This is a genomic window from Thermosynechococcus sp., from assembly GCF_046299655.1.
Taxonomy (GTDB): Bacteria; Cyanobacteriota; Cyanobacteriia; order Thermosynechococcales; family Thermosynechococcaceae; genus Thermosynechococcus.
In genome coordinates this window covers 1-57142 of record NZ_JBKBHZ010000010.1, presented here as the reverse complement: position 1 = coordinate 57142, position 57142 = coordinate 1, and the positions used below count along the sequence as shown (strand labels likewise).

Genomic DNA, 57142 nt, shown 5'->3' with positions numbered 1-57142 from the left:
TCCTTTGCCATTCTGCCCAATCTTTTTAATGCCATTGCGATTGTCATCGGCTGCCTGATTTACATGGGTTGGTTGTCGCCGCCCCTCTTTCTGGCTCTTATCGCTTTAATTGTCATTGGTATTGCCAGCTACCTATTCCTTGCCGGCAGAGCACGAAAATTCCTAGAGCGGGCACGGCAGCAACAGGATTACCTCTTTCAACACTTTCGGACACTCACCGAGGGGAACAAAGAACTCAAGCTCAACCGGCAACGGCGCTTGGCCTTCTTTTATCGGGAATTGGAACCCACGGCTCAGAAAACACGGCAGCAAAACGAGCTAGGGTACATGGTCTTTGCCATTGCTGCCAGTTGGGGACAGTTGCTGCTATTTGTTACCATTGGCTTTTTTCTGTTTACCTTGCCCCATTTGCTGGGAGCCACACCCACAGTTCTCTCAGGATATGTCCTGACGATCATTTACCTCATGCTGCCGATGCAACAGGTGATTGACGCCATTCCCGTGTTGAGTCGTGCCAGCGTTGCCCTCAAGAAAGTGGAATCCCTGCAACTGAGTCTTGGAGATCCGCGCCAAGACCTCAACAATACAGGCGAACTCCCTCCCCTTGGCTGGAAAACCCTCTCACTGCGAGGGATTCGCCACCAGTACCGCGGTACCCACGAAGATGAACCGGCAACGTTTACTCTAGGGCCTTTGAGTTTAACTGTTAAGGCTGGGGAACTCCTATTTATCGTCGGTGGCAATGGCAGTGGCAAATCCACACTGGCCAAAATTATTACAGGGCTGTACATCCCCGACCAAGGGGAAATTTGGGTGGATGATCACTGTTTGCAGCCTGAGGACTACGAATGGTATCGCCAACACTTTGCCACGGTGTTTAGTGACTTTTATCTTTTTGAGTCACTGTTGGGTATAGAGTCTCCCGAACGCCTCGCAGAAGTGCCAAGCTACCTCGAAAAATTGCGCTTGAGCCACAAAGTCCGCCTAGAAGGCAACCGCTTTTCCACAACCTCTCTTTCCCAAGGGGAGCGCAAGCGTTTGGGGTTGTTGATGGCCTATCTCGACGATCGCCCTGCCTATCTCTTTGATGAATGGGCAGCGGATCAAGATCCCCTGTTTCGGGATATTTTCTACCGCCAACTCCTACCCGAGCTAAGGGCACAGGGCAAAACGGTGTTTGTCATTAGCCATGACGATCGCTACTTTGACGTGGCTGATCGCCTGATTAAACTGGACTATGGCCAACTGGTGGAATCCTTTAGTCCTAGGTAAACTGCTGGCTGAGCATCAGGGGATTATGCACCGTGATTTTCTTTTTGTGGATTGAAATCATTTTTTGATCGCGGAGTTCCCCCAGTAAGCGAGTCACAGTGACCCGTGTTGAACCAATGGCCTCGGCGATCGCCTGATGGGAAAGTTTCAAATCCACCATTATCCCCGCACTGGTGGGAATACCAAAATCACGGCAAAGAATCAGCAAAAAGCTGACCAAGCGGGAGCCCATATCGCGGTGGGCAAGGGTCTCAATCATCATCTCCGTTTGCAGGATCCGCGATGACAGCCCCTGAATCATAAACATAGGCAAATCGGGATCCTCGTGCATCGCCTTTTCCACCTGTTCGATGGGAACCGCCAATAGCTCCACATTCGTAAAGGCCACTGCATGGTAAAAGCGATCGGAGCGGGTGCCCGTAATCAGGGACAACACCCCAAATACGGTATTTTCCCGCAGCAGTGCCACCGTAATTTCTTCGCCCGCTTCATAGACCCGCGAGAGCTTTACTGCGCCCTTGAGAAGAAAATAGACCTTTTCCGCTGGGTCGCCTGGAAAGAAAATGGTTTTCCCCCGTTCATAGGTTTCCGTTGTGGATGGAAACAGCCCACTGGCCATGTGGCGAAAGATGGGTGCCAAGGGTTGATCTTTATTCATGAGTCGTGTGTCAATCCAAGGTGGTTGAACTGGTGGTGTAGCGATCGCATAGGGTGCTGTCGGCATTGATATCCCCCCAACAACGCAACTCTCTCAACGCCAGCGAATCTTGCTCTGGGTGAAGAGTTCAGCATTGACAGATTAGTAAAACCAATTCAGGGGTATTTTTTTGTATCATGCCACACTTTTTTTCGAGAGAATTAAGGGCGGACGCAAAAGCAAGTATCCTAGTGCCCCTAAAAAGGGAAAAAGGCTCCACCATCGCCACAGTGACTTCTCTATACCCCGCCGTTGCCAATCGTCAATTAGCAGGAATGGAAACAACAGCGAGAGCAGACCAAAATCAAGGGTCATCACATGAATAAAGCGGCTCGTTTGCCACTGCTGCCAAAAGTCTTGCCAATCGCCGCCGACCAAGCCATAGCCAAGAAAGCCCATAGCCAATAGAGAAATAGCAATGGCCGTGAGCCGTGATTCCCAAAGGCGTACACCCCGATTGAGTTCTCCTGTGAAGATTGGTGCCGGCTGACGTAGGACGAAATAGGGTAGCAGAGCAAACGCCCCCACGGCAAAACTAAAGACTGTAAATGGCCATGCTGGAAATCGCTGTTCTTGACCATCCACCACCAGTAATGCGGTGTAAATCAGTGGCCACACGCCCATCAAATTAAAGAGACTGACAATTAGGGGGTTAATGCCTTGCCAGTCTCCCGTCGCTAGCCGTTGAATGAGTGTCAGTGTTTGCGGTTGATCGGGAGGTGCAAAACCAAAGCTATAGACAATCAATCCCAGCCAGAGAACCGTAAAGAACATCCGCATACAGCTCTAAGCTAAAAGGGTTTCCGGTACCCCCGCTTTTTGCAGTTGCTTCGTAAATTGGGGCAGCACTCGCTGGCAGTGGCGAATAAATGCTTCTAGCCAACCTTGCAAGTGCTCTAGCTGCTCCTCAGTGAGAAACACATCGCGGGTGGACTGATACGGTTGACAAACGACACGACCTTCATGGGTCACTGCAAAGTCAGCAAACCAACTGCTGTAGGGACGAGTCCCCCGCCAATAGTTGGCCACAATCATTTTGCCAAGGTATTTCTGGGCAATATCACTAACTTTATTAAAGTGTTCTAGCACTGCCGCCAAGGTGATTGCCTTCGCTACAGGCTCCTTGATCTCATCAAGCTGGGGCAAGGTGATCTCAGTGAGATCCTGAGACTGTTCCCTTAAACCTAGGAGAGCAAACAGCTTTTGTTCCAGAGTGGCAAGGTAGCGGTTGTAGGTTTGGCCGTTGCGGCTCAGGGTTTGGTGCATCCGCACCAGTAGGTTCACTTCTGCCAACTGGGTTGCACTCAAAGACCCTAGGCGCGCCAATTGATCGGCAAAGGCTTGACTGTCACTTTCGGTACCACTCACGGTCAACCCAAGGGATTCCGCTCGCTCCGCAAGGAGACGGCGAATGTAGTAACGAGTCATGGGTGTGAGCGACATAATCTAAACCTCAAACACGGCCAAAGTGGAGCAGGAGTGGAATATGAACTTTTGTAAACCAGTTTAACATGTCTCCTGCTTCCGTTCTAAAGTGCCAATGCCTGGTTCATTCAATGAATGTTTGTTGAAAGCAGTAGCAACTTGGGTTTAGCCCTATTACCTCCCCTTGCCTCACCAATGTAGAGGATAGGGCGTGCCAATTGCTCGGTGATTTTACAGAAATTTACTAGCGTATTGGCAGATTATATCTAAAATCAGCTAGGGTGACCGAGGTTTAGGGTTTTTGCAGCCGTTGTCGGTATCAAGAAATCCAAAAAGGGGCGATCCCTAGCAAGTTCGCATTACCCTAGCGCCCCATGGCGTATCTGCCCCAGCTTGCCATTCATTGGCTGGCGTTGGGGTTTGGCGAGAACCTTGGCCGGTGTCTGCTTCCAAGGATGATTGCGCTGGGTCAGGGGAAAATCTTCCCACACAGGGTCCCACTGCCGTTCACTCAAGGAGGAATCCTAGAGTTTCCAAAGGTTACCCTGGCCCTGTGCTTGATTGAGTCGTTCCAGCTCAAGATTTTGATAGGTGTCAGGGGGCTTCAATTGGGTGGATACCCGATCCAAATTTTGGTTGACGTGCTCTCCAATCTCGGCTAATAATGGGATTAAGGGTTTGCTGATTTGCTAACTAAGCTATAGGTTTCCCCTAAGGCCTAGCCCCAAAAGCATTCACAACCTAATGCCCCAACTCAGCTAGCTATAAGGCGAAGGGGCTTGTCCATGTGTTTGAGAGTTTTATGACCTCTGTTTCTTCCTTGCCTTCGCGCCCCCTGCGTCCCAACTGGGGGGTGATTTTTTTTCTCGGCATTGTCCATTTGGGAGCACTGTTGGCATTTGTGCCTGGGCTGTTTTCATGGTCGGCTGTGCTCCTTTGTTTTGTCCTCTATTGGGTCTCTGGTGGCCTAGGGATTACCTTGGGATGGCATCGCCTTGTCACCCATCGCAGTTTCCAATGTCCGAAATGGCTGGAATACTTTTTTGTCTTTTGCGGTAGCTTGGCCTGTGAAGGGGGCATCATTGAATGGGTTGGCCTCCATCGCAATCACCACCTCCACTCCGACCAAGAATTGGATCAGCACAATTCCCAAAAGGGGTTTTGGTGGTCGCACATGGGCTGGATGCTCCAGGAAGTGCCCGCCAAGGCAGAGGTGGAACGCCTGACCAAGGATATTAACACTGACCGAGTCTATCGGTTTTTGAATCAGTACTTTGTCCCTATTCAAATTGCTTTAGGGGTCTTGCTCTATCTGTGGGGTGGGTTGCCTTTTGTGGTCTGGGGTATCTTTGTCCGCCTCGTGCTGGTGTATCACCTCACTTGGTTTGTCAATAGTGCCACCCATAAGTTTGGCTATCGCACGTTTGAGTCGGGCGATCGCTCCACGAATTGCTGGTGGGTTGCTCTCCTGACCTTTGGCGAAGGCTGGCACAATAATCACCACACCTATCCCCATTCGGCACGTCACGGTCTGCAATGGTGGGAATTTGATATTACGTGGATCACGATTCGAGCACTGCAAGCGATTGGTCTAGCCCAAAAGGTGCGGCTCGTGGAAGCTCCCGCGAACCAGTAAAAGCGCCTAGAAGGGGGTCTGGGGTTCTGCTTCTTGCCAAATGCGGATTAATTCCCTTGCCTCTGGGTAGAGGGGATGCGTGGGGGGGATGAGTTCGGCGGTGGCGATCGCCTGCTGGTTATCCCGCCCCACCCAATAGCGCGCCTGCTCCAAGATATTGTTGCCCCACTGCACAATTAACTGGTTGGCGGTGGCATAGACACTGGAGTTGGGGGAAATTTCTTGGGCAATGGCAATGGCAGCGGCAAAGTCGCGATCGCGCCCCCCTTGGGCACGGCGCCGGGCTTCATTGAGACGGGCTGTATCCGCATCAGGCTGCCAGCTGACCGCTTCAGTTGCAACGGGAGGAAAGAGTGCTTTGAGGCGATTTTGAGCCGTTTCATAGAGGGCACGCTGCGGAGGAATTTGCTCCAAGAGTTGGCGAGCTTGCCGCAGGGCTTCGGGAGTGCCTTGGCGGGCAAGGGCATTGGCCTGATCGATCAGGGGTTGATCCTCAGCAATCTCAATTTGACGCTGCCACAGCCGTCGCTGATCGCGGATTTGTTCTTGGCGGTAGGGACTGGCGTCCACCAAAGGAATGTTGAGCCTGTTGAGGGCAAGGTAGAGTCGATCCATCGTGCCACCACGGGCAATGGCTTGGGCCTCTGCGAGGGTATGCAGGACTTTTAGATCCGTTTGCCAGCGTCGAATGGCCTGCTGAGCTTCAAAGTAGAGGGGGCGTTCTGCGGTAATCGTTCGTGCTTGGGCGATCGCCCGGTCAATGTCTTGTCCCATCCCCGCTTGGGCAAACTCTTCTGCCGTTGCCAACTTCAACACATCCTCAGCGCTACGGGCACTCTTGACATCGCTGGGAATCAAACGGGCAATCCGCTGCGCTTCTTGGGGGTCATAGCGATTCAAAGCCGCCACGGCTGACGCAAGCAACTGTTCCCCCAACTCATTGAGCAATCGCCAAGCACCGGGATAAATATCGCTGGTGGTGGGAATTCGCCGCACAATTTCGATAGCGGCGGCTAAGTTATCGGCTCCCCCCTGGGCCATGAGAGCCCGTGCTTCATCCAACTGCCGATCTTCCCGTTGGGCACGGATAATCCGCTCATTAAAAGCACCAAACTGCGCCTGTGCCCAATAACGACAGTCAACAAACTGCAATTGGAGAGAGATTTGAAAAGCTTCTCGCCATTCAAGGTTTTTTAAGGCAGCTTCGGCACGGCGGTAGATGCTCTCTCCCTCTTGCCAAATTTCCTGCCAGCGCTGAATGCGTTCTTCCACCTTGGCATAGGCTTGGACATGACGGGGAATCTGCCGCGCAAAGGCGATCGCCCGATTTAATTGCCCCTCATGAAAGGCAACGTCTGCCAAGGCCAAAACCTGATCTGACCACGCCTCTAGGCGGCGATTAATCTCAGGGGCAAGGGGATGATCGGGCGGCAAGTCATCAATGAGATCAATGGCATGGAGCAAATCCTCAAGGGTATGTCGCTCCGCCGCCTGTTGGGCGCAGTAAAGGCGAAAGGAGGCCGATGCCAAAGGCCAAAGGACAAAATCACAATTGCCGGGGGTTGTCGGTTGCCGCAGCAGCAGCCACAGGGATAGCCCCGAAATCCCTACGGAGGTTAGGAGGGACAGGCCAGCCGCCACTTGCCAGTGTTGCAACCAAGGTAAGCAGGCACGCCACCGTCTTTGCCCAAGGGGGATTAGATACTTGGGTTGGCTAAGTTGGCGCACCTGCTTGCGGAAGCATTTCAACGCTGCGAGTGCGGCAGTAAGTTTCGTTTGATCTCGCACAGTCTCCCACTCCCGACTGACACCACGCCCCGTGATAGCCCTTGCCTTAGGGGCTGCATTCCTAGGACAACAATACGGCAGCCAAGTTCTCCCTATGTCTCGATGCGAGGGAACTCCTAAAGCCGCTCTTACCCTAGCATTATCGTCACCCCGTTGCGATTGCGGTATTGTAACTAAAAGGCAAGGCTCGATTTGAGGGGTCTTTTTCACGCTAAGATAGCCAAATCATGAGCACGCCACAAACCTATACGGTGACCATTCACGTGCGTCCCCTTAGGGCGGGAGATCCCCCCACACGGACGTACACAATTTCTGTGCCCAGCGATCGCTATATCCTGCAATACGCTGAAAGCCAAGGTCTTGAGCTGCCCTTCTCCTGTCGTAATGGTGCCTGTACCACCTGTGCCGTGCGTATTCTCTCTGGCCACGTCTATCAACCCGAAGCCATGGGACTCTCACCAGCTCTGCAAGCCCAAGGCTATGCCCTCTTGTGTGTCAGCTATGCCCGCTCTGACCTTGAGGTGGAAACCCAAGATGAAGATGAAGTCTATGAGCTGCAATTTGGTCGCTACTTTGGCAAGGGGCGGGTACAGTTAGGGCTACCCCTTGATGAGGACTAGTGATCCATGTCAGCCCTGAGTTGTCCACTGCCGGCGCGGGAGCGGCAGCGTTATTTAGAAATTGCCACGGAGGCAGCCTTGGCGGGAGGCGCCGTCCTTCAGCACTACTGGGGCAAATTAAGCGAGATTGAGGAAAAGGGGCGCTCTGGTGACCTTGTGACGGTGGCCGATCGCCAGTCGGAAGCGGCGGTCTTGGATGTGATTCATCGCCATTGTCCTGATCATGCCATTCTGGCCGAAGAATCGGGTCTTTCAGGACTCCAAGACACCCCCTTTCTGTGGGCGATTGATCCTCTGGATGGGACAACGAACTACGCCCATCAATACCCCTTTAGCGCTGTGTCGGTGGCATTGTTGGTGGCGGGGGAACCCCACGTTGGGGTGGTTTATGATCCCTTTCATCGGGAACTGTTTCGTGCCGCAACCGGCCTTGGTGCCACCCGCGATCGCCAGCCGATCCGTGTTTCCAGTACTGCCGAACTGAGTCACAGCCTGTTGGTGACGGGCTTTGCCTACGATCGCCGCGAAACGGAGGACAATAACTACGCGGAATTTTGCTACCTCACCCATCTCAGCCAAGGGGTGCGGCGGGGTGGAGCGGCAGCTATTGACTTGGCCTACATTGCCTGTGGTCGCCTCGATGGCTATTGGGAACGCGGTCTTTCCCCGTGGGACTTGGCGGCTGGTGTGGTTCTGGTTCGTGAAGCGGGGGGCATCGTCACCGCCTACGATCAATCCCCTTTTCAACTGACATCAGGGCGGATTTTAGCGACGAATGGTCATCTCCACGCTGCCCTGAGTGAGGCACTCCTGCGGGTAAAACCCTTGGGCTTTTCCTTTCTCCCAGAGCTAACCTAGGCTTCTAGGGGAATGACTTCAGCTAGACAAGTCCGCACCCGTAGGGGTTGATAAAAATCTGTTTGTTGGAGATCCACCTTGGACTGGGCAGCAAGGAAGAGCAGCGCCCAAAAGATGCCTACGGGATCGGTTTTGTGCTGCAGTAGCTCTTGGAAGTCTAGCCATGTCCCTGCGGGAGCCATTTCTCTGAGGAGGCTTTCGACTTCATTGGCCATCTCCGTGAGGTTTTCTTGGTGAGCCAGTTGAGTAATTGCTTTAAGGGTGGTGGGACGGCGACGCCGCCGAGGTTGATGCGGCCGCAGCACCTTTGCACGATCGCTCTGAATCGCCATTGTTTTCAGGTGGGCAATTAATTCCTCAAGGGTGACGCGGCGCCGTTGTTGGGGGGGAGCCACAGGACGACGATGCAAATGCTGCTCTAGGGCAGGGGGCAAGACCACGAAGGACTGGTTTTCACTGCTCTCTGGTGGCTTCTCGGCTTCTGCTTCGGCTGCCGCAGGTTCAGCAACCGCAACGAGGCGATCGCTCTTCAAAAGTATAAGCATGGCAGCATACAAAAAGGCTTGCCCCGATTCAGCAAGATTAGATTCTCCCCGCCGCGTCAACTCCGCCAAACAGCGATCAAAGACCTCAATCACTTGAATATCCCAAGGGTCAATTTCCCCCCGCTCGGCCAACTCAATCAAAATGTCAATGGCGGTATCGGCAAAGGATTGGCTCATGTTGGCTGTCCACTCGTTGTTGTCTATCTTAGGGGGATTGGCAGACCCTATCCAGAAAAAGGCTCAGCAATGGGAATTGTGAAGTGGAACTCACTGCCGCGATCGCGCCCCGCCGACTCTGCCCAAATTTGCCCCCCCAAATTAGTAATGATCTGGCGACAGATGGCAAGACCCAACCCGGTACCGCCTGCAGAGCGCCGCAGTGCCCCCTCCTCCTGATAGAAGCGATCAAAAATTGTTTCCAAGCGATCTGGCTCAATCCCCCGCCCCGTGTCGGCAACGGTAACTTCCAATAGACCATCGGGACGAGGCTTGGCGGCAATGGAGACTTGGCCAGACTGCTCGGTAAACTTGCAGGCATTGTCGAGTAACTTTGAGAGCACCTCCACTAACCATTCCCCATCTGCTCGGATCAAGGGCAATTCCTTGGGCAGCACTGTGCGAATTGTGGGTAGTTGATCCTTGGGGGTACGCAAGCTACTGAGGGCCAGATCCACCAGTTCTTGGAGGGGGAGCGGTTCCGGTCGCCACTGCACGCGGCCACTTTCCAACTGCGAGAGGGTGAGGAAGTCCTGAATCAATTTCCGCATGCGCTCAGCATCCGCCAGGGCGGTACTCAACATCACCTGCCGCAGTTCTAGATCCATATCGGGTTCACTGGCCAAGCTTTCAAGACACACTTGAATGGTTGCAAGGGGCGTGCGCAGTTCATGGCCAGTAATGGCAATGAGGTTGCTGCGGGTGCGATCCAAGGCCTCCAGCTGCGTATTGAGTTCCTCTAAATCTGCGTAGGCCTCCGCCTGAATCAGGGCAACCCCCACTTGGGTGGCGATCGCCTCCACTAATTCGGCATCCATTTCGTGCCACGGCAGTGGTTCACCGCGGTGGAGTTCGACAATGCCCAACAGCCGCCCCTGATAGAGCACAGGTGCCAGTAGAAGGGCTTTGACCCCGGCGGCATCGAGGGGCTTGAAACGGGTCGCCTCGTAGTGGGGATCAGCGGCCACGTCATCCACCTGAATCACCTGCTGATGCGCCAGTGCCTGTTGGGTGTAGGGGTGCTCACTCACCGGCCAATACTGGTACTGTAGGGGTGGTAGAGCACCGCTCGTGTACTCGTGTTCAATGCGCACCTGCGTATCGGTACTGCGGCAACGATAAATGAGACAGCGATCGCTTTTTAGGGCTTCCCCCAGTTCTGCCACCGCGCGAGTGAGAATTTCCGTGGGATTAAGGGAGTTGCGAATGGCTGTAGTAATGGCATTGGTGAGGCGTTCCTTGCGCTCTTGAATGGCAATTTGGCGGTAGGCTTTGATTTGCTTGTACTGGCCTGCTTGCAGATAGGTGACAAGGCGATCGGCAAAGGGAGCCGGATCACTATTACATCCCTCCACTTGGCGATAGGTCTCAACTAGTGCCAGCCCAGCCTTGAGTTTCTCCTGCAGTTCAGGGCGGTACTCTTGAATACGGTTGAGGAGAAGTTCAGCAGTTGTGGCCGCTACCTGCCGATCAAAGGTCCAAATGCCCTCAAAACGACGCGCCGCATCCATCGGCGGCAACACATCTAAGCGATTGGCGGGCGATCGCTGCACTTCGCGGCAGACCAAGCACGTACTGTAATTTTTGCCCAAGACGGTCAAATGCCATTCTTGACTGAGGGCATCAGCAGGATCAAAGGCAACGGTTTCATAATCTCCAGAGCAGTTCTTGAACTCGGTTTCAGGAGCAGCCAAGACGTAAACATGGTTGGATTTTGTGGCAATGCGCTGGTAACGATGGGCCTCTTGACGATAAAAGCGCTCCCGCTGAAAACAGGCAATGATAATCGGCGCATCCTCATTGGCTAAAACCTGATCCTCCATTGCATGGGAGAGCGCCGTCAGCGATGTCTTGAAGTACAGTTGCGATCGCAGGTGAGGTAATCGCGCCAGCAACTCCTCCAGAACGGATGTGGCAATGATCCTATTGGCCATGGCAGGCAATGAAGTAAAATGATGCCCTACGCTACCATTATCGGCAAATCCGCACCACCGAACCTAGCGGGTACTTAACGCCCTCGGCTGCCGCTGAGGAAACCTAGGGGCTTTGTTCCTGACATTGTGACGTTAAACTTTTATTAAGAATTATATTGGTTGGCAGGGGTTGTGTGTAGTTTTCTATACTATATTTAAGCAAACCCAAAAAGACTGGCCTCTCTAGCAGCGGGGATCAACAAAATCCTCATAAATGCGATGATTCCTTACGCTGTTGCCAAAGGTGCTCCGTAAAAGCACAGATGGCAACAGGAGAAGGCTGTAGTAAGTTGGGTTTCAGAGACTGAAGGTGAGAAACAAGCTGTGACTGCCCCTGTATCTCGTGTCCCTAGTGCCGGTTGTCGCCGTTACGATCCAGAGGCGATCGCCCGCTACTACTGGCGACATCCTTGGAAAGTGATTTGGCGGTTCGTTAACATTTCGGTATCTTTCTTGACATTCTGGCTGCTGTTACAGTGGGACAAGTGGCTGGGTCAACAGAAAAGTCAGCGTCCCCTGCGGGCGATGCAACTGCGCAAACTCCTGATCCGCTTAGGCCCAACTTTCATCAAAGTAGGTCAAGCCCTCTCCACCCGCCCCGATTTGATTTCCCCCGACTATCTCGAAGAACTCACCCTTCTTCAAGACAAACTGCCCCCCTTTGCCAACGAAATTGCCATTGCCATCATTGAGCGGGATCTGCGCTTAAACTTGGGGGATATCTTTGCTGAATTCTCCCCCCAGCCAGTGGCTGCGGCCAGTCTTGGCCAAGTTTATAAAGCCAAACTCCACAGTGGCGAAGAAGTGGCCGTCAAGGTGCAGCGTCCCAATCTACTGCCTGTCATTACCCGCGACCTGTTTTTGATCCGCCTTTTGGTGCAATGGGTCAAGCCTTGGCTCCCCATTAACCTCTGCCACGATCTGCGGGACATTGTGGATGAATTTGGCCACAAGCTCTATGAGGAAATTGACTACCTCAATGAGGGGCGTAATGCCGAGAAATTTGCCGCCAACTTCCGCGATGATCCGACCGTCAAGGTACCGAAAATCTATTGGGAATACACCAGCCAACATGTCCTGACGCTGGAGTGGATTCACGGCATCAAGCTCAGCCGTACCGATTGCATGGTAGCAGCGGGCGTCAATCCCGATGACCTGATTCGTGTTGGCGTGATTTCTGGTCTGCGGCAACTTCTAGAATTTGGCTTTTTCCATGCGGATCCCCATCCGGGAAATCTCTTTGCCATGCCCGATGGTCGGATGGCCTACATTGACTTCGGCATGATGGATCAATTGGAAGAAAGCACCAAAGAATCCATAGTGGATGCCGTTGTTCATTTGGTAAATAAGGACTACCACGCTTTGGCGGCGGACTTTGTGAAACTGGGCTTCCTCACCCCAGAAACGGATATTACGCCGATTATCCCTGCCCTTGAGTCGGTCTTTGAGGAGGTGATTGGCTCCAGTGTGCGGGAATTCAACTTCAAGGTAATCACGGATCGCTTTTCTGAGTTGATGTATGCCTATCCCTTCCGCGTTCCCGCCAAGTTTGCTTTAATCATTCGCTCCCTAGTGACCCAAGAGGGCATTGCCCTGTGCCTCAACCCCAATTTCCGCATTGTGGATGTCAGCTACCCCTACGTGGCCCGGCGCCTGCTCCAGGGAGAATCGCCCCAACTGCGGCGGCGGTTATTGGATGTTCTCTTCAAGGATGGTCGTTTTCAGTGGCAGCGACTGGAAAACCTGATTGCGATCGCCCGCCAAGACCGCCACTTTAACCTTGCGCCAACGGCTACCTTGGGCTTGCAGTATCTCTTTTCGGAGGAAGGACAGTACCTGCGGCGGCAAATTGTGCTAGCGTTAACCGAAGATGACCGTCTCCACACCGAAGAGGTGCAACGCCTTTGGAATTTGGTCAAGTCGGATCTGCGTCCGCTCTTCTTTATTGATGTGGCATGGGAAGCTCTGAAGGCCTCTGTCTCCCACACTTTAAATAAGGAGGAAGAGAGCCATTCCCTAGTGGTGGCCAGTTAGGCAGGGAAGGCGGTTATCTACGTCCCTGAGCATTTAGAAAGGATTAGGTATCCCGTGTTTGATCCACCGATTGTCTTGCTCCTAGCGGGTATTTTCATAGGGTTGACCAGTGGGAAAGCCTTTGAAGCCACCCTCAAGCAGGGTGTCCAAGAATGGAACCGCAGTCGCTCCACTCGCGTTCTGAGCCAGTTGCGCGGCTCCCAGCTTCAGTTGCCCTACTTGGGGATCTCCATGGGCATCTGGCTGTTCCTGATGGCAGGATTGTGGACTTATGGTTTTGGTGCGGGGCTGAGTATGATCATTGCCTTCGTGCTGACGATCGCCACTGCCCTTTTGGTGTGGTCTCAACTGGGGAAAGTGTTGACGATTTTAAGTACAGGTGGTTCCCGTGCCCTTGATCTCGATGCCCTTGAGGCCAAGGAATAGTTTGTGACACTCCCCAAAGGAGGGGCTGTGGATTTACTGACCCAAGTGGATGAACTGATTGCCAACGCCCCCGATGACCCTGCAACTGTGGCGGCGGTACAGGCGATCGCCCCCGTTCTCTACGAGGAAGCGCAGCGCTATGGGCAAACGGTTTACTATGTCCTGCAAACCCGCGATGGGCAATGGCAGGTGATTACCCTTGAGGAACAGCATCCCCCCCATCGGCAAAAAAACGTTATCCACGCCTACGGCAGCCAAGTCATGGCTCAAGCGGCCTGTGATGAAGAGTTAATCCCTGTGGCCATGCCGATTATTCCCCTCTTGTTTCAACTGTTGGCGGCAGACCCGGTGGATAGTTTGATTCTCTATGAAGCTGACGGGGAGCGGGGCTGGGAAGTGGCACGAGAATCCCTGCTGGCTCAGGTGCGAGCCATTCTCAGTGCGCCTCCCGACATCGCCTAGAGTGGCAGTTTCTCACCGCGAATCGCCAAGTCTAGCAGTTGCATCGGGTGGTAAATGGGCACGGGGCTGCCTTGCTCTTGGAGATACTGCCGCAATTGTATAGTGCAGCCCACATTGGCTGAGACAATGACATCGGGTCGAGTATTCAGCAGGTTGCGCACTTTTTGGCGTCCTAATTCCGCCGCGACATCGGGTTGGAGAATGTTGTAAACCCCGGCACTGCCACAACAGAGTGCTGCATCAAGGGGTTCCCGCAGTTGGACTTGGGGAATTTGCCGCAGCAGTTGCCGCGGTTCAAGGCGAATTTTTTGGCCGTGGATCATGTGGCAGGCGTCTTGATAGACCAAGGTCAAGGGGCGATCGCTCAAGGGGTAGAGGGGTGTCACCAAGCCCTGTTTGACCAAAAAGACCTGCACATCCTCAACCTTTTGCCCAAAGTCACGGGCGCGATCGCCATAGTCGGGGTCAGTCGCCAAAAGGTGATGGTACTCCTTGAGGGTATGGCCACAGCCTGAGGCATTGATTAAAACCGCATCCACTTGGGTGGCGGTAAAACAATCAATCATCTGGCGAGCGAGGCGTTGCGCCTGATCCTCTTCTCCTTGGTGATGGGGCAGGGCACCACAGCACCCCTGTTGCGGCGGCAGCACCACCTCAAAACCATTGGTACTTAACACGGAGATTGTGGCTGTATTGACTTCAGGCAAAAAGAGCCGTTGCACACAGCCGAGAATCACCCCCACTCGGCCACGCTGTTTCCCTTGGGCGGGTACGACTTCAGGAGAGCGATCGCGAAATGTTGTTGCTGCAAGGGGCGGCAGCAGTTGATACATGGCCGCAAGGGACTTGGGCAGCAGCCGTTTTAGGAGTCCCAGCCGCTGTTCGAGATTGGCCAAGCCTAGTTTTTGGTAGAGCCAGAGCGGCCACAGGAGGGCACGCAGGCGTTGAGGATAGGGTAGCGTTTGGAAAATCAACCAGCGCAACAGGCGATCGCCCACAGGACGGTGATAATGACGCTGCACTTGCACACGGGTGGCGGCAATCAACTGATCGTACTCCACCCCCGACGGACAGGTGGTGACGCAGGCCAAGCAACCCAAGCAGGAATCAAAGTTCTGGACGACATCCGCCAGTTGCACCTGCCCCTCATTAATGGCATCCATAAGATAGATGCGGCCACGGGGGGAGTCCATTTCTGTGCCCAGTACCCGATAGCTGGGACAGGTGGAGAGGCAAAACCCGCAATGGACACAGGCATCAATCAAGTGGGGATCGGGGGGGCGAGCCACAGGATCAGTTGCAGTCATTGGAGAGTATTCAAACCTGCCTAAAGATTGCCGACAAAAACGCCAGTGCCAAAGACACCCGTTGCATCCAATTGTTGCTTGAGCCTTCGCATTAATTCAAGGGCGTTGCCGCGATAGTCCCAAGGCTCCAGTTGCTGCTTGAGACTCAGGGGCGCTGCCAACACTGTCACATAGCCCCTTGGGAGTCCCTGACGTAGCCTGAGAATTAGTTGGCGCAGCGCCTCTGGCTCACCGTGGAGATAGGCATGGCCGACCCCTGCACTCATATGGCCACAGCACTCGCAGGCCAATTCTTGCGCTAACTGCCGCAGCTGGCTGAGGGCGGACACCATCTCGCTTAGAGGCACGCCAATTTTGAGGATCACTTGATCGGGGGTGGGGTTGAGAGTAATGCCTAGGGGGGCTTGGGGTTCCAGTTGCAGATCGTGGCTCTGGGCAATGCAACTGAGGCGATCGCCCAAGGTACCTGAGGCCAAAACTTCCCGCAGCGTATGAAACTCCAATTCCAGTAAGAGTGCCCCCGTCGCTTCAAGGCGCAGGACGCATCGCGCTGGGGCTAGGGAACTGCTGAAAATCGCTCCCAACCCTTTGGCTAAGGCAGCCACTTCTCCCCGCAACTGCCAAACTTGTACCGCATCCGGTAGGGGATAGACCCGCAAGGTCACCTCCGTGAGAATACCCAGCGTGCCATAACTGCCGATGAGCAGCTTCATCAGGTCATAGCCGGCAACATTTTTCACCACTCGCCCGCCAGCTTTGACGATTTGGCCATCGCTGCGAATGAACTTGACCCCTAATAACTGATCGCGCCATGAGCCATACCGCTGCCGCAGCGTGCCATTACTTTGAGTGGCCAAGCAACCGCCAAGGGTCGCCGTTTCTCGAAAAAGGGGATCCGCTGCAATCCATTGCCCGGCTGCTGCGAGGCGGCGCTGAAGCGCTTGAAAGGGCATGCCCACCTGGGTGGTGACGGTCATATCGGCAGCCGCATGATCAATGAGCTGGTGCCACGCCGTGGTTTGCAGAAAAATATCCGCCTTGGGGGTGTTCCCTAGCCAATTGAGTTTGGTACCAGCGCCGATGGGCAAGACTCGCCAGCCTTCCCGCTGTGCACAGGTAATTACTGCTGCTCCCGCTTCGGGGGTGGGGGGAGTCACCAGCAGGGCATGCTCAGGAAGGTAGGGACGCAGGTGGGGGGCGCGATCGCCCAATTCAGCAAGGGAGTGAACCGCTGCATCCCCCAACAGTGCGCTCAGGGTGCGTTTCATGGATTGCGGGTGGGCAGTTCAAAGACAAACCCTTCGTAGTATAAAAGTTGACCGTCCTCACTTTTGACCGGGCGGGCGCATTCGCAAATGGTGGTGATGGTTTGGTCAGCACGATACACCTTGGAAACAAGGTTGCGTACAAAGCCACGGGATTGGATTTGTTGCTGAAATTTTTGCCAACTGCTGTCATCCACGTAGGGACGATGATTATGGTGCTCTATATCCGCTAGCCAATCTTCGGCATCGGCGTAGCCATAGATGCGTGCCAAGGCGTTGTTGACTTTGAAATAAATTCCTTCGGGGGAACTTTGATAAATGCCCACTACAGCTTCCTCAAACATTTGCCGATACTGTTCTTGGGCAGCTTGCAGGGAGGAGACCAGTTCGCGCCGCTCCTCTGCAATCTCCTGCAACTGTTGGTTTTGTTTTTGGAGTAGGGCATTCTTTTGGCGTAGCTTCCGCTGCAGCAGGGCGATCGTTAACTGATTTTTCACCCGCGCCAGTACTTCTGCCTGCTGAAAGGGTTTGGTGATGTAGTCAGCGGCACCTATCTCAAAGGCCTTGACCTTATCAAACACATCATCGAGGGCACTAATAAAAATGATGGGGATATGTTTGGTCTTGGGATTCTCTTTGAGGGTTTGACAGACCTCGTAGCCATCCATATCCGGCATCATGATGTCCAGCAGAATAACATCTGGGGGTTCGGCCTCAATGCCCATGAGCGCCATTTGGCCACTGATGGCACCGCGCACATCGTAGCCTTCTAGTTGCAGTAGTGTGGTTAAAACTTCAACATTTTCGGGGGTATCATCGACAATTAAAATGCGACCAGCCCCTGAGTCAAAGAGGTCGGTGGTCATGCACGGGTCTCCCAATGGCGATCGTTTGTCAGTGCCCTGACACCCCCCATCCTATCAAAGTTTTTTCTGAGCGTAGGCGATCGCCAGCCAGTTCCGAATTGGCAAGATCGCCAATAGTTCATTTTTCTATAGGATGGTGGTGGTACACCGCGGCAAAGATAATCAATGACAACAAATTGGGAAAATTTTCGCAAAAACCTTGGGGAATGGCATGGCTCCTTTACGGCTATCAGTCCTACGGGAGAAGTGGGAGCCTCGGTGCCCTCGATTTTGATCCTTGCCGATACTGCTGACGGGCAGCGGGTGCGGTTTGAACTGCGACGCTTTGGTAATGGTCTCGATCAGCCCCCCACCAGTGAAACAGTGCAGGAGTATGCCACCATTGGCCGCCAAAATGTCTTTTTCCCGACGGGCGCTTTTTCTAAGGGATCGTTGCAGGTGGCGCCCTTTGCGGAGTTTGGCGCCGAGTATGGCTTTGTCATGGGCGATCGCCGACTGCGCTTTGTCCAACTCTTTGACAAGAGCCAGCACTTGCAATCTATGACGCTGATTCGCGAGTTTCGTGCCCACAGTCATGCGGTTGAACGTCCCCCTTTAACCGTGGATCAGCTCCTAGGGGAGTGGCGCGGTACGGCCTACACGGTCTATGCCGACTGGCGATCGCCCACGGAAACCCCAACCCATCTGAGTCTTTGGCGTGAGGGCGATCAGCTTTACCAAGTGCTGCAAACCCCTGAGCAAGAGGTAAAAACAACGGCAACAATCGCTGGCGGCCGTCTTCTCTTTAACGATACCGATCAACCCAAACAGCTTGTCCTACTCCCCGATGGTACCTCTAGCCTGACCCCCCTACGGGTGTCCTTTCGTCAGCCCTTCTTTGTCGAGGTGGGTTGGTTGTGGGCACAAGGGCAGCGGCAGCGCCTCATTCGTACCTATGGCGATCGCGGGGAATGGGTGAGTGCTACACTCGTTGTTGAAGAACGGATAAGCTAAGCATCCCCAGCAAGAGGGGTAGCAACCAATCCCCATAGCGGGTATAAAGGGTCTGGGTCTGGCGTCGGAAAATCGTTGCGCCATGAATCACAAACTCATCAGCGTTTGAAAGCCAAACGGTCTCACCCGTCGGCGTAATCACAGCAGAAAGCCCCGTATTTGTCGAGCGCACCAGCCAGCGATCGCCCTCTACCGCGCGCAACACATCATGGCCGTGGTGCTGGGTCATCAATTGGCGGCGATAGGGATCATTGTTGGCAATACTCAGGATGAACTGCCCCCCATGAACCAGTTGCCAGCGACTGCGGTGGGAAAAGGCGGATTCAAAGCAAATCAGGACAACAGCATTGCCCCAAGGGGTGGCAAATACTTGCTCAGGGTCTCCCGGCAACAGGCGCGATCGCAATGTGGATAACCGCTGCACTACCCCCGACAGCCAATCGGGAATATATTCCCCTAGGAGGACAAGATTCACCTTGTCATAGTGACTGTAAATCTCACCGTTACTATCAAGGGTCAGAAGCACCTGATGATGTCCCCCTGCCGTTTCCCTAAATGTCCCTAACCATAGGGGCACACCCGCCTCCTGCACTGCCCGCGTGATCGGATTCATCTGCTGCCGTCGCCAGAGAATCGGCAGTGCTCCCTCCGGGGTTAAAACGGCATCAACCCCTAGAGCCACCAATTGACGATAGCCACGGGGATAATCCTGCCAAGCGCGGCGGATCCCCTCTGGCGTGAGCTTTTGCCGTGTTGGGATATTGCCTTGGATCAAACCCACCCGTAGGGGTTCCCCTTGATCTGCAATAACACTGGCGCTTAAAACACCATTGAGGGCGATCGCCCCGGTGAGGGTCATCGCGAGCCAGACCCTTGCCCCCTTTTGCCGCCGCAGACTGAGGGTAACTAGGCCATTCACTGTCATCACGACTGCCGTAATCGTGGTGGGACCCGCCAGACGACCCAGTTGCACGAGTCCCGTTGGGCTTTGGGTCAGGGATAAACTAATCCACCATAGGGGCGAATGGCTCCAGAGGGCTTCAAGGGCACACCACAGCGTCACTCCCCATAGGAGTTGCCAAGGGGTAGATGGCTGCACACCATAGCGCGCCATCAAAAAGGCCCAACTGCCACTCAGGACTGCCCCCCAACTACTCAAGAAAAGCCAAATCCCCCGCGAGATCAGCCAACTGGGCACTGGGGCAATGCCGATCCATGTCAGGGGATGCAGATCCCACACCCAGACTAAGCTACTGCCGTAGAACCCCCATCCCCAACACAGCCCAGCGATCGCTGCCCACAGGGGGGATAAAACCTGACACTGCCACCACAGAGGCACAATGCCTATGAAGGCTAGGAACCATCCACTCACTGGCGGTAGTGCCAACTGCGTTCCCCAACCTACGATGCCTAAGCCAACGAACAGCAGCCACCTAAGCAATACTTTGGCGTTTGCGTTGCTCTTTGGGGGAAGGAGCCACATGCCAGTGTCCTGCTTTAATCAGTTCCCGTTCCAGTAAAGCAAAAAAGCGCTGGCGATCGCTGCCGCGCACAACGGCTAAATTGTGGGCTTCTGCTAATGCCACGGGGTAACCCCGGCCTTTTGCAATTTGAGCTGCCGTCAATGAGACTGCCTGTTGCCACAGCTCTGCCTCCCGCGCCACCCACTGAGGAACTTCCAAACGCACTACTTCTGAGCCACCGTGGAGATAGGCAACATAGATGTGATGTTCGCCGTAATGTTCCAGAATACGACTGCGGCTACGCCAGAGGGGGCTATACTGTTGTGGTGCCAAGTGCGCCTGCCAGAGGAGGACATCCCGCAAGGGATCAAAGACTTGACAAGGGGGGCGATCGCTAGCTGTGCCAAGATCACTCTCACCTGTCTGACTACAGTGGAGAGCACAGTTGGGTTCAGGGTAGGGGCAAACCCCCAAGCGCAGAAAATTGACCGTTTCATGACTGCGGGAGGCGCTAACATAGCCCACTAGGGGAATTCCCTTGGCTCGCAACTCATCCCAGGCAGCTAAAATTGGTGTCAACAATTCCTCACGCACCATTGGCGGCAGTGATTCCCACGCCCAGAAAATAAGTGAACCATCCACGAGGGCTAAGCTGGGGGCTTGCTTGTTGTGCGTTTGAATGAGTTCAACGAGGGCAAGCATTTCCGCTTGAGTACGGCGGTAGCGTAACCAATCCTCTATGGTGAGTCCCCAGCCCCGCGATCGCCCCAATTCATCGGGTTCGTAAACCAACTGTGGCACGCTATCTAAATGGGGGCGTTGCCCTTGACCGTAGGCGATCGCCACCCGTCCCACATTGATCAAATAGCAGTAGGCAATTTCGTGGTGACTAGGGGCAATTTGCGAGCCATCGGTGGCAAAAATTGTGTGTGATCTTGGGGTGGGGGGGACAGCGTGCTTCACCGTCAGGGATTCAATGGGTTCAGCAGCATTAAAGGGAAAGGAGTCCCCCCACTCTTGGATAGCTTGGCGGTAGGTGTCTAAATTCTCCGCCATACGTTCGAGGACTTCGAGGGCACGGGCTTGTTTGTGTTGGCTGGCGATCGCCCCTTGGCGGATCACTTGACCCACCGTTCCCATCTGGGCAGCCAGTTTGACGAGGTCCAACACCGCTTTCGTATCTACAGATTTCGTATCTACAGATGTATCGAAGCTTTGCTCCAATAGTGACATACTCCCGACCCTCACGCTTCGGGTAGAGGGCGGGCTTCTCCAGTCTTTCGACCTTCGCGTTTTATAGTGAGCCGATGCCCCAAGCCCACTGTTTTGATGAGTATCGCCGAGTTGATGTCTCGCGACATGGATGCACCACAATGAGAGCATTCATGCCAGCGGTCAGACAACTCCTTGGGTCCTCGGTTCAGGCAATTTGCACAATACTGAGATGTGCCAGCGGGGTTAACCTTCACGACCCACCGCCCAGCGTTTGCAGCTTTGTACGGCAGGATGTTGTTTAGGAACCCTGCTCTCCCCGCATTGGCAAAACTTTTGTTCAGGCTGGATTTAGCCGCCTGACCATTAGGCACTGACTATAGCACAATTATGGTTATAGCACACACTTATTGCACAGCAAGACTCCCCTCGCTCGGGCACTTCGGGGGCAGCGAACCCCCTCAGCGCCCCTAGCTCTCATCCCGACGCTCCCCTTCGGAAAAGCGCGGGGCTTCCCGCCGATTAGCTAAAATGAACCGATGATTCAGAAGATAAACCGCCCTTTAGACCGCTCGGTCGTGCGTAGTAGGGCAAGGCTTTAGACCCAATTCTTTGGTAAGCTAAAGAATGCTTTCTAAAACCGTGCTAAAACCTCCTATGGCTGCATCCGTAAGCTTTGACCTCGATGCCCTCAACCAACGCTTTGAGGGGGCACATCCCCGTGAAATTCTAGCGTGGGCGGTAGCAGAAATTCCCCAAGGGCTGGTGCAGACCAGTGCTTTTAATGTGGATGACATGGTGATTACGGATCTGCTCTACCGCGATCTGCGCCCCAATCCCCCTGTCCCCGTTCTCTTTCTGGACACACTGCACCACTTTCCAGAGACCCTTGAATTTGTGCAGCAGGCCAAGGAGAAATACGCTCTGGATTTGCGCATTTACAAAATCCCCGATGTGGACAGCCGCGAGGCCTTTGCTGCTCGTTATGGCGACAAGCTTTGGGAAACCAATGTTGAGCAGTTTCACCATCTCACTAAAATTGAGCCGCTGCAGCGGGGCTTGGCAGAACTCAGTACCGTGGCTTGGATTACGGGACGGCGTCGCGATCAGGCGGTCACCCGCGCCAATATGCCCTATGTAGAACTGGATAAACAGGGACGGCTAAAGATTAATCCCTTGGCCGCTTGGACGCGCAAGCAAACGTGGGCTTATGTGATGGAGCATGGGGTGATTTACAATCCCCTCCATGATCGTGGTTATGCCAGCATTGGCGATGAACCCCTCACTACCCCTGTGGCCGAAGGGGAAGATGAACGGGCAGGTCGCTGGCGCGGCATGGGCAAAACTGAGTGCGGGATTCACATTTGAGCCAATGTACTTTCAGGACGTGATTGCCACGCTGCATCAATTTTGGGCGGCTCAAGGGTGCCTGATTGCCCAGCCCTACGATGTGGAAAAGGGTGCCGGTACCAAAAGCCCCCATACCTTTTTGCGTGCCCTTGGTCCTGAACCTTGGGCAGTGGCCTATGTGGAACCCTGCCGCCGCCCTGCAGATGGCCGCTACGGCGAAAACCCCAACCGCTACCAGTACTACTATCAATACCAAGTACTGATTAAGCCTTCTCCCGACAATATCCAAGAGGTCTACTTGGAGTCACTGCGTGCCCTTGGCATTCGCCCCTACGAGCATGACATTCGCTTTGTTGAGGATAACTGGGAGGATGCCGCCGTCGGTGCTTGGGGGGTGGGCTGGGAGGTCTGGCTCGATGGTATGGAAATAACTCAGTTTACCTATTTTCAGCAGTGCGGGGGTCTGGATTGCCGGCCAGTGTCCATCGAGATTACCTACGGACTGGAGCGGCTGACAATGTATCTCCAAGAGGTGGACGCGATCGCCAGTATCCGCTGGAACTCCACGCTAACCTATGGCGATGTCCATCTCCAAGGGGAGATTGAGCAGTCCACGTACAACTTTGAGGCCGCTGATCCGGAACGATTGTTTGCCCTTTTTAGTCTCTACCAGCAGGAGGCGGAGCAGCTTCTGGAAAAGCAGTTGGTCTTGCCCAGCTTGGACTACGTGCTCAAGTGTTCCCACACCTTTAACCTGCTGGATGCCCGTGGTGTGATTTCGGTGGCAGAGCGCACCCGCTATATTGGTCGTATTCGCGGCTTAGCACGGCGCGTTGCCCAAGCCTACGTTCGGCAACGGGAAGCTCTGGGATTTCCACTGCTCAAGGAGCCAGTGTCGATCGCCTGAAGGGCGCACTACGTCCCCTAAGTCAAAATCATCAAGATCAACTAAGGAGCATCCATGGGACGGCAGTGGCACCTCCTAGGAGTTACTGTTTTGTTTGCGGCATCGGCAGCGATAGCAACAGATGTGCCGCGCTTTCTCAGTCCTAGCAAGTTTTGGGGGCAATTGGTCTATCAGGTCAAACCCTTAAAGCCAGAAAAAGTGGTGGCGCTCACCTTTGATGATGGCCCTTGGGGTACCTCAACCCGCCACGTTCTGCAAATCCTCAAGGAGGAGGAGGTCAAGGCCACCTTTTTTGTCCTTGGCAAGCATGCTCTGATGTATCCTGATGTCATTGCTGACATTGTCAAGGCCGGTCATGCTGTGGGCAACCACAGTTGGAGCCATCCCTACAAGTCTGTTACTGCGGCGATGGCCAAACAGGAAATCGAAAACACCTCAGCGCTGATTGTCAAGCAAAGCCAAGCCCAAACACGCCTTTTCCGGCCACCGGGGGGCAATTTAACCACGGGGCTAGTGGATTATGCCAAGTCAAAACACTATGCCATTATCATGTGGTCAGTGGATACCCGTGACACTCGACCCAACACCACTGCAGCGCAGATCGTTGAGCGTGCCCTCAAGGGAGTCAAACCGGGCAGTATTCTTTTGCTCCACGACGGCGGGGGCGATCGCGCCACGACTCGCAAAGCTCTCCCCACTCTGATTCGTCGCCTGCGGCAAAAGGGCTATCGCTTTGTTACGATTTCTGAACTGCTGCAACTGGCGGTCAAAGCCCCCACCCGAAAGCCTGAACCAACCCCAGCACCCGCCCCGGAACCCAGTTTAGGCCCAGCTCCCCTACCCACTCCAAAAAGCCTGCCCCCTCCTGAGCTGACGCCTACCCCTCTCACCCCCAGTGAACCGCGATTGGAGCCACCGCGCATGCCGCCTAACTAAGACTCCAAGGGAAATTCCCTAATCTGTGGCGTCGAGGTACCATTGAGGGTTTCCCCCAGTTGATGCAGGGGGTCATAGACGGGTTCTAAACTGGCTTGGGTGTGGGCGATCGCCCGCAGCAGTTCAGCCGTGAGGTATTCCAGAGGATGGGGCGGAGGCGGTTGGCGGCGCCGATACTTGGGGGTGGGCACAAACTCACTGGCCACGGCTTGAAGTTGATAGGCCAATGCTTTTACCTTGGCAAGGTAGGTCAGGGTTTCCTCAAGGTGCTGGGTAATTTGCTGGTGCTGAGCTTGCAGTTGTTGCCACTGTTCAGGTGCGATCGCACCCGCTGCTGGTTTGAGATCGAGGGGAGTCAAGTCCTGAAACAGTGCGTCTAAGTCTGGGGTCTCACTACTCACGAGTCCCTCCAACAAGGCGGCATCAAATAGCTCCCCGAGCACTTCGGGAGACACGGCTGCCCACTCACTAGGGGAAGAAAATGCAGAATCAGGCGCTGTCATGGGCATTTACCAAGTCGCGTTGGATGGGATTGCAGAGTATGAGAAAGGGGCGGTTGCCCTAACTTTGTTAACCTTATAACGGTTTTGTTTGGTGATCGTGGCTGTGACCTCCTCTTCTTTACCAATTGTGTTGGGTGTAACGGGTGCCTCTGGCCTGATTTACGCAGTGCGTGCCATTAAATTTCTATTACAAGCAGGCTATTCCATTCAATTGGTAGCCTCAAAGGCAGCGCATCAGGTGTGGCAGGCGGAATATGGCCTCACCCTACCGCTTCAGCCTGACAAGCAGGCGCTGTTTTGGCGCGAACAGGCGCAAGTCTGGGAAGGCTCCCTCACCTGTCATCGGCCAACGGATATGGCAGCGGCGATCGCCAGCGGTTCCTTTCGCACCTTGGGCATGGTGATTCTCCCCTGTAGTATGAGCACGGTGGCCAAGTTGGCGGCAGGCCTGAGTTCGGACCTGCTAGAGCGGGTGGCGGATGTCCACCTCAAGGAGCACCGTCCATTGGTGCTTGTGCCTCGCGAAACCCCTTTTAGTCTCATTCACCTGCAAAACCTTACCCAATTGGCCATGGCGGGGGCGCGCATTGTTCCGGCTATTCCTGCTTGGTATCACCGGCCGCAGACCATTGAGGATTTAGTGGATTTTGTGATCGCCCGTGCCCTTGATCAGTTAGGGTTGGATTGTGTGCCGCTGCAACGTTGGCAAGGATCCCTTTCCTAATGCGCGCTTGGATTTATCTGGGGGCGATCGCTCTGCTCAGTGCACTGGTTGTTCAAAATTGGCAGCCAGTAGTCTCCTTGCGCTTTTTGGGACAGCAAACTCCGCCCCTTCCCCTTGCTGCTTGGATCGTGGTGGCCGCCCTCTCAGGCATGGCAGCAGGGCAGTGTTTACTCTGGCTAACGGCAGAAGCGCCAGCGCCGGTAGAACAGCCAAGCCGGCGATCGCAACCTCCCGAACCTGAACTGGATCCCTCAATGCGTCCGCCGCAGGATGAGCCAGAGGTTGATACTAGTGATGTTGAGGATTGGTTTAGCGAGCCAGAACCAGCCCCCCGCGAGCCAGAGAGACAAGACCGCCCCCGCACCACCTACGCATACCAATATCGCCCTTCCCGTAAAGCCACTGCTAAACCGCCGCCGCCCCCTGATCAGGTCGTGGATGCTGAATACCGCATTCTGACGCCGCCACCCCCCAAGGACACTCCCCCTGTGGATGAGGAAGACTGGGACATTCCTCTATGATCAAAAGGGTTGTCATTGGAGAGAGACGGTGAAGGTTGCAGTGGTAGGGGCTACGGGTCGCACAGGTCAACGAATTGTCAATGTTCTACAATCTTCTGAGCATCAGGCGATCGCGATCGTGCGCAATCCTGCCAAGGCTAAGGGGCTGTGGCCAACGGTCGAAAGTCGCACCGCCGATGTTACCCAACCCCAGACGCTGCCCCCAGCGCTGCAAGAGTGTGACGCCGTGATTTGTGCCACGGGAGCCAGCCCCAGCCTCAACCCCTTGGAACCCCTGAGTGTGGACTATCTCGGCACCAAGAATCTGGTGGATGCGGCTAAATCCGCCCATGTGCAGCAGTTTATTCTCGTCTCCTCGCTGTGTGTCTCGCAATTTTTCCATCCCCTGAATCTTTTTTGGCTGATTTTGTATTGGAAGCAGCAGGCAGAACGTTATCTCCAAGAAAGCGGTCTAACTTACACGATTGTGCGACCGGGGGGACTGAAGGACACCGATGACGGAGGTTTTCCGATCATTGCCCCCGCCGATACCCTCTTTGAGGGGAGTATCCCGCGATCGCGGGTGGCGGAAATCTGTGTCGCTGCCTTGGGCGAGCCGAGTGCCTACAACAAAATTTTTGAGGTGGTGAGCCGTCCCGATCAGACGCCGGTGGCCTATCCAGAGTTATTCCGCTCAGTTGCGGCAGTGTGAGGAGAAGTTAGTGCGGTTTTCCCGTTGGTTGCTGGCGATCGCGCTTCTAGGGAGCATGGGCTATTTCCTTTTTGGGTCGCGTTCAAGTGCCCTGTGGTGGTACTGGTACCGCTGGCAGCCGCGGCAAATTGCCCCCTTGGTCATGCAGGGGGGAGATCCCTACGTACGGGCACTGATGCGCACCATTTCTGCCAGTGAGGCCAATGAAGCCAATCCCTACACGCTGCTTTATGGTGGCGAGCACGTCCAAGACCTCAGCCGGCATCCCGATCGCTGTGTTCCCATTCGCCGCGGCCCCAATCAGCATCTATGCACCACCGCAGCCGGGCGCTATCAATTTCTCACCACCACTTGGCAGGAGAAAGCTGCTCGCTATCATCCCCAACCGCCAAGGTGGTTTTGGCAGGACTATAGCTTTGCCCCAGAGTATCAGGATCAAGTCGTCTATCGTTGGCTGACCGATCCTGCCGCTTGGAATGCCGATATTCCGCAACTGTTGCGGGAAGGTCGAGTACAGGAAGTGTTTGCCCTACTGTCGGAGACTTGGACGAGTCTGGGCTACGGTGTTGAAAGCAATTTAATGACTCCCCACCTCGAAGAGATTTTCCATCAACTTTTGGCTCAAGAATTAGCTGCGTCACAGAGAGCTAGAAGAGACGTGTCCCGCTGATCTATTTTCTCTGCCGACGAATCTATTCAAGTGGGCAAAGACCTGATTCTTGCGTTGGATCCCTCAGAGTCCCTCTGGGAGAGGGTTTGAGTATTTTGGGTAACCTTGTAGAAAATAATTTAATAATTTAACTCCCCCTGCAAGGGATCCCTCGGAACAGGGGGTTGCAATCCGCTGAGGGAGAGGCTATATTAGAGAGCATTTTGATTTTCTTCGAGGAAGCTGATTGAATGGAAATTAAATGGAAATTTCAAACTGCTCTTCAAGACTTGGCACCCTTTAGCACAGTACAACTCTATCCGTTATCTCAAATCAAGTAAGAACAGATCAATCATTGCTAAATAACAAATTTAATTGCGATAAAAACGCTGCTATTGGCTACAGAGAAGTTTCTTCTTGCTAGCTTGATTACTCTAGTGCTACTATCCTAGAAGTTTGGTTTTTAGTTCAATAGTTCAAAGCAAGGTGCCCTTTGCGAGCAAACCTGACCTTCTATGGAGATCAGGCAAGCTTGGTAATTTTCGATAAGTCTAAATTAGCTTAGCGGAACAGTCAAAGTTTCAGAGAATTCCAATGCTCAACTCTATACCATTCATCTGTACTTAGAAAGTAAAGAAGAGGAGGTTGTTTAGGCAAGTGGTAAGTAAGGGCAAAAGGTTAGTTATCTGGTTATTCGTCTTTTGTGTGATTCTACTCCTGACTCTTTACTGGCGAGCAATTGCAGCAAGGGTTTGCTTGAATATTGCTCAACTTGCTTGGATTCGGGGTCAAAACATAACTGGCCTTTACCTGAAGGCGTACCAGTTTGCACCTAATGATCTTCACGTTCGCTGGCGGACAGCAGAGGCTTTTGCCCGTGCTGAGCAATACCAAAGGGCCGTCGATATATTACAGGCAACCCAAGCAGGGAATGTAGAGCCCTACTCTAGCCTGATACAAGCCAGTTTAATTGAGAACTTAGTTAAGTTGGGCAGAGTGCGCGAAGCATGGAATCAGTTCTCCCGTTTTGACAAGCCAATTCCTCTTGATTCAAGAGCAGCAGCTCACCTCTGGGTTGACGTACTAGACGGAAGAATTCCTAAAACAGATGTAACTGAAGTAGCCCTTGATCGATTGGTGAAGGCAACACTTGGGCATTTTCTTATGACCCATGAACTTGACCCAATACTCATGAAAATTAAAGCGGCCAACTTTTGGCAGACTTCAGAGGGGAAACATCTCCGCTCCCTGCTGGAGTATAAAGCCCAGATATGCTGTCACCACTGGCATCATGCAAACTCACTGCAAGAGAAGTCTGAAGTTGATGTTGAATTTATTTCTAAATTTCTAGGCCTCGCTAAAAGTGAGATTAAAATTGGTAAAGAACGACTGACTAATACCGAACTAGAGGCCGCTGACTACTCTGCCACGAGTCCGCTCCAATGGTCGGTAAATCCTAACCGAAAGGGCTTTTTTAACACTAACCAAGGTAAGCTAAGGATTGATGCTGTTATTGCGGAAGATAGCGATTACAGGATTTCTTTTTACAAATGGTTTTCATCAAGTACAAAACCCTATGTTGCTTCAGTTAGATACTGTACACTGACGCCTCCAGGTTACTCACAGGAACCTAGAGTTGTCTTAGCCATTGGTAAGCCCTATGTACTCAAGCAAACGGATGGGAAATGGGTTAATGCTTACGTTATTGACTGGAGCCTAAGAAAACGAATGCTCAACCCCTCTCTAACTCTTGCTGGTAGAGGCACACTTTGGGTAGATAAATTCTCAATTAGAGAAATTTCCTTAAGTCAAAGTAAAAATTTCCGCAAGGGAAGTGAGAAAATTATTTTTAATTTCACTGATCAAAAATGCTGGCTCTAGAAAGAGGTTTTGACTATGAATTTTTCTTTTGATATTGTAAGAAATATCACTAGCTTGATTTTTTCATATCAAATTCATTTTTTCTTGATCACAGCCTTACTGCTTGGTATAGTCCGACTTATTTTGCCCTATGATTACTTTATTACTACTAGCCTAATTGCTCTATGCATTCTGAGTTACTGCTTGGAAATATCGACTAAAGGAAGATATAGACTAAATCTTCCCTTGACTAGTATTTCTAGACTGCTTTTGGGATTATTTCTATTTTCTATCCTACTTTCTATTCTATTAACTAGTGAATTAGACCTTCCAAGATCAAGCTACCTTGTGCTCCTCGTTAGTGTAAATCTGTATTTATTCGTTTTTCACTTAATTAGCCACATTCCTGATAGAAGATTAAACCAATTTTGTCTGGGAATAACTTTATTTTTAACCTTGTTGCTGATATTATTTGCCTCTTCTTCTCCATTTTTTACTGCATTCTACCCTCGTAAGTTTACATTTATACCTGAGGAGATATATAAGATTTTACCTCCACCAAGGTCAATTGAAGATGGAGGCTATAACCCAAACTACTTTCCTGCACTAATAGTTATCTTACTGCCAACGAGTTTAGTTTGGTGGATTTTCCCCAAAACAAGAGAACTGCCTAAGTGGCTGAAATGGTTAACTTTAGTGGGTGTGGTGACTAGCTTATGCGTCCTTATCTTATTGCAATCACGCGCTTCTTTTACAGCTGTAGTTATTAGCATTTTAATTCTTCTAATCCTGCGAGTTCCTCTTTCTATTAAACCCCTACTCAAATTAATTCCTTTACTTCTTCTAATATTGATATTTCTATCTATTTATCCTGAGAGTGTGCAATCTATTCTAAGAGCCTTTGGCAACCCTTTTGGGTATTCATTTATTGAGCGAAATAGAATGTGGCTTTACGGCTGGTTAATGCTTAACGACTTTATGTTTACAGGCTCAGGCATAGTTGAAAAATCTAGTATTGTGTATCTTTTTTATCCTAAGTTAAATGTTGAGGAATTTGCTCTTGTCTATCTCCATAATGTGTTTTTAGAAATAGTTGCTGATGTGGGAATATTCGGTCTGATTGGCTGGCTATCCCTATGGGCTACTGCCAGCGTTGGTGCCTGGTTTGCTTACAGAAGCCATCACCCCTTGCTTTCAGCTTTAGGCGCTGCTCTACTTGCTACCCAGGGGGGTATATTTATTCATCAACTGTTTGAGGGTCAGACTTGGACTGATTTCAAGTCAAGTTCCTTGGTTTGGCTACTCTGGGGGGTGGCAATGGGGATAGGGTTCAGAGCAAAGTGCTTACAGAAGCCTGAGTGCAGTCGTAGTACTGAATCCTAAGAAAGAACCGCGCCTTTCCCCAAAGGACTAAAATTTAGGGAATGCTCTCGTTTCAGTTGACTGGCCTTAGGGGATGTCTATGTCGTTTCTTGAGTATCTCCATGCAGAACCGCGGCGTGTCATCGTCTTTGATGGCGCAATGGGCACGAATCTGCAGGCACAAAACCTGACGGCAGCGGACTTTGGTGGTAAGGACTACGAAGGCTGCAATGAATATCTGGTGATTAGCAAGCCAGAGGCGGTGGTCAAGGTGCATCGTGATTTTTTGGCAGCAGGGGCAGATGTCATTGAAACGAATACCTTTGGCTCCTCCTCAATTGTTCTCAGCGAGTACAATTTGGGCGATCGCGCCTACGAAATCAGCAAGAAAGCCGCCGAACTGGCAAAAGGGATTGCCGCTGAATTCAGTACCCCCGACAAACCCCGTTTCGTTGCTGGCTCCATGGGACCCGGTACCAAACTCCCCACCTTGGGGCACATTGATTACGACACCCTCTACAGTGCGTTTCGCGAGCAAGCCGCTGGTCTGTTTGATGGGGGGGTTGATTTGTTTATTATTGAAACCTGCCAAGATGTGCTGCAAATCAAAGCAGCGCTCAATGGCGTGATGGCCGTCTTTCGAGAGCGCGGCGAACGCCGTCCCCTCATGGTCTCCGTGACCATGGAGCAGCAGGGCACCATGCTGGTGGGCTCAGAAATTGGCGCGGCCCTCACCATTCTGGAACCCTATCCCATTGATATTTTGGGACTCAACTGTGCCACCGGCCCAGACCTGATGACGGAACATATCCGCTATCTCTCCCAGCACTCCCCCTTTGTTATCTCCTGTATTCCCAATGCCGGCTTGCCAGAAAATATCGGTGGCCACGCCCACTATAAATTGACGCCGATGGAACTGCGGCTTGCCCTCACCCGCTTTGTGGAAGATTTTGGTGTGCAAGTGATTGGTGGCTGCTGTGGCACTCGACCGGATCATATTGCTGCCCTCGCCGAGATTGCCGCCACCCTCACCCCCAAACCTCGAACCCCCCAACGCATTCCCGCGGCAGCTTCGATCTACAGCCCTCAGCCCTATGACCAAGAGAATTCCTTCCTAATTATTGGGGAGCGGCTCAATGCCAGTGGCTCGAAAAAGTGCCGCGATCTCCTCAACGCCGAAGACTGGGATGGCCTCGTTGCCCTTGCCCGTGCCCAAGTGCGTGAAGGTGCCCATGTCCTTGATGTCAATGTGGACTATGTGGGCCGCGATGGGGTGCGCGATATGCAGGAGTTGGTGTCGCGCTTGGTTAGGAATGTCAACCTGCCCCTGATGCTTGACTCCACCGACTGGCAAAAGATGGAAGCGGGTCTCAAGGTGGCCGGGGGGAAATGCCTGCTCAACTCCACTAACTTTGAGGATGGTGAACCCCGCTTTTATAAGGTCTTGGAGCTGGCCAAAACCTACGGCGCTGGCGTGGTCATCGGCACCATTGATGAAGAGGGGATGGCACGAACCGCTGAGAAAAAGTTTGCCATTGCCGAACGCGCCTATAAAGCTGCCCTGGACTACGGCATTCCCCCCTACGAGATTTTCTTTGACCCTTTGGCACTACCCATTTCCACAGGGATTGAGGAGGATCGGGCTAACGGGCGGGAAACCATTGCCGCCATTCGCCGTATCCGTGCTGAACTCCCCGGCTGTCATATCCTGCTGGGGGTTTCCAATATCTCCTTTGGGTTAAATCCAGCGGCGCGGCAAGTCCTCAACTCAATGTTTCTCCATGAGGCAATGCAAGCAGGCATGGATGCGGCCATTGTCAGTGCCGCCAAGATTCTGCCCTTGGCCAAAATTGAGCCAGAACATCAGGGGGTGTGCCGTGATCTTATCTACGATCGGCGACGCTTTGAAGGGGAAGTGTGTGTCTATGACCCCCTTGCAGAACTGACGCGCCTTTTTGAGGGCAAAACCACCAAGCAGGATCGCTCGCAAGTGGAAAACCTACCCATTGAGGAGCGGCTCAAGCGCCACATTATTGATGGCGATCGCCTTGGTCTCGAGGACACCCTTGCCAAAGCCCTTGAAAAGTATGCCCCCCTTGAAATCATCAATACCTTTTTGCTTGATGGCATGAAGGTGGTGGGCGAACTCTTTGGCGCTGGGCAGATGCAACTGCCCTTTGTCCTGCAGTCGGCAGAAACCATGAAGGCTGCTGTCGCCTACCTCGAACCCTTTATGGAAAAATCCGCTACAGGGGACACGGCCAAGGGCACAGTTGTCATTGCCACCGTGAAGGGAGATGTCCACGACATTGGCAAAAACTTGGTGGATATTATCCTCACCAACAACGGCTACCGAGTGATTAACTTGGGGATTAAGCAACCCGTTGAGAATATCATCCAAGCCTACGAAGAGCATCAGGCAGACTGTATTGCCATGAGTGGCCTTTTGGTGAAATCCACCGCCTTTATGAAGGAAAACCTAGAGGTCTTTAATGCGCGGGGCATTACTGTTCCTGTGATTCTGGGAGGAGCTGCCCTCACCCCCAAGTTTGTTTATGAGGATTGCCAGTCCACGTACCACGGTCAAGTCATCTACGGGAAGGATGCCTTTGCCGATTTGCATTTTATGGACCGGCTCATGAGTGCCAAGGCTGCCGGTCAGTGGGACGATCGCCACGGGTTTTTGGATGGGACGAGTATCTCTGCCCTAGGGGAAGAAACGAGACCAGCGATCGCCCCCGAACCTACGTCAGTTCCTGAACCCGAAACGCCAGAAGTGGTGGATACCCGCCGCTCTAAAGCTGTGGCCGTGGATATTCCCCGCCCCACACCCCCCTTCTGGGGCATTCGTCACCTCAAGGCAGATCAGATTCCCCTCACCGAGGTGTTTGCTTACCTCGATCTGCAAGCCCTGATTGCGGGTCAGTGGCAGTTTCGCAAGCCTAAAGATCAAGACCGCGCCACCTACGACGCCTTCCTTGCTGAAAAGGTTTATCCCATCCTTGAGGAGTGGAAACAGCGCATCCTTGCTGAAAACCTGTTGCATCCTGAACTGATTTATGGCTACTTCCCCTGCCAAAGTGAGGGCAACACGGTCTATCTCTACGATCCCGAGAAGGTAGGCGATAAAAGTGCTTGCGTCCCAGAGCGGGCGATCGCCCAGTTTACCTTCCCACGTCAAACGAAGGGGCGCCGTCTGTGCATTGCCGACTTCTTTGCGCCCGTGGAATCCGGCATCATTGATGTCTTTCCCATGCAGGCGGTCACCGTGGGGGAAATTGCCACCCAAGTAGCTCAACAGCTATTTGCTGCAAACCAGTACAGTGACTACCTCTACTTCCACGGCATGGCGGTACAAACGGCTGAAGCCCTTGCAGAGTGGTGCCATGCCCGCATTCGCCGCGAGTTGGGGTGTACCCCCGATCCAGCCTCCATTCGCGATATTTTGGCGCAGCGCTACCAAGGCTCCCGCTATAGCTTTGGCTACCCCGCCTGTCCCAACATGCAAGATCAATATACGCTGCTTCGACTTCTGGAGAGCGATCGCATGGGGATGTACATGGACGAAAGCGAACAACTCTACCCTGAGCAATCCACGACCGCCATCATCTGCTACCATCCAGCGGCCAAGTACTTCAGCGTTTAGCTTGAACGGCGGGAAGCTCCGCGCTGTACTCGCTAGGGTCAGGGTCCGGTAGTTTACGAGACCTAGGGGGCAATGAGGCTTCTTCCAAAATTTTCACTAAAGTTCACGAATGAGGCATGGCGATGGAGGGGGTGCAACGCTATGGCATTGGTTCGGGGGGCTGGCCGCTGTTTCTGGGCAACTGGGATTGTAATACGACGGGCAACTAGGGGCAGGGGATTGCCGAGGAGCGATCGCCCCAATGATACACTGCAAACGGAAGAGTGTCGGAGATGCCCTTGGTGACACGCCCAAAAATTATTGTCCTTGATGATGACCCCACCGGCTCGCAAACGGTGCACAGTTGTCTGCTGTTGACCCGCTGGGATGTAGATACCCTCTGTCGTGGCCTCACCGATCCTGCGCCTATCTTTTTTATCCTCACCAATACCCGTGCCTTGGCGCCGGAAATTGCGGCGGAGGTAACGCGCACAGTCTGTCGCCATTTGAAGGAAGCGATCGCCCAAGTGGGCATAACCGATTACCTTGTGGTCAGTCGCTCCGACTCCACCCTACGCGGGCACTATCCCCTTGAAACCGACGTGATTGCTACTGAACTGGGTCCTTTTGATGCCCATTTTTTGGTGCCTGCCTTTCTGGAGGGAGGGCGCATCACCCGCGATAGCCAGCACTACCTTATTGTTGAGGGTCAGCCGGTGCCCGTCCATGAAACGGAGTTTGCCCGCGATTCTGTCTTTGGCTACCAGCATAGCTACCTGCCCGACTATGTGGCCGAAAAGACCCAAGGGCGGATTTCGACAACAGCCGTAGCGCGTTTTCTGCTTGCCGATGTGCGCAATCCAGCCACCCTGCTCAGTCGCTTGAGTCAGCTCACGGGCAATGTCTGTGGGGTGGTGGATGCCGAAACCCAAGAGGATTTAGACCAGTTTGCAGCGGCGGTACTTCAGGTGGTCAGTCAAGGCAAACGCTTCTTGTTCCGCAGTGCCGCGAGTTTACTGACTGCCCTTGCCCAACTGCCCCCCCAGCCCACGCCCCCTGAGGCAATGGCCACCTATTGCCGCCCTGGTCGCTATGGCGCGGTCTTAGTGGGTTCCCACGTGCGCAAAACCACTGAACAACTGGCTGCTCTTTTGGAGGAACCCACTGTCTTTCCCATTGAAGTACCTGTGGCGCGATTGCGCGACAGTGCAGCGGCTGAACCTGACATCATCAACGAAGTCTTAGCAGCAGTGGATCAGGCGATCGCCCGTGAGAAAACACCTGTGATCTTTACCAGTCGCGAGGAACTCACCTTTGCAGATGCCGCAACACGGTTGGCCTTTGGGCAACGGGTCTCGGAGGTGTTAATGGCCATTGTCCAGCAGTTGCCCACCGATTTGCGCTATCTGATTAGCAAAGGGGGGATCACCTCTAACGATGTGCTGAGCAAGGGCTTAAACCTAGCCAGCGTGCGCCTTTTGGGGCAGGTGATTCCCGGCTGCTCCGTTGTGCGTACCCCTGCCGATCATCCCCGTTTTCCAGTGCTACCTGTGGTGCTATTCCCCGGCAATGTGGGCGATCGCGAGGCGCTGCGCACGGTCTATCAGCGCTTTCAGGGCAAGGGTACAGCCTTGGAGGCAGAATGACGCAGTGGCTTGAATCTCGCTCAGCTCAGGGGTTAAAATGCAATTGTAACAATAATAAACAATTTTTAATCATTCCTGATAAGTGGATGAGTTTAACCAACACAGTAGGGGCTAAATCAACGGTATGGCGCTGGCTGCTGCCCGCCTTGGTAGGGCTAGTGGTGGGCGGTGGCTGGGGTATTTCTCTCCTGTTGCCCCTGCAGGATCCCTACATCCAATCTGTGCAGGCGGCAGTGGGCGATCCTAGTCGCGGCGAGCAAATCTTCATTCTCAACTGTGCTGGCTGTCATGGCATTGATGGCAAGGGGAAAGTGGGACCCAGTCTGGTGCAGATTAGTCAGCGGCGATCCCAAACCAAGCTCATCCAGCAAATTATCAGCGGCAATACCCCTCCCATGCCCAAGTTTCAAGCCCAACCCCAAGACATGGCCGACCTATTAAGCTACTTGAAGACACTCTAAAACTTTTGACAAAAATTCCACAGGGAAAGCCAATATACTAAATTGAAAATTGTGTTATCAGCAGTTATCAGCATTACCAATTTCGAGCATCCTTTGGTGGAATGGAAGAAGCCTTTGCAGTGGGCGATCGCGTGCGCCTTGTGGAACTGCCCCCCTACGTGAAAACAGCAGAACCAATGCCCATGCTGCGTCCCGCCAGTATTCTTACGGTTGGGGAAGAAGGGGTCATTCTCGGACAACAACCCGGCAATTATTGGGTCGTGCGCCTAGAGCGGGGTGCCTTTTTGCTGGAAGCCAAGTATTTAGAGCGGGTTTAAGATGACGCCGCTTTTGTCCCTATGCATGATTGTCAAAAATGAAGCGCAGCAACTCCGCCGCTGCCTGCAGTCGGTACAGCGTTGGGTAGATGAAATTATTGTGGTGGACACGGGTTCGACAGATGAGACGATCGCCATTGCCCGCGAATTTAGTCCCCATGTCTATTCCGTGGCTTGGCAGGCAGATTTTGCCGCTGCCCGCAATGCCTCCTTGGCCTACGCCACAGGGGAGTGGGTCTTTTACATGGATGCCGATGAAGAATTGGTGGTTACAGATCCGCACTGGCGAGATCAATTGACGGCTGAGCAGGCTGCTGCGATCAATCAGTGGAGTCTGCTGCGCCACGAACAGTCAGGCGATCGCCACTGGAGCGACTTTTGGAATGTCCGCTTTGGCCGCCGCTTTCCCGATCTCCACTTTGTTGGTGCTCTCCATGAACAGCTCTCCTATCGGGATCGAGCGGCAGTCGTAGGTGAATTGCGGGGGGTTTACCTCATTCACCATAATCAGCCAAGCCAAGAGGAATTTCTAGCAAAAATGCGCGATCGCAACATCCCCATTCTGGAAAAAATGGTGCAGCAGGGCGATCGCCGACTGTCAAACTTAGTGTGTCTTGCCGATCACTATGCCGCCTGTGGCGATGGCGATCGCGCCCAAGCATGGTATGAACAAGCCCTTGAGCAGATTGCCCCTGCCGTCGAACAGGGGATACTCCCTAGGGACATCACATGGCTGCGTCATCTCCTTTTTTGGGTGAGCTACCGCGCCTTTGAAGCCAAGGACTACGAAACGGCTCAGTATTACCTCAGCTATGGTCTGCGCTTTTTTGATGCCTACCCGCCCCTGCTCTATACTGCTGGACTGTTGATCTTTGAGCTGGGCTTGCCACGGGGAGCTTTGCCCTACTTTCACCGCTGTTTAGATCTCTTTGAGCAGGGCACCTACGATCGCGCTGAACCCTTCGATCGCCAGTGGATGACTACTCAACCCGCCTACAGTCTTGGCTATACCTACATGACCCTGCAGGAGCGCGATCGCGCCATTGCCTATTTTCAAAAGACCCTTGAATTTAACCCTGACTATCCCCCCGCTCAGATGTATCTGCAACAACTGTGGGCGGCAGCGGCAAATCAATCGTAATCCGAGTACCCGCCCCGACCGCCGAGCGAATCCACATCCGTCCCTGAAAGCGCTTAGTCACAAAGAACGCCTTCGTCAGCCCAAAGCCACCCCCCATCGTGCGGCGATGTTGAACGTTGGAGCCTCGGTAACCAAAGCCAACCACCTTAGGAATTTCCTCGACGGGAATTCCACAGCCCGTATCCTCCACCACAAACTTGAGGTGATCCGCTGTTTGCACGAGTCCCGCAATGATTTTGCCCCCTTGGGGCGTGTATTTACGGGCATTGGCAATCAAATCTCGCATCACATCCTCAAAGACAGGGGGCATCAAGACCGTGCGACCATTGGGGGTTTGAATGTCAAAGGTAAGAAAGTAATCCGAGGCTTCCTGAGCGGCAATATTGTGGAGAATGCGGTAACGCCCCTTGCTATTTTTCTCGATGGCTTGGAAGACTTGCTCAAACTGAGTCTGTAATTGCTCAATGGGCACCTCGACCCAAGCGGTGGGTGCCTTTTCGCGGGCAAGGAGTTGTTGCACTCGCACCTCCACCACATCAAAGACAGATTGAATATTGGCCACTGCCTCCTGCACATCGGGGGTCGTGGCTTTTGCAGGGTACTGAGCCAAGGCAGTTTCGAGGTTTGCTGTAATTGCTGCCCGCAGATCGCTGATTTGCCGTAGGTAGGCCAAAATGGTCGGGCGATCGCCCAAAGCGTTCACCAGTTGCTCCAAGCTTTTCAGACTGGGCTGTAACACGTTCCAATCGTCGAGTTCCAGTTCTAAAAATTGCAGTTCCCCCATCAAGATATTCAGGGTATTTAGAACACTGTGCATATCTAATAGGGTTTCCTGCTGGCTGGAAAGGGGGGGAGCCTCCGTAATTTCTATCTCCACAGGGCAACAGGATTGCGCAGTCATTTCAAACCAACCTTTTTCTTGTTTTTCTTAATTTTTCTTAAAAGTAATCAATCGAGCTTTCGGCAGGAACTTCTTTTAGCCTAGGCCAAATTTTTGCCGTCTGCCTTATGTCACGAGGAGAAAACCCAAGGCTAGGTTAACAGTTTGTTAGGATCAAGGGGAAGTGAATTGGTTTAAGACGATGGTCCTGCTGGGACAGTCCGCAGCAGAACTCAAAGCATGGGTCGAAGCCCAAGGGCAGCCCGGCTATCGGGGGCAACAACTCCATCAGTGGCTCTATCAAAAGGGGGCGCGATCGCTCCAAGAGATTACGGTTTTTCCCAAGCAGTGGCGTGACGCCCTCGCTAACGTAGAAATTGGCCGCTCCCAAGTTCGCTATCGCCATGATGCTCAAGATGGCACCGTTAAGCTTCTCTTGACCTTAGCGGATGGCGAAACCATTGAAACGGTGGGCATTCCCACTGGCGATCGCCTCACGGTGTGTGTTTCTTCCCAAGTGGGCTGTCCCATGGCCTGTGATTTTTGTGCCACGGGCAAGGGGGGCTATCGCCGTAATCTGGCCAGTCATGAAATCATTGATCAGGTATTGACGATTCAAGGTGAAATGGGGCGCCGCGTCAGCCATGTGGTGTTTATGGGGATGGGTGAACCCCTGCTGAACTTAAAGGCGGTTCTGCAAGCCGTCACCTGTCTCAACCGCGATATTGGCATTGGTCAGCGGCACATCACCATCTCCACGGTGGGCATTCCGCAGCAAATTCAGCGACTGGCAGAGTACCGGTTGCAGATCACCCTTGCCGTCAGTCTCCATGCCCCTAATCAAGCCCTGCGCGAGCAACTCATTCCCAGTGCCAAGCACTACCCCCTCAACCAGTTAATTGCCGATTGTCGTGCCTATGTGCAGCAAACGGGGCGCCGTGTCACCTTTGAATATACGGTTCTCGCGGAAGTGAACGATCGCCCGCAGCACGCTGAGGAACTAGCGCAGCTATTGCGGGGCTTCCAAAGCCATGTGAATCTGATTCCCTACAACCCCATTGCCGAGGCAGCCTACCAACGTCCCAGTGCTCAGCGCTTGCGGCACTTTCTCAGCCAACTACAAGCTCTAGGGGTCACAGCCAGCATTCGGCGATCGCGGGGTCTGGATCGGCAAGCCGCCTGTGGTCAGCTACGCCAAGCTCAACTCAGTGCCTAAACACTTTTTGCTATCATATGCTATCATAATTTCCTAATTTCCTAATTCGTGTAATGCCTATCACATTTTGAATGAAGTTAGAGCTTTGGTTCGTTGCTCCCGTTAGCGCGATCGCCCTCGGTGGGATTGCCACACTGATTCAACCTCAACAACCCTTAGCAACCCTCTTAGGAAGTGGCATCGGTGCCCTTGCCGGTGCACCCCTCATTGAAAGGAACCAACGCCGTAGCGATCGCCTTCTTCAGGAGATTAACACCTTCCTTACGTCCTCTCCGAAAACCGCAGAACTTAAGGAGCTTCTCCTACGAGAACTCCAGCAACAAGGCCGTCAACTCACCGACCTTGAACAGAAACTGCACCAAGCGCTTCCTGATGCCCTGCGTCCCATTCACAATGAGATCGTCCAAACCCTGCAAACCTTGAGGAACAATCTACAGGAACCCTCCCCGCTAATTGCCCAGCAACTGGAGCCACTGCTTGAAACCCTTCACGCCCAAAGTGCCGCTCTGCAAACCATTCAAACTCTACTTCAAAGTCCCCAACCACCGGCAGCTACCCCAAAAACCGCCGTCCTCTACGACATTGAGAACTTAGTCTTTAAGCAAGGGGAGCGACTGAACCCCACCAAAGTGAATGAGCTTGTTTCCCTAGACAAGATTCTTGAAACAATTCAGGGAACTGTTGATCTGGGGGAAATCGCTATCAAGCGTGCCTATGGAAACTGGCAAAACCAAATTCTCCAAGCCCTCAATGCCCAATTGGAGCAGGCTCAAATCGAGCGGGTACCGGTCTATGGTCGCAATCACAATCAGCGTAATGCAGCAGATATTCAAATTGCCGTTGATGCCATTGACCTAGTTTACCAGTACCCTGACATCAATACCTTTGTGCTCATTTCCGGCGATGGTGGCTTTGGCTCCATTGCCCTGCGCTTGCGGGACTACGGCAAAACTGTGATTGGCTGTGCCTATCGTAACGCTGCCAGTGACGGCTTTCAGCGGGTTTGCCACCAATTCGTATTCCTTGAGAATCCCTTCATTGATTCCGCCGCCACCACCAATGGTAGAAACAGCACCACGCCTCGTCAATCCAATGGAGAAAGTCCCACAACACCCTCCTCATCTCGACATCTGCCTATTGAACCGCTAAATTATGAATCAATTCCTCCATCAGCAATTTGCGAAGAGGAAACCAAAAAACTATTGGAGCTATTCTCCTACTACACTAGCGATCCAACAAAACGTAAGGAATTAGCTAGGGGAATCGTCTTCAATACTGTATTTCAAGAAATCAAATCTGTGGCACCCCAATTGGATCCGCTGCGCTTCGGCTTTTTCAAGCCCTCTGAATTAGTAGCCTACTTAACTGAGCAACATCAGTTACAAATTGGCGTTGCTGTGAATAGTCAATTGGGTAGAACGATTCTCTGCTGGCGAAATAACCTACCGCAAGGTTACACCCTCCGCACCTCCAGTCCCCAAACCATTCACACAGTTGCAATTTACCGTGGTATCTTTGCCGATGAAGTGGCGGCAGATTTTTTACTGACTCAGGTGGGAGAGTGGTTAATTGCCCATCGCCCGTGCAATGCCCCTTTTAAGGCAATAATCAACATTATTCTTGAGCAAGCTCACAGACGACAACACCGCATTGGTCAGGAAGGAATCAAGCGGGCGATCGCCAACTATGTCAAAGCGGGCATCTTAACCCGCACCTCCCGTAATAGAGTTGATAGTCTTACCCTCGACCCTAACATCAATGACTTTTCTACGCTGGTCACTAAGCTGCAAACCCGCTTTCGCGAGGCGGTGGAAGATCGTCTGAGCAAGATTGGTGAGACAATCAATGAGGAGGTCTTTGCTCAAGCCGTTCCCCTTCAACCCTTGAGACTCCTGACGCCGAGGACAGAGAATACGCCAGAATTCGGCTCCTAGGACGCATTGGACGCACTGGGGGGTTCAATATGACTCGGCAGATCTAAACAGTAGCCAGCACCATAGACGGTTTTGATATAGCGAGGGCTGCGGGGATCGGGTTCCAACTTTGTCCGCAGGTGACGCACATGGACGCGGATGGTTTCAATGTCATCATCGGGGTCGTAGCCCCAGACTTCCTTGAGAATTTCACTGGGGGAAACGGTTTGGCCGTGGCGTTGCAGCAGGCAATAGAGCAGCTCAAATTCAAGGCGCGTCAGCTTGATAATTTTGCCAAACCAAGAAACCTCAAATCGCTCGGGTATGAGCGTCAATGGGCCATAGCTGAGGATTTCGCAGTGGCCTGCGGTTGACGGAATGCGATCTGCCCGTCGCAAGAGAGCGCGTACCCGTGCGAGCATTTCCTCCAATTCAAAGGGCTTGGTGAGGTAGTCATCGGCACCGGCATTAAACCCCTCCACCTTGTTGTGGGTTTGGCTTAGAGCCGTCAACATTAAAATCGGAATATCTTGGGTGCGCGGATCGCGCCGCAGACGTTGGCAAATGGTGAAGCCATCCACTTGGGGCAACATCAGGTCAAGGAGAATCAGATCGGGAGAGAGTTGTACAGCGAGGGCTTGCCCTTGCATCCCATCTAAGGACTTTGTGACCTCGTAGCCCGCCATTTGCAGGTTAATTGCCAAAACGTCAGCGATCGCAGGGTCATCATCAATGATTAAGATGCGGGGCTTCATAAGATGGACGGTACTCAATCCTCATGGGCGGTGAACTACCGCTTCTGAGAGAATTATAAACATCGCTGCAAAAACCTTAAGAGTTTGTTGAGTTTCTTTAGATTTTCTCAATATTTGACGCCAATTGATGTATCGCTCAACGATCTAGAATTGTCCTAAGCCACTTTTTGATCAGCACTTGTTAGAGTTCAAAATCCAGTTCGGGGCTGATATTGCGCAAATTGCCCTTAACTGGCAATACAGTCATGCCGTGACCTTTATGCGGTGTTCGGCGGATTTTCTACAAACCTAGGCTATACTTTGGGAATGCAACTTTTGGGCAGAAACGATCATCCTGTCCTCGTTTTGCGAACTGCTCACTCATGTAATGATGTAATGCTGTGGTTTGGATTGAATATGCTTGCTCCCATTCTTGTGGCACAAGCCGCTCTAGCAATTCCACCCCAACATTCATCCACCGTTGTACAGGAATATTCGCCTCGCCCGAATGTTGTTGTTCAGGCCAATGCGGTACCCGTCAACGCTCCACCTCCTGAAGCCCCTTCACCCCCCGCTGCCACGGCCTACGTCACACCCACCAATTTCGCTTATTTTCCCCAAGACATTCGTCCGCTCCCCGGCCAATTAGATGATGTGCCAGTCTTTAACAGCAATAGTCCAGAGATGGTGCGCTCTGAGGGAATCCTCCTCTCCACCTTTCCACCCCAAGGGAAATGGCAACCGGCAGCTCACCTTAACTATCCCCTAGAGGGGCGCTTTGATGTCTTTGCCCACCACATTACCCAATCCAACCGCGCCGTGAGTACGCCAACCCTCTATTTGGGGCTATTGGCCTATAACCCAACAGATCGCTATGTTACGGTGAGATTTCATCAAGCCGCTAGTTTCTTGAGTACGCCGGATGCCCCTTTTCGCAATTTGCCCGCTATACTCGATAATCCCAATGGCTTTATTTTCTCAGGCCCCGGCAGTCGAGTGACCAACCAAGTACTGCGGGGTGTGCGGCAGACTTCCTTTCCTTCACAAGTAACCATTCCCCCTCGCGAAGCACGAATACTGGCGAATCTACCACTGCCGTTGCCCACACAGTTCCCGAATGAAGTCCTCAACCGCGCGCGGGCGGAATTTATGCTGAACATCGGCGGTCTCATCGGTTCCCAATTGCCCTTGATCCCTGATGTCAGTCCCTTTGGGGAGGTTTCTTCCTCCAATGGACGCTCAACATTGATGCACTTAGAAAGCAATGGCTCAATTTACCTAGCACAAATGTCAATGTTTGCCCGCATGAACGAGCAGGGCACTGAGCGGGCACCCACCCTTGAGGAATGGTGGACGCTGCTGCATCGGGGTCAACTGGTTACCCCCCGTGACATTCCACCCACTCCCCCCAACAGTGGCCAGTTTGGTCGCTTCTTCTATGGTCGTGTGGCGGGTGTCAGTCAAGGCTCTCGCTGGCAAGCCACTCTAACCGATGGGCAACCCCATGCCCAAGCTTTAACGATCCCCGCAGCAGGGCGAGCCATCTCCTATGGCATTAGTACGCTCCCCCGAGGTACCCTTGGCACCGGTCAAATTCAAAGTGCGCCGATGTTAGTGCGCTATCCAGACACCGCCTACTACGCCCATGGTAATTATGGGGTTCACTATAGTTTGACTTTGCCTTTGGTAAACAATACCGGTCAATTTCAGTCAGTAGTGGTCACGCTCCAAACCCCTCTCAAGCAAGATCACCGCAGTGTCATCCTCCAATTTTTGGAACCGCCTGCTCCCCAAGTGTTTTTCCGAGGAACGGTGCGTGTTCGTTTTGTGGATGACTTAGGACAGAGGCGAGAGCGCTATGTCCATTTGGTGCAGCGGCGTGGTCAGCGGGGAGAACCGTTAGTCACATTAAATATGCGTCCGGGGGAAAAACGGGATGTCACGGTGGATTTACTTTACCCCCCTGACGCCACCCCACCCCAAGTGTTAACGGTGGCAACATTGCTTGGCCCTAGCTATGAAAACACGACTCAAGTGCCAGCCGCTCCCAATTCTCTCTCGCTCTCACCTGTAACCACACCCTAGGAGTCACCACGGTGGGCGATCGCATAGGGTGTCCATCGAACAATCGTCTTATCTTAATTGGAGATGTCCACGGCCATTATGAAGGTCTGTGCCGCTTGCTGGATCTGATTTCACCGACAGAGGGCGATCGCCTTTACTTCCTAGGTGACCTCGTGGATCGAGGGCCGAGTAGCGCCTCCGTTGTAGAACTAGTGCGCCAGTGGGGCTATGGTGCTGTGCGGGGCAACCACGAAGACATGATGCTCCTCACCTTTGAGGGCAAACAAATTAACCCCACTAGGCTCTTTGTCTGGTGTAATAGTGGTGGCGATGAAACCCTTGCCAGCTACACTTCTAGTGATTTGCTTTGGGAGCATCTCAACTGGCTGCACACGGTGCCCCTCTATCAAGATTTAGGGGATGTGTTTATTGTGCATGCGGGTCTTGATCCCCATCTGCCTCTAAAACAGCAAACCAGCCGGGAATGTTGCTGGATCCGTGAGCTGTTTTTAAGCCATCCTAAACCCTATTTTGCTGATAAAACGATTGTGGTCGGTCACACAATTACATTTACGTTTCCCGGGGCTGAAGCAGGACAAATTGTGCGCGGTGCCGGCTGGTTAGGGATTGAAACCGGTGCCTACCATCGCCGCAGTGGTTGGTTGACGGCGCTCGACTGGACAAATCAATGGGTGTATCAAGTGAATGTGCTCTACGGCGGTACCCGTCAAGGAGAACTAGCTCAATTTCGCATGGATGTAGGGGATGTCTCCTACAGTACAAACTAGCGCTGGCGCCACGCTGACCACAAAAGACAAATAATACCGATATTGATGGCAACATCTGCCACATTAAAGACGGGAAATTGAATCAAGCGAAAATCCAAGAAGTCAACCACCTCGCCCGTGAGAAAGCGATCAATGCCATTGCCCAAGGCGCCACCCAATAAACAGCCGTAGCCCACCTGCTGCCAGCGATCTAAGCGCGGACCTAGGACTGCCCAAACGATCAGACCTAAGCTAACAATGAGGGATAGCCAGCGTAACCAGAGACTGCCGTTGGCAAAGAGGCTAAAAGCCGCGCCGGTATTGGCGACGTAAGTAATATGAAAAACACCGGGGATAATAGGCGTTGTTTGCGGTGGCACTGTTAGGGCATAAGTAGCCAAAATCCACTTTTTGGTCAGGCGATCGCTGATGAGGGCGAGGCCAGCCGCCCACCAAAAGAGGGAGTTCTTGATCTTGAGGCGCCGACTATTCATCCCACAGGGCTAAGGGCAGCCACCGAGACCCGTGCTGCCACCTGTTGGGCGATCGCCCGCAGGGCTTGAGCAGAGGCAGACTGGGGCTGTGCAATCAGAATCGGTTGACCCAAATCTCCCCCTTCCCGCACAGGCAATTCCAAGGGGATCTGTCCTAAAAGGGGCACGCCCATTTCTGCCGCCAAGGCTTCGCCGCCGCCACTGCCAAAAATGTCATAGCGACGATTGGGCAGATCAGGGGGAATAAAGTAACTCATATTTTCCACGAGTCCGAGAATTGTGACCCCCAACTGCTGAAACATCCGCAAGCCGCGTCGTGCATCCCCCAAGGCAACGGGCTGCGGCGTTGTGACGATCACCACGCCGGCCATCGGCACAGCTTGAGCCAGTGTGAGTTGGGCATCCCCAGTGCCGGGGGGCAAATCCACAATCAGATAGTCCAGTGTGCCCCAATCACTTTGGTAGAGAAATTGGCGAATAATGCCATTGAGCATAGGACCGCGCCAAATGACCGGCTGATCGCGATCAATGAGGAAGGCCATGGAGACCACTTTCAAGCCGTGGGCTACCGGGGGTAACAGGACATCGCCTCTGGCTTCCTTGCGCACTTCGACAATGGCCTCCTCTAGCCCCAGCATCGTCGGGACATTGGGACCGTAGATATCCGCATCAATAATGCCGACAGCAGCGCCCGCTTGGGCAAGGGCAAGAGCTAAATTCACGGCCACGGTACTTTTGCCAACCCCTCCTTTACCACTGGAGACGGCAATAATGTTCTTGACCCCTGCTACATCGGTGCGATCCGGCAGGCTCTTTTGCTGCGGTGTTTCAGCAGTAACTGCCACTTGCACGTCCATCACCCCCGGCAGGGTAAAGACAGCTTTTTTGCAATCTTCGACAATGAATTCCCGCAGGGGGCAGGCAGGAGTGGTCAAGACCAGCGTAAAGCGAACCGTGCCATCCTCAATGGCGACATCACGGATCATGTTCAACTCCACCAGCGATCGCCGTAACTCGGGATCTTCTACAGGGCGGAGAACGGCCAACACAGACTCAACAGTAAGGGGGGCACTCATGCAGGTGATTCGTTACATTCGCTACTTAGATAGCGATCGTAGCACTGTTAGAGAGATTCCTTTGCAGCCCCCGCCTCAGGAGTCAATCGGCTGACAAGGGCTTCAGATGGCTTTCAAAGGGGCGGACATCACCCATATCTTAAAAAAGAGCGGTATTCTGGAAAGTATTAGCTACTTGCTTGGGATCAGAAGGATTGTGACTTTGACTCACTCCACTCTCCACCCCCCCACGCCAGCAACTGGCGAAGAGCTACAACGCCAACTGATTGCCATTCTCGATTTTGGCTCACAGTACTCGGAATTGATTGCCCGCCGCATTCGGGAAACGCAGGTCTATTCCGAGGTCATCTCCTACCGCACCACTGCTGAGCAACTGGCGCAATTGGCGCCGAAGGGCATTATTCTCTCCGGTGGTCCTAACTCTGTTTATGACGAGAATGCGCCCCAATGCGATCCAGCGATTTGGAACCTCGGCATCCCCATCCTTGGCGTCTGCTATGGCATGCAACTAATGGTGCAACAGTTGGGGGGAACCGTCGAGCGAGCCACCGCTGGGGAGTATGGCAAGGCAGCACTTTTTATTGACGATCCCACAGATCTGCTCACCAATGTTGAGCAGGAAACGATTATGTGGATGAGTCATGGCGATAGTGTCACGGCGTTGCCCCCCGGTTTTCGCGTCCTAGCCCATACCCACAATACGCCAATTGCGGCGATCGCCCATCCCGAGCGGAAACTCTATGGCGTTCAGTTCCACCCAGAGGTGGTACATTCCGTGGGGGGCATTGCCCTGATCCGCAACTTTGTCTATCACATCTGTGATTGTGAACCCACTTGGACTACCGCTGCCTTTGTCGAAGAAGCCATCCGTGAAGTGCGCGCCAAAGTGGGGGACAAACGGGTACTCCTTGCCCTATCGGGGGGAGTGGATTCCTCGACGCTAGCCTTTTTGCTCCACCGCGCCATTGGCGATCAACTCACCTGTATGTTCATTGACCAAGGGTTCATGCGCAAAGGGGAACCGGAGCGACTCCTCAAGCTCTTTCAGGAGCAGTTTCACATCAAGGTGGAGTATGTCAATGCCCGCGATCGCTTCCTTGCCCAACTGGTAGGCGTCACCGACCCTGAGGAAAAGCGCAAACGCATTGGCCATGAATTTATTCGCGTCTTTGAAGAGGAATCGCAGCGGCTAGGGCCTTTTGACTACCTCGCCCAAGGCACGCTGTACCCCGATGTGATCGAATCGGCAAATACCAACATTGACCCGCAAACCGGTGAGCGCGTGGCCGTGAAAATCAAAAGCCACCACAATGTCGGCGGTTTGCCGGAGAATCTGCGCTTTAAGCTGGTGGAACCTCTGCGCAAGCTCTTTAAGGATGAAGTGCGTCAAGTGGGGCGATCGCTGGGGCTACCTGAAGAAATTGTGCAGCGGCATCCTTTTCCTGGCCCTGGTTTAGCCATTCGGATTCTGGGGGAAGTGACCCCGGAGCGCCTAGAGATTCTGCGGGATGCGGATTTCATTGTACGGCAGGAAATTAACCGCGCTGAAATGTACCACGACTTTTGGCAGGCCTTTGCCGTGCTGCTGCCCATTCGCACGGTGGGGGTCATGGGGGATCAGCGTACCTATGCCTATCCGGTGGTGCTGCGGTTTGTCACCAGTGAAGATGGCATGACTGCCGACTGGGCACGGGTGCCCTACGATCTGCTGGAGCGGATTTCTAACCGCATCGTCAATGAAGTGCCGGGGGTGAATCGGGTCGTCTATGACATTACCTCCAAGCCACCTGGAACCATTGAGTGGGAATAAACTTGCCAGAAGGGCGAGGGATCAGTTTAACTGGGAGAGACGGTGGTGTGAGGGATGTGGCATGAACGGCAAATGGACACTGGCGCTTGGCTTCAGTGCATCTCTGTGGCTGCCCCTTGCGACAACGGCGCAATCTAGCCCACCCCAATGGCAACTGGAGGCTCAGCCAACAACTACCCCAACCTTTGAAGTGGTGCCAACAGCGGAAGCCCCGCCCCAATGGCAAGCCATTCCCGAACCCAGTGGCGATCGCCCTTGGCAGCCAGCGACGCCCGAAGAGCGGGCCTAGCTCATTTTACCCCCCCTGGCTGAGCAGGCCGCCGGTCATTGCCGACTCTTTACTCCTAGGAGCAAAATCGTTGGCGGCATTGGCGTGGGACTCAATCTGGAACTTACTCGCAATCTCCAATTTATTGCTGAAGCCACTCCCGTCTTTGGCCAAACCGGTGTTTATAGTGTCGGATTGCGCTATGTCGTCCCCCAGTGGGGCTTGGGAATTGATCTTTACGGGTCAAATACAGCTGGCAGCAGTATGCCCAATGGGGGTCTAGTGGGTCAGGGGTCGCCGGGAGTAGGCGTCAACCTCCATTGGCTATTTGGCGGCTCGCGGCAGCAAACCGATTAGAAAAATTCTCCCCACTCAACTAATCGCGGGCAAGGTTTTCAAAGCGGGTGTATTGGGGGTCAAAAAGGAGCTTAACGGTACCCACCGGGCCGTTGCGGTGTTTGGCAATCAGGAGTTCGCAAATGCCGCGATCGGGGGTATCGGGGTTGTAGTATTCATCGCGATACAGCAGGATCACTAAGTCAGCATCCTGTTCAATGGAGCCGGATTCGCGCAAATCAGACATCAAAGGGCGTTTATTTTGCCGTGATTCGACACTGCGGCTGAGTTGGGAGAGAGCAATCACGGGTACATTCAGTTCCCGTGCCAGTCCTTTGAGGGAGCGGGTAATTTTCGAGAGTTCCTGCACCCGACCCTCTGTCGTTTCTTCGCTTCCCATCAGTTGCAGGTAGTCAATCAAAATGAGGCCGAGACCGTTGGGATGCTCGGCATGGAGACGACGAGCGGTGGAGCGAATCTCGCCAAGGGTGGGGTTGGGGGTGTCGTCAATGTAGATGGGCAGTTGGGAAAGAATCCCGATCGCCCGACTTAGGGGTTCCCACTGGTGTTGGCTAATGCGACCTGCTCGTAAATAGTTGCTGTCAATGCGAGCCTCACTGGCGAGGAGACGTTGCACCAGTTGTTCTTTGGACATCTCAAGGCTGTAGATCGCTACCCCCAGATTGTGAATTTCAGCAATGCGCCGCGCAATTTGTAGGGCGATCGCCGTCTTACCCATGGAAGGACGACCCGCAATGATAATCAAGTCCGATCGCTGGAAGCCTTGGGTCATATTGTCCAAATCATAAAAATTGCAGTATAGACCCGGCTGAATATTACCGATCGCCCGCTGCTCTAACTCCGTAAACGTGCGGGTGAGAATTTCAGCAGTGCGGGTCAACCCCTGCTGAATCCGATCCTGCGTCACACTAAAGATCTGCTGCTCGGCCTGATCCAAGATTGCATTCAGTGGGAGGCTGCTATCGTAGCCCAACTTCACCACTTGGGTACCCGCTTCAATCAGCTTGCGGCGCAGGTATTTTTCCTTGACCAAGAGAGCATAGCGATCAATATTAATGGCGCTCACGGTGCGCTCCACCAGTTCCGCCAGCTTCGTGTGCCCCCCAACCTTATCCAATAACCCCTGATCCTGTAGCCAAGCCGTGACGCACAGGAGATCTGTGGGGCTGCCACGACTGTGGAGGGCAAGAGCCGCCCGATAGATTTCGCGGTGGGCACTAAGGTAAAAGGCCTCGACCGGCAAAATATCCACCACACGGTTAATCGCTTCCGGGTCTAAGAGAATACCCCCCAAGATCCACTCTTCCGCTTCGAGGTTCTGGGGGGGAATGAGTTGGCTATCGGGCTGGAAACTTGGTTCCTGAACCATCAGGGAAGTTCGCCCTAATCCGCAACGACTTGGATATTGAGTTTGACACTCACTTCGGGATGGAGCTTGATTTCAGCCGTGTAGGTGCCCAGTTTGCGAATCTCCGGCAGAACCATTGCGCGGCGATCAACGGTTTCACCCGTAATCGCTTGGATCGCATTGGCCACATCTTGGGGTGTGACGCTGCCAAAGAGCATCTCTTTTTCGCCGACGGGCATGGAGATGGTAATGGTCGCTAGTTTTTCAAGGGTAGCTTTTTGTTTTTCAGCGATCGCCTTGAGTTCGGCAAGCCGTTGCCGTTCTTTTTCTTGGAGCCGCTCTACCCGCCGTAGGGCACTGGGGGTTGCTGGCTCAGCAATCCCTCTGGGGAAGAGATAATTACGGGCATAGCCGGGGGCGACTTCGACGACTTGACCCATTCGCCCGAGTTTATTGACGGTTTCATTCAGGACAACTTGCACCCGCTTTGCCATGGGGATCCTCTTTTATTGAATTATTGAACTGGATGGGTTAACAGCAATCGCTAGCGCTGGTGGCTACGGCTGCTATTTTAGGACAAATAACTATTCTATAGCCTCTGAACACCCACGGTGCACCCCGCGATCGCCACAAAAAAGGGCAGAACGAGCGTTCCACCCTTGTACCGAGTTTGCTCAAAAGTTAAGGGTTCACTTAAAGAGGATGGAAGAGCAAGTCGGGATAGAAGCGATTAAACTCAATCAAAATCCCAGCGGTAATCGTCATCCAAATCGCCGCCAGCACGGGCGCAGTGGAAAGATAGGTCAGAAAGTGTTTCATGGTACGTCGTCCTTATGACAATCAACAAACAGTGAAGCTAGCGAGGGGAAACAGTGATTTCGTTATCTTTGGCGGTAAGTTCACCCGATGCCAGCTCCTTAAGGGCGGCCAGCGGCCAAGCAAACCCCGTGAGCATGCATTTGATGGCAAGGGGTACATCAATAATGATTTCTTTTTCGTTGGCTTCGCCGCTATCGCGCACCGCAATCAAGTAGGCACGACCCACCCAGCCGATCCAGCCGGCAATGTACAGGAAGAGCACACTGGGAATGAGAAAATCACCCGCACGGCTGAGGCGACCATCCACAACGAGGTGGGGCAGACCATCTTGGCCACAGAGAGCTTGGCTGTAGCGCTCAAACCGTTTTTGACCAGAGGCGGGATCAGCAGTGGTATTCACAGCAGCGGCAGCGCGTTTTTGAAAGGCAGGAGAATCCTTGCAGGGGACGAGTCCTGCCACGTCAGCGGAGGCTAGCGGGGTAAACCCTAGCCACAGGGTCAAGACAAGGAGTAGGGCTAACAATCGACGCATGGAGTGTTGTCCTCAAATGCAGACAGGTCAAAGTGCATTCACGGAGAGAGCAATCCCTCCCAAAGCTGCCATCATTTTAGCGGATGGGCTTCAACCCAACCCGAGGGGAAAGGTTAATAATTTTTACGAGCGCAAACAGCGACTAATGCTTCCTCTGGCGATCGCTCTATGGTTGATCGGTGCTGCCAGACTGTATCTATTGAGCCAGAGAAAGCTCCTTTGCTAGACTGGATCTATTGTTGGACTTGATTTCAAACATCTACACGTCGGTGGCGCTGGGGGGAGAGCTGACCCACGGTGATTCCTCAACTATGAAAAGTGTTTCTTCTAGTTTGCCCCCCATGGATGTTGACCTAACGTTTAACTTGCCCGATCAAAAGATCCTCGAGACCTTACCTTCCCAGCAATTGGTGGCGATTATTTTGCGTCAGCAGCAAATTATTAATCAACTGCGCCATACCCTCTCGCAAATTTCCGGCGTCCCCGAGGTCGTTCACCCTGAGACCCCACCCCCCCCAGAACCCCATCTAGCACTAGTAAGCGAGGATACAGTTTGTTACTTTCCCTTAACGGGGGGGAACTGCTGGACCATTGGCCGCAGTGAAGACAATTCCATTGTGCTCAGCGATCGCTGGATGTCGCGCAACCATGCCATGATTCAGCGCATGGGACAGGGGGAGTTTTATCTCATTGATCTCGGCAGTCGCAATGGTACCTTCGTCAATGGTCGCCGTGTGAGTGTTCCCGTTGCCCTGCACAATGGCGATCGCATTACCTTTGGCCAAACGGAACTGGACTTTTTTAACGAACCCTTCGCCCCCCTGTTTGCTGAAAATGCCACTCTGTCTTTGCCCCAATCCGAAGGCTCCTCCACCGCACTTCTCCATGTCCGCCGCCTGTTGACGGTCTTAGTGGTGGATATTCGCGACTTTACCAAGCTGACACGGCAACTCGAAGAGGAGCTACTGTCGGAGCTAATTGGCACGTGGTTCCATCGGGCGGGTGAGATTATCCGTCAATACGGTAGTTGGGTGGACAAGTACATTGGCGATGCGGTGATGGCGGTTTGGATCCACGAAAGCGAGGAAATTGGCTATCAAGAAATTTGCCACACCCTCTCTGCCTTAGAGGATTTACGACTGATGACGGGAGAACTGCACCAGCAATATCCCTTGCCGTGGCCACTGCGCATTGGTTCGGGCTTAAATACAGGCTATGCAATGGTGGGTAATACGGGGAGTGGCGATCGCCCCGACTATACTGCCTTGGGAGATACCGTTAACGCCGCCTTTCGCCTCGAGAGTGCCACTAAAACCATTGCCGCTGATCTGGCCATGGGAGCAACCACCTACCACTACCTTGTGCAGTCTTGTCCAACCGTTGTCCCCTTTCGCCCCCAAGTCCTCAACCTCAAGGGCTATGATGCCCCTGTCCCCGCCTACGTGGGCAGCTTTGAGGATCTCCATGCATTCCTTGCCCAAACCATCAAAGGCAGGGACACCCTGCATTAAACAGGCTAAAAAAGCGATTAAGGGACGGTCTCCCTCTGATATTATTGAATCACCTGTAGGGGGCAGTCTAGATATCCATCTATTGTGGGTGTAATGCCTCAGTTTCCTCTGTCACCCTGCTGGCGATCGGCTACCGCCGCCTGCGCTCGCTGTGCGATGTGGTCAGTTCTTTGCTTTGACTCTTAATGAACCGCTGTTTTTCGTAATGACCTGTGAGATTTGGGAGGTAAAGGAATGATGCAACGTTTAGGCCGCTGGCTAGCATTGGCTTACTTTCTAGGCGTTAGCCTGTTGGGCTGGATCAACTGGAGTGCCCCAACCTTGGCGGCAACTACATCCACGGAGGAAGAACTGGTCAATGTGGTAGATGAGAAACTCGGCACTGCCTTTGGTGAAAAAATTGACCTTAACAATACCAACATTGCCGCCTTTATTCAATACCGCGGTCTGTACCCAACCCTAGCTAAACTCATTATTAAAAATGCTCCCTATCAATCCGTTGAAGATGTCCTCAATATTCCCGGTCTGACGGAGCGGCAAAAGGAAATTCTGCGACAAAACTTGGATCACTTTACGGTGACCGAGGTGGAAACGGCTCTCGTTGAGGGGGGCGATCGCTATAATAATGGGCTATACAAGTAATTCCCCTTCTTAGATCAATTTTGGGTTAGCGTTGACTCCCGCAACTTCTGGATTTGATGTCCTAATCATTGGCAGTGGTGCTGCGGGTCTCAGTGCTGCCCTTGCCCTTCCCTCGAGCTATCGCATTGGCCTGATTACCAAAACTGACCTCCAGCAATCTGCCAGTGGCTGGGCACAAGGGGGTATGGCTGCGGCCATTGACCCGACAGATTCTCCCCTGCTCCATGCCCAAGATACCCTTGCTGCGGGGGCGGGTCTCTGCGATCCAGTCAGTGTCCAGTTTCTAGTTGAGCAAGCACCGGCGCAGGTGGAGCGGCTCTTGGCAATGGGAGTGGCCTTTGATCGCGCGGGCGATCGCCCCGCCTTAACCCTCGAAGCTGCTCATTCTCGCCCTCGGGTACTCCATGCCGCCGACACGACCGGTCAAGCCCTGATTAGGACATTGCTCGAACAGGTCACCGCTGCTCCCCACATCACCCTTTTGCCTAACTGCTTTGTCTTTGATCTGTGGCTAGAGGCGGGGCAATGTTGTGGGGTTTGTCTTTTACATCAAGGACAACTCCAGTGGCTGTGTGCAGGGGCAGTCGTTCTAGCGACGGGGGGCGGCGGTCAAGTTTTTGCCCAAACCACCAATCCTCCCTTAAGCACTGGCGATGGTGTGGCAATGGCATGGCGGGCAGGAGCACACATTCGCGATGTCGAGTTTTTTCAGTTTCATCCCACAGCGCTGGCAGTCGAGGGGGCACCGCGATTTCTGATCAGTGAAGCAGTACGGGGGGAAGGGGCGCATCTTATTGACCACAGGGGACATCGCTTTGTGGCAGATTATCATCCTGCGGGGGAGCTGGCACCACGGGATATTGTCAGTCGTGCCATTTACCGTCACCTGCAGCAGAGCCACGCCCCCCATGTCTGGCTGGATTTACGACCGATCCCCCGCGATCGCCTGCACTACCGTTTTCCGAAAATCATTGCTGTTTGTCGGCAGTGGGGCATTGATGTTGAGCAGCAACCCATTCCCGTATCCCCAGCAGCCCATTACTGGATGGGGGGTATCGTCACCGATTTGCAGGCCAAAACCAGTCTTCCTGGCCTCTATGCCGTTGGTGAAGTTGCCAGTACAGGTGTCCACGGTGCCAATCGCCTAGCGAGTAATTCCCTTTTGGAATGTTTTGTCTTTTCGGCTCAACTGGCACATCTGCAGCCTCAGCCTCTGCCTTTGGCGGTATCTCCTGTTGGTCAGCAACCCCTTGAAATTGAGCCAGTGAGCTTTCGTCAGTGGCGCCAAAATTTGCGCGAACTCCTATGGCAAAGTGCTGGCATTTGTCGCGATGCTCCCACCCTGATAGCCGCTCTTTCCCAAGTGAAGGAATGGCGCCAAGAATTGCTGGCTCATCCAGTCGCGATCGCTTTTCGTGAACTAGACCCCCGTTACTGCTATCCCCTTAGCAATGAAGCCGCCCAAAGAACCCTTTGGGAATGGGGGGAGCTACGCAATCTTTTGGACATTGCCTATTTAATTCTCAAAAGCGCCCTCTTTCGCGAGGAAAGCCGCGGGGGTCACTATCGCCAAGACTACCCTCAACCTGATCCCAACTGGCAAATGCACACCCTCATTTGGGGCGAGCACTGGCAAAAAGCGGCGATTCAGGGCGTTCAGAGTAAACTATAGTGGCTATAGATTTCAAAAACTTTTTGCGGTGCTCTATTCCTATGATGCAGTCACGGCGTGTGCAGGAAAGTTTGGTGGGTCTGGTGATCCTTGCGGGCCTAGCCACCTTGGGGGTCGGCCTCCTCTGGTTGCGGGGCAATCTTGCCGCTGCCAATAGCTACACCCTTGAGGTGGAATTGGATACAGCACCCGGCTTAGCAGTGGGGACACAGGTGCGCTATCGCGGCGTCCAAGTGGGACGAGTCACGGCCATTGGGTTTGGTGCCAACGGTGTGCAGGTGAGTGTGCGCGTCAATAATGTGTTAATTCCCCGTGGTGCTGTACCGGAGATTCGCCAGTCGGGGTTTATTGGTCAAGCCTTTTTAGACTTTACTCCCAAGGAGCGAGTACCGGAGATTCCCGAAGGCGTCACTGCCTTTGCCCCCAAGTGCCAACCCGATTTGATTTACTGCAATGGCGATCGCGTGACTGGGGTACGCACTGCCAGCTTAGAGGATTTAGTGCGAGCGGCAACTCGCTTTACCACCGCCCTTGAGGAATCGGGGATTATCAATAACGCCAATACCCTGATTTTGGCGGCAACCCGCACCGTCAACCGTGCTGATCAATCCCTAATAAAGGTGACCACTGCCCTCGATAGCTTTAACGCCCTCAGCAGGGACGCCCGCGCCGAACTACGGAATTTTAGCACGGCCTCGCAAGCCGTCACCCGTGCGGCCAACCAAATTAGTGAACTCGTTGAGGTCAACCGCAATACAATTAACTCTGCTTTACACAACATTGATGGGGCTGCCCGAGATCTGAGAACCACGCTCAATGCCCTTCGTCCTCTGACGAAGCAACTGGAGCAGGGAGAATTACTGGCTAATTTGGATCGGCTCATTAAAAATGGTGCAGAAGCCGCAGCCAATCTCAATAAAGTCTCTGGGACACTGAGTAGTCCGATTATCATGCTGTCGATCGCCCAAACTCTAGATGCCGCACGCGCCACATTTATCAATGCCCAAAAACTGACGAATGACTTGCTCAAACTCACAGGCGATGAATCCTTCCAGTCTGATTTGCGACGCCTCATTAAAATCCTCAGCCGCCTGCTGGCTTCAAGCCAAGACCTTGAGCAGCAATTCTTAGCACTCCATGCCACTTTCCTAGGAGAAACTCAGCTACCGCCCCCCAGCCCCACCCCCAGTCCAACGGTGGCGGCCATGCCAAACAACGAGGAAGAAGCCGCAATTACCAGTGATAGTAATCCAAGTGATCCCTAGGCTGACAATGAGTGTACTGGAGT

The 57142-nt window shown here is 53.3% G+C and carries 54 protein-coding genes and 1 pseudogene (1 of these 55 cut by a window edge); 33 read left to right on the top strand and 22 right to left on the bottom strand.

Translation table 11 applies throughout. The features are described from left to right. A protein-coding gene (locus ACK4HN_RS08225) for a cyclic peptide export ABC transporter (RefSeq protein ID WP_409877479.1) crosses the window boundary here: on the top strand, positions 1 to 1272 show its 3' portion. 360 nt of this gene lie to the left of the window's left edge; only the last 1272 of its 1632 coding nucleotides appear in the window; the start codon falls outside the window, past its left edge; the stop codon is at positions 1270 to 1272. Here the strand turns inward: ACK4HN_RS08225 and ntcA are convergent. From ntcA to ACK4HN_RS08205, 4 genes are all read right to left on the bottom strand, one after another. Beyond that, positions 1265 to 1930 (bottom strand): global nitrogen regulator NtcA, encoded by a 666-nt coding sequence (ntcA, locus tag ACK4HN_RS08220; protein ID WP_409869537.1) that lies wholly within the window; start codon positions 1928 to 1930, stop codon positions 1265 to 1267. The genes ACK4HN_RS08225 and ntcA overlap by 8 nt on opposite strands. 174 nt (positions 1931 to 2104) lie before the next feature. Next, positions 2105 to 2749: a DUF2834 domain-containing protein gene (locus tag ACK4HN_RS08215; RefSeq protein WP_409869519.1), complete on the bottom strand. Its 645-nt coding sequence runs from the start codon at positions 2747 to 2749 to the stop codon at positions 2105 to 2107. A 6-nt stretch (positions 2750 to 2755) separates the two neighbouring features. After that, positions 2756 to 3412, bottom strand: a complete 657-nt coding sequence (locus tag ACK4HN_RS08210; RefSeq protein ID WP_409869520.1) for a hypothetical protein — start codon at positions 3410 to 3412, stop codon at positions 2756 to 2758. 341 nt (positions 3413 to 3753) lie between these two features. Then, positions 3754 to 3909 (bottom strand): hypothetical protein, encoded by a 156-nt coding sequence (locus ACK4HN_RS08205; RefSeq protein WP_409877478.1) that lies wholly within the window; start codon positions 3907 to 3909, stop codon positions 3754 to 3756. A gap of 287 nt (positions 3910 to 4196) precedes the next feature. On the opposite strand from ACK4HN_RS08205, the gene ACK4HN_RS08200 reads away from it, so the two are divergent. Continuing rightward, entirely contained in the window at positions 4197 to 5030 is an 834-nt protein-coding gene (locus tag ACK4HN_RS08200; protein ID WP_409877476.1) for an acyl-CoA desaturase, read from the top strand. A gap of 6 nt (positions 5031 to 5036) precedes the next feature. Here ACK4HN_RS08200 and ACK4HN_RS08195 read toward each other — a convergent pair whose 3' ends face one another. Continuing rightward, a complete protein-coding gene (locus ACK4HN_RS08195; protein WP_409877475.1) occupies positions 5037 to 6818 on the bottom strand; it encodes a hypothetical protein in 1782 nt (593 codons plus the stop codon). A gap of 227 nt (positions 6819 to 7045) precedes the next feature. On the opposite strand from ACK4HN_RS08195, the gene ACK4HN_RS08190 reads away from it, so the two are divergent. After that, positions 7046 to 7438, top strand: coding sequence for a 2Fe-2S iron-sulfur cluster-binding protein (locus tag ACK4HN_RS08190; protein WP_409851194.1), 393 nt, complete (start codon positions 7046 to 7048; stop codon positions 7436 to 7438). A gap of 6 nt (positions 7439 to 7444) precedes the next feature. Continuing rightward, the gene (locus ACK4HN_RS08185) at positions 7445 to 8296 is read left to right on the top strand and encodes an inositol monophosphatase family protein (RefSeq protein ID WP_409877473.1); all 852 of its coding nucleotides are present in this window, start codon (positions 7445 to 7447) and stop codon (positions 8294 to 8296) included. Here the strand turns inward: ACK4HN_RS08185 and ACK4HN_RS08180 are convergent. Together ACK4HN_RS08180 and ACK4HN_RS08175 are read right to left on the bottom strand one after the other, a co-directional pair. Next, positions 8293 to 9018, bottom strand: coding sequence for a segregation/condensation protein A (locus tag ACK4HN_RS08180; RefSeq protein WP_409869524.1), 726 nt, complete (start codon positions 9016 to 9018; stop codon positions 8293 to 8295). The two genes, ACK4HN_RS08185 and ACK4HN_RS08180, sit on opposite strands and share 4 nt — an antisense overlap. Before the next feature lie 47 nt (positions 9019 to 9065). Continuing rightward, positions 9066 to 10991, bottom strand: coding sequence for a DICT sensory domain-containing protein (locus tag ACK4HN_RS08175; RefSeq protein WP_409877472.1), 1926 nt, complete (start codon positions 10989 to 10991; stop codon positions 9066 to 9068). Positions 10992 to 11354: 363 nt separating this feature from the next. Here ACK4HN_RS08175 and ACK4HN_RS08170 point away from each other — a divergent pair, with 363 nt between their 5' ends. From ACK4HN_RS08170 to ACK4HN_RS08160, 3 genes are read left to right on the top strand one after another with little or no spacing between them, the layout of a single operon-like run. Beyond that, positions 11355 to 13064: an ABC1 kinase family protein gene (locus ACK4HN_RS08170; RefSeq protein WP_409869526.1), complete on the top strand. Its 1710-nt coding sequence runs from the start codon at positions 11355 to 11357 to the stop codon at positions 13062 to 13064. 54 nt (positions 13065 to 13118) lie between these two features. Next, entirely contained in the window at positions 13119 to 13490 is a 372-nt protein-coding gene (locus ACK4HN_RS08165) for a hypothetical protein (protein ID WP_409851207.1), read from the top strand. Between the two features lie 3 nt (positions 13491 to 13493). Then, positions 13494 to 13952: a hypothetical protein gene (locus ACK4HN_RS08160; protein WP_409869527.1), complete on the top strand. Its 459-nt coding sequence runs from the start codon at positions 13494 to 13496 to the stop codon at positions 13950 to 13952. On the opposite strand, the gene ACK4HN_RS08155 is transcribed toward ACK4HN_RS08160, so the two are convergent. The 3 genes from ACK4HN_RS08155 to ACK4HN_RS08145 are packed head-to-tail and all read right to left on the bottom strand — an operon-like array spanning position 13949 to position 17390. Further along, positions 13949 to 15259 (bottom strand): (Fe-S)-binding protein, encoded by a 1311-nt coding sequence (locus tag ACK4HN_RS08155; protein WP_409869528.1) that lies wholly within the window; start codon positions 15257 to 15259, stop codon positions 13949 to 13951. The two genes, ACK4HN_RS08160 and ACK4HN_RS08155, sit on opposite strands and share 4 nt — an antisense overlap. A 20-nt stretch (positions 15260 to 15279) precedes the next feature. After that, positions 15280 to 16527: an FAD-binding oxidoreductase gene (locus ACK4HN_RS08150; RefSeq protein ID WP_409869529.1), complete on the bottom strand. Its 1248-nt coding sequence runs from the start codon at positions 16525 to 16527 to the stop codon at positions 15280 to 15282. Continuing rightward, complete coding sequence (locus tag ACK4HN_RS08145) at positions 16524 to 17390, bottom strand: response regulator (protein WP_409869530.1); 867 nt, start codon at positions 17388 to 17390, stop codon at positions 16524 to 16526. The genes ACK4HN_RS08150 and ACK4HN_RS08145 overlap by 4 nt, the downstream gene beginning before the upstream one ends. Before the next feature lie 165 nt (positions 17391 to 17555). Between ACK4HN_RS08145 and ACK4HN_RS08140 the strand changes: the two genes are divergently transcribed. Continuing rightward, entirely contained in the window at positions 17556 to 18383 is an 828-nt protein-coding gene (locus tag ACK4HN_RS08140; protein ID WP_409877471.1) for a DUF3598 family protein, read from the top strand. Here ACK4HN_RS08140 and lnt read toward each other — a convergent pair. The 3 genes and pseudogenes from lnt to ACK4HN_RS08125 all read right to left on the bottom strand — a co-directional run. Continuing rightward, positions 18352 to 19770: an apolipoprotein N-acyltransferase gene (gene lnt / locus ACK4HN_RS08135; RefSeq protein ID WP_409869532.1), complete on the bottom strand. Its 1419-nt coding sequence runs from the start codon at positions 19768 to 19770 to the stop codon at positions 18352 to 18354. The two genes, ACK4HN_RS08140 and lnt, sit on opposite strands and share 32 nt — an antisense overlap. Positions 19771 to 19816: 46 nt before the next feature. Beyond that, entirely contained in the window at positions 19817 to 21016 is a 1200-nt protein-coding gene (locus tag ACK4HN_RS08130) for a DNA double-strand break repair nuclease NurA (protein ID WP_409877469.1), read from the bottom strand. Positions 21017 to 21090: 74 nt separating this feature from the next. Next, positions 21091 to 21432 (bottom strand): annotated as a pseudogene (locus tag ACK4HN_RS08125) (zinc ribbon domain-containing protein); the annotation flags it as partial. A gap of 283 nt (positions 21433 to 21715) precedes the next feature. Here ACK4HN_RS08125 and cysH point away from each other — a divergent pair. From cysH to ACK4HN_RS08110, 3 genes are read left to right on the top strand one after another with little or no spacing between them, the layout of a single operon-like run. Next, a complete protein-coding gene (gene cysH / locus ACK4HN_RS08120; protein ID WP_409869534.1) occupies positions 21716 to 22426 on the top strand; it encodes a phosphoadenosine phosphosulfate reductase in 711 nt (236 codons plus the stop codon). Between the two features lie 4 nt (positions 22427 to 22430). After that, positions 22431 to 23315, top strand: coding sequence for a glycine--tRNA ligase subunit alpha (gene glyQ / locus ACK4HN_RS08115; protein ID WP_409869538.1), 885 nt, complete (start codon positions 22431 to 22433; stop codon positions 23313 to 23315). Positions 23316 to 23369: 54 nt separating this feature from the next. Next, positions 23370 to 24251, top strand: a complete 882-nt coding sequence (locus ACK4HN_RS08110; protein WP_409877468.1) for a polysaccharide deacetylase family protein — start codon at positions 23370 to 23372, stop codon at positions 24249 to 24251. On the opposite strand, the gene ACK4HN_RS08105 is transcribed toward ACK4HN_RS08110, so the two are convergent. Further along, positions 24248 to 24754 carry a hypothetical protein gene (locus ACK4HN_RS08105; protein WP_409877467.1) on the bottom strand — a complete coding sequence of 169 codons (507 nt, stop codon included), beginning with the start codon at positions 24752 to 24754 and terminating at the stop codon, positions 24248 to 24250. The genes ACK4HN_RS08110 and ACK4HN_RS08105 overlap by 4 nt on opposite strands. A gap of 103 nt (positions 24755 to 24857) precedes the next feature. Here ACK4HN_RS08105 and ACK4HN_RS08100 point away from each other — a divergent pair, with 103 nt between their 5' ends. The 11 genes from ACK4HN_RS08100 (at position 24858) to ACK4HN_RS08050 (ending at position 37751) form a co-directional block, all read left to right on the top strand. Next, positions 24858 to 25478, top strand: coding sequence for a flavin prenyltransferase UbiX (locus tag ACK4HN_RS08100; protein WP_409877466.1), 621 nt, complete (start codon positions 24858 to 24860; stop codon positions 25476 to 25478). Then, a complete protein-coding gene (locus tag ACK4HN_RS08095) occupies positions 25478 to 25999 on the top strand; it encodes a hypothetical protein (protein WP_409870183.1) in 522 nt (173 codons plus the stop codon). The genes ACK4HN_RS08100 and ACK4HN_RS08095 overlap by 1 nt, the downstream gene beginning before the upstream one ends. 28 nt (positions 26000 to 26027) lie before the next feature. After that, complete coding sequence (locus ACK4HN_RS08090; RefSeq protein WP_409870185.1) at positions 26028 to 26690, top strand: SDR family oxidoreductase; 663 nt, start codon at positions 26028 to 26030, stop codon at positions 26688 to 26690. A 10-nt stretch (positions 26691 to 26700) separates the two neighbouring features. Next, positions 26701 to 27360, top strand: coding sequence for a lysozyme (locus ACK4HN_RS08085; protein ID WP_409870187.1), 660 nt, complete (start codon positions 26701 to 26703; stop codon positions 27358 to 27360). A gap of 735 nt (positions 27361 to 28095) precedes the next feature. Then, the gene (locus ACK4HN_RS08080) at positions 28096 to 29220 is read left to right on the top strand and encodes a tetratricopeptide repeat protein (protein ID WP_409877465.1); all 1125 of its coding nucleotides are present in this window, start codon (positions 28096 to 28098) and stop codon (positions 29218 to 29220) included. Between the two features lie 15 nt (positions 29221 to 29235). Next, positions 29236 to 30582 (top strand): O-antigen ligase family protein, encoded by a 1347-nt coding sequence (locus ACK4HN_RS08075; protein ID WP_409877463.1) that lies wholly within the window; start codon positions 29236 to 29238, stop codon positions 30580 to 30582. A 73-nt stretch (positions 30583 to 30655) separates the two neighbouring features. After that, the gene (gene metH / locus ACK4HN_RS08070) at positions 30656 to 34207 is read left to right on the top strand and encodes a methionine synthase (protein ID WP_409870192.1); all 3552 of its coding nucleotides are present in this window, start codon (positions 30656 to 30658) and stop codon (positions 34205 to 34207) included. Positions 34208 to 34479: 272 nt separating this feature from the next. After that, positions 34480 to 35832: a four-carbon acid sugar kinase family protein gene (locus tag ACK4HN_RS08065; protein ID WP_409870194.1), complete on the top strand. Its 1353-nt coding sequence runs from the start codon at positions 34480 to 34482 to the stop codon at positions 35830 to 35832. 86 nt (positions 35833 to 35918) lie between these two features. Then, positions 35919 to 36293 (top strand): c-type cytochrome, encoded by a 375-nt coding sequence (locus ACK4HN_RS08060; RefSeq protein WP_409853834.1) that lies wholly within the window; start codon positions 35919 to 35921, stop codon positions 36291 to 36293. 101 nt (positions 36294 to 36394) lie between these two features. Further along, positions 36395 to 36610: a regulatory protein SipA gene (gene sipA / locus ACK4HN_RS08055; RefSeq protein WP_409853836.1), complete on the top strand. Its 216-nt coding sequence runs from the start codon at positions 36395 to 36397 to the stop codon at positions 36608 to 36610. A gap of 1 nt (position 36611) precedes the next feature. Further along, complete coding sequence (locus tag ACK4HN_RS08050) at positions 36612 to 37751, top strand: glycosyltransferase (protein ID WP_409877462.1); 1140 nt, start codon at positions 36612 to 36614, stop codon at positions 37749 to 37751. On the opposite strand, the gene ACK4HN_RS08045 is transcribed toward ACK4HN_RS08050, so the two are convergent. After that, a complete protein-coding gene (locus ACK4HN_RS08045; protein ID WP_409877461.1) occupies positions 37681 to 38652 on the bottom strand; it encodes a sensor histidine kinase in 972 nt (323 codons plus the stop codon). The two genes, ACK4HN_RS08050 and ACK4HN_RS08045, sit on opposite strands and share 71 nt — an antisense overlap. Positions 38653 to 38833: 181 nt before the next feature. Between ACK4HN_RS08045 and rlmN the strand changes: the two genes are divergently transcribed. After that, positions 38834 to 39847 (top strand): 23S rRNA (adenine(2503)-C(2))-methyltransferase RlmN, encoded by a 1014-nt coding sequence (gene rlmN, locus ACK4HN_RS08040; RefSeq protein ID WP_409877487.1) that lies wholly within the window; start codon positions 38834 to 38836, stop codon positions 39845 to 39847. 71 nt (positions 39848 to 39918) lie between these two features. Continuing rightward, positions 39919 to 41781, top strand: coding sequence for an NYN domain-containing protein (locus tag ACK4HN_RS08035; RefSeq protein WP_409877460.1), 1863 nt, complete (start codon positions 39919 to 39921; stop codon positions 41779 to 41781). On the opposite strand, the gene ACK4HN_RS08030 is transcribed toward ACK4HN_RS08035, so the two are convergent. Continuing rightward, positions 41778 to 42515 carry a response regulator transcription factor gene (locus ACK4HN_RS08030; protein ID WP_409877458.1) on the bottom strand — a complete coding sequence of 246 codons (738 nt, stop codon included), beginning with the start codon at positions 42513 to 42515 and terminating at the stop codon, positions 41778 to 41780. The genes ACK4HN_RS08035 and ACK4HN_RS08030 overlap by 4 nt on opposite strands. A gap of 396 nt (positions 42516 to 42911) precedes the next feature. On the opposite strand from ACK4HN_RS08030, the gene ACK4HN_RS08025 reads away from it, so the two are divergent. Both ACK4HN_RS08025 and ACK4HN_RS08020 read left to right on the top strand, forming a co-directional pair. Further along, positions 42912 to 44579: a DUF3370 domain-containing protein gene (locus tag ACK4HN_RS08025; RefSeq protein ID WP_409870110.1), complete on the top strand. Its 1668-nt coding sequence runs from the start codon at positions 42912 to 42914 to the stop codon at positions 44577 to 44579. Positions 44580 to 44590: 11 nt separating this feature from the next. Beyond that, positions 44591 to 45346: a metallophosphoesterase family protein gene (locus tag ACK4HN_RS08020; RefSeq protein ID WP_409870108.1), complete on the top strand. Its 756-nt coding sequence runs from the start codon at positions 44591 to 44593 to the stop codon at positions 45344 to 45346. On the opposite strand, the gene lspA is transcribed toward ACK4HN_RS08020, so the two are convergent. Further along, positions 45343 to 45819, bottom strand: a complete 477-nt coding sequence (gene lspA, locus ACK4HN_RS08015; protein WP_409870106.1) for a signal peptidase II — start codon at positions 45817 to 45819, stop codon at positions 45343 to 45345. The two genes, ACK4HN_RS08020 and lspA, sit on opposite strands and share 4 nt — an antisense overlap. After that, on the bottom strand, positions 45816 to 46895 hold the full coding sequence (locus tag ACK4HN_RS08010; RefSeq protein WP_409877457.1) for an Mrp/NBP35 family ATP-binding protein: 1080 nt from the start codon (positions 46893 to 46895) through the stop codon (positions 45816 to 45818). Before ACK4HN_RS08010 ends, lspA begins: the two co-directional genes overlap by 4 nt. A gap of 202 nt (positions 46896 to 47097) precedes the next feature. Between ACK4HN_RS08010 and guaA the strand changes: the two genes are divergently transcribed. The 3 genes from guaA to ACK4HN_RS07995 all read left to right on the top strand — a co-directional run bounded on the left by guaA (position 47098) and on the right by ACK4HN_RS07995 (position 49330). Further along, a complete protein-coding gene (gene guaA, locus ACK4HN_RS08005; protein WP_409870102.1) occupies positions 47098 to 48705 on the top strand; it encodes a glutamine-hydrolyzing GMP synthase in 1608 nt (535 codons plus the stop codon). 61 nt (positions 48706 to 48766) lie between these two features. Then, positions 48767 to 48994 (top strand): hypothetical protein, encoded by a 228-nt coding sequence (locus ACK4HN_RS08000; RefSeq protein WP_409870100.1) that lies wholly within the window; start codon positions 48767 to 48769, stop codon positions 48992 to 48994. Between the two features lie 84 nt (positions 48995 to 49078). Further along, positions 49079 to 49330: a hypothetical protein gene (locus tag ACK4HN_RS07995; protein WP_409870098.1), complete on the top strand. Its 252-nt coding sequence runs from the start codon at positions 49079 to 49081 to the stop codon at positions 49328 to 49330. A 19-nt stretch (positions 49331 to 49349) separates the two neighbouring features. Here the strand turns inward: ACK4HN_RS07995 and dnaB are convergent, their stop codons facing one another. The 4 genes from dnaB to ACK4HN_RS07975 form a co-directional block, all read right to left on the bottom strand. Then, positions 49350 to 50699 carry a replicative DNA helicase gene (dnaB, locus tag ACK4HN_RS07990; protein WP_409870096.1) on the bottom strand — a complete coding sequence of 450 codons (1350 nt, stop codon included), beginning with the start codon at positions 50697 to 50699 and terminating at the stop codon, positions 49350 to 49352. A gap of 14 nt (positions 50700 to 50713) precedes the next feature. After that, a complete protein-coding gene (rplI, locus tag ACK4HN_RS07985; protein ID WP_409849743.1) occupies positions 50714 to 51172 on the bottom strand; it encodes a 50S ribosomal protein L9 in 459 nt (152 codons plus the stop codon). Between the two features lie 199 nt (positions 51173 to 51371). Continuing rightward, the gene (gene psaJ, locus ACK4HN_RS07980) at positions 51372 to 51497 is read right to left on the bottom strand and encodes a photosystem I reaction center subunit IX (protein ID WP_011058244.1); all 126 of its coding nucleotides are present in this window, start codon (positions 51495 to 51497) and stop codon (positions 51372 to 51374) included. A 37-nt stretch (positions 51498 to 51534) separates the two neighbouring features. Continuing rightward, positions 51535 to 52029, bottom strand: coding sequence for a Photosystem I reaction center subunit III (locus tag ACK4HN_RS07975; protein WP_409849746.1), 495 nt, complete (start codon positions 52027 to 52029; stop codon positions 51535 to 51537). Positions 52030 to 52370: 341 nt separating this feature from the next. On the opposite strand from ACK4HN_RS07975, the gene ACK4HN_RS07970 reads away from it, so the two are divergent. The 4 genes from ACK4HN_RS07970 (at position 52371) to ACK4HN_RS07955 (ending at position 57119) form a co-directional block, all read left to right on the top strand. After that, positions 52371 to 53540 (top strand): adenylate/guanylate cyclase domain-containing protein, encoded by a 1170-nt coding sequence (locus ACK4HN_RS07970; protein ID WP_409877455.1) that lies wholly within the window; start codon positions 52371 to 52373, stop codon positions 53538 to 53540. Between the two features lie 237 nt (positions 53541 to 53777). Continuing rightward, positions 53778 to 54182 carry a photosystem II complex extrinsic protein PsbU gene (gene psbU / locus ACK4HN_RS07965; protein ID WP_409870114.1) on the top strand — a complete coding sequence of 135 codons (405 nt, stop codon included), beginning with the start codon at positions 53778 to 53780 and terminating at the stop codon, positions 54180 to 54182. Between the two features lie 31 nt (positions 54183 to 54213). Then, positions 54214 to 55854, top strand: a complete 1641-nt coding sequence (gene nadB / locus ACK4HN_RS07960; RefSeq protein ID WP_409877454.1) for an L-aspartate oxidase — start codon at positions 54214 to 54216, stop codon at positions 55852 to 55854. A 41-nt stretch (positions 55855 to 55895) separates the two neighbouring features. Further along, entirely contained in the window at positions 55896 to 57119 is a 1224-nt protein-coding gene (locus ACK4HN_RS07955) for an MlaD family protein (RefSeq protein ID WP_409877453.1), read from the top strand. Positions 57120 to 57142 lie beyond the last annotated feature (23 nt).

Bases quoted from the DNA above. Each gene is read 5' to 3' on its own strand.
- ntcA (WP_409869537.1), bottom strand. From the start codon at position 1,930: ATGAATAAAGATCAACCCTTGGCACCCATCTTTCGCCACATGGCCAGT.
- ACK4HN_RS08215 (WP_409869519.1), bottom strand. From the start codon at position 2,749: ATGCGGATGTTCTTTACGGTTCTCTGGCTGGGATTGATTGTCTATAGC.
- ACK4HN_RS08210 (WP_409869520.1), bottom strand. From the start codon at position 3,412: ATGTCGCTCACACCCATGACTCGTTACTACATTCGCCGTCTCCTTGCG.
- ACK4HN_RS08200 (WP_409877476.1), top strand. From the start codon at position 4,197: ATGACCTCTGTTTCTTCCTTGCCTTCGCGCCCCCTGCGTCCCAACTGG.
- ACK4HN_RS08190 (WP_409851194.1), top strand. From the start codon at position 7,046: ATGAGCACGCCACAAACCTATACGGTGACCATTCACGTGCGTCCCCTT.
- ACK4HN_RS08185 (WP_409877473.1), top strand. From the start codon at position 7,445: ATGTCAGCCCTGAGTTGTCCACTGCCGGCGCGGGAGCGGCAGCGTTAT.
- ACK4HN_RS08180 (WP_409869524.1), bottom strand. From the start codon at position 9,018: ATGAGCCAATCCTTTGCCGATACCGCCATTGACATTTTGATTGAGTTG.
- ACK4HN_RS08175 (WP_409877472.1), bottom strand. From the start codon at position 10,991: ATGGCCAATAGGATCATTGCCACATCCGTTCTGGAGGAGTTGCTGGCG.
- ACK4HN_RS08155 (WP_409869528.1), bottom strand. From the start codon at position 15,259: ATGACTGCAACTGATCCTGTGGCTCGCCCCCCCGATCCCCACTTGATT.
- ACK4HN_RS08150 (WP_409869529.1), bottom strand. From the start codon at position 16,527: ATGAAACGCACCCTGAGCGCACTGTTGGGGGATGCAGCGGTTCACTCC.
- ACK4HN_RS08145 (WP_409869530.1), bottom strand. From the start codon at position 17,390: ATGACCACCGACCTCTTTGACTCAGGGGCTGGTCGCATTTTAATTGTC.
- ACK4HN_RS08140 (WP_409877471.1), top strand. From the start codon at position 17,556: ATGACAACAAATTGGGAAAATTTTCGCAAAAACCTTGGGGAATGGCAT.
- cysH (WP_409869534.1), top strand. From the start codon at position 21,716: ATGGCTGCATCCGTAAGCTTTGACCTCGATGCCCTCAACCAACGCTTT.
- glyQ (WP_409869538.1), top strand. From the start codon at position 22,431: ATGTACTTTCAGGACGTGATTGCCACGCTGCATCAATTTTGGGCGGCT.
- ACK4HN_RS08110 (WP_409877468.1), top strand. From the start codon at position 23,370: ATGGGACGGCAGTGGCACCTCCTAGGAGTTACTGTTTTGTTTGCGGCA.
- ACK4HN_RS08105 (WP_409877467.1), bottom strand. From the start codon at position 24,754: ATGACAGCGCCTGATTCTGCATTTTCTTCCCCTAGTGAGTGGGCAGCC.
- ACK4HN_RS08095 (WP_409870183.1), top strand. From the start codon at position 25,478: ATGCGCGCTTGGATTTATCTGGGGGCGATCGCTCTGCTCAGTGCACTG.
- ACK4HN_RS08075 (WP_409877463.1), top strand. From the start codon at position 29,236: ATGAATTTTTCTTTTGATATTGTAAGAAATATCACTAGCTTGATTTTT.
- metH (WP_409870192.1), top strand. From the start codon at position 30,656: ATGTCTATGTCGTTTCTTGAGTATCTCCATGCAGAACCGCGGCGTGTC.
- ACK4HN_RS08065 (WP_409870194.1), top strand. From the start codon at position 34,480: ATGCCCTTGGTGACACGCCCAAAAATTATTGTCCTTGATGATGACCCC.
- ACK4HN_RS08060 (WP_409853834.1), top strand. From the start codon at position 35,919: ATGAGTTTAACCAACACAGTAGGGGCTAAATCAACGGTATGGCGCTGG.
- sipA (WP_409853836.1), top strand. From the start codon at position 36,395: ATGGAAGAAGCCTTTGCAGTGGGCGATCGCGTGCGCCTTGTGGAACTG.
- ACK4HN_RS08050 (WP_409877462.1), top strand. From the start codon at position 36,612: ATGACGCCGCTTTTGTCCCTATGCATGATTGTCAAAAATGAAGCGCAG.
- ACK4HN_RS08045 (WP_409877461.1), bottom strand. From the start codon at position 38,652: ATGACTGCGCAATCCTGTTGCCCTGTGGAGATAGAAATTACGGAGGCT.
- rlmN (WP_409877487.1), top strand. From the start codon at position 38,834: ATGGTCCTGCTGGGACAGTCCGCAGCAGAACTCAAAGCATGGGTCGAA.
- ACK4HN_RS08035 (WP_409877460.1), top strand. From the start codon at position 39,919: ATGAAGTTAGAGCTTTGGTTCGTTGCTCCCGTTAGCGCGATCGCCCTC.
- ACK4HN_RS08030 (WP_409877458.1), bottom strand. From the start codon at position 42,515: ATGAAGCCCCGCATCTTAATCATTGATGATGACCCTGCGATCGCTGAC.
- ACK4HN_RS08025 (WP_409870110.1), top strand. From the start codon at position 42,912: ATGCTTGCTCCCATTCTTGTGGCACAAGCCGCTCTAGCAATTCCACCC.
- lspA (WP_409870106.1), bottom strand. From the start codon at position 45,819: ATGAATAGTCGGCGCCTCAAGATCAAGAACTCCCTCTTTTGGTGGGCG.
- ACK4HN_RS08010 (WP_409877457.1), bottom strand. From the start codon at position 46,895: ATGAGTGCCCCCCTTACTGTTGAGTCTGTGTTGGCCGTTCTCCGCCCT.
- ACK4HN_RS08000 (WP_409870100.1), top strand. From the start codon at position 48,767: ATGAACGGCAAATGGACACTGGCGCTTGGCTTCAGTGCATCTCTGTGG.
- dnaB (WP_409870096.1), bottom strand. From the start codon at position 50,699: ATGGTTCAGGAACCAAGTTTCCAGCCCGATAGCCAACTCATTCCCCCC.
- rplI (WP_409849743.1), bottom strand. From the start codon at position 51,172: ATGGCAAAGCGGGTGCAAGTTGTCCTGAATGAAACCGTCAATAAACTC.
- psaJ (WP_011058244.1), bottom strand. From the start codon at position 51,497: ATGAAACACTTTCTGACCTATCTTTCCACTGCGCCCGTGCTGGCGGCG.
- ACK4HN_RS07975 (WP_409849746.1), bottom strand. From the start codon at position 52,029: ATGCGTCGATTGTTAGCCCTACTCCTTGTCTTGACCCTGTGGCTAGGG.
- ACK4HN_RS07970 (WP_409877455.1), top strand. From the start codon at position 52,371: ATGGATGTTGACCTAACGTTTAACTTGCCCGATCAAAAGATCCTCGAG.
- psbU (WP_409870114.1), top strand. From the start codon at position 53,778: ATGCAACGTTTAGGCCGCTGGCTAGCATTGGCTTACTTTCTAGGCGTT.
- ACK4HN_RS07955 (WP_409877453.1), top strand. From the start codon at position 55,896: ATGATGCAGTCACGGCGTGTGCAGGAAAGTTTGGTGGGTCTGGTGATC.